Origin of the sequence: Actinomadura sp. NPDC047616 (genome assembly GCF_040642915.1) — a bacterium.
In the GTDB taxonomy this organism is placed as follows: domain Bacteria; phylum Actinomycetota; class Actinomycetes; order Streptosporangiales; family Streptosporangiaceae; genus Spirillospora; species Spirillospora miaoliensis.
On the sequence record NZ_JBEYTB010000003.1, the window covers coordinates 1 to 54,365 of the forward strand.

Annotated in this window: 55 protein-coding genes and 2 tRNA genes (1 of these 57 running past the window's edge); 17 read left to right on the forward strand and 40 right to left on the reverse strand. The window is 73.9% G+C overall.

Going from position 1 to position 54,365, the window contains the following annotated elements; genetic code table 11:
- Window positions 1-119: 119 nt before the first annotated feature.
- From ABZ801_RS07595 to ABZ801_RS07620, 6 genes are all read right to left on the reverse strand, one after another.
- A complete protein-coding gene (locus tag ABZ801_RS07595) occupies window positions 120-1,082 on the reverse strand; it encodes an iron-siderophore ABC transporter substrate-binding protein (RefSeq protein WP_360694181.1) in 963 nt (320 codons plus the stop codon).
- A gap of 63 nt (window positions 1,083-1,145) precedes the next feature.
- On the reverse strand, window positions 1,146-2,018 hold the full coding sequence (locus ABZ801_RS07600; protein ID WP_360694184.1) for an ABC transporter ATP-binding protein: 873 nt from the start codon (window positions 2,016-2,018) through the stop codon (window positions 1,146-1,148).
- Complete coding sequence (locus tag ABZ801_RS07605) at window positions 2,015-3,052, reverse strand: iron ABC transporter permease (RefSeq protein WP_360695649.1); 1,038 nt, start codon at window positions 3,050-3,052, stop codon at window positions 2,015-2,017. The genes ABZ801_RS07600 and ABZ801_RS07605 overlap by 4 nt, the downstream gene beginning before the upstream one ends.
- A 2-nt stretch (window positions 3,053-3,054) precedes the next feature.
- Entirely contained in the window at window positions 3,055-4,050 is a 996-nt protein-coding gene (locus tag ABZ801_RS07610; RefSeq protein WP_360695652.1) for an iron ABC transporter permease, read from the reverse strand.
- Window positions 4,051-4,217: 167 nt separating this feature from the next.
- Window positions 4,218-5,687: a cytosine permease gene (locus ABZ801_RS07615; protein ID WP_360694187.1), complete on the reverse strand. Its 1,470-nt coding sequence runs from the start codon at window positions 5,685-5,687 to the stop codon at window positions 4,218-4,220.
- 41 nt (window positions 5,688-5,728) lie between these two features.
- The gene (locus tag ABZ801_RS07620; protein ID WP_360694190.1) at window positions 5,729-6,688 is read right to left on the reverse strand and encodes a 2-oxoglutarate and iron-dependent oxygenase domain-containing protein; all 960 of its coding nucleotides are present in this window, start codon (window positions 6,686-6,688) and stop codon (window positions 5,729-5,731) included.
- 248 nt (window positions 6,689-6,936) lie between these two features.
- Between ABZ801_RS07620 and ABZ801_RS07625 the strand changes: the two genes are divergently transcribed.
- The 4 genes from ABZ801_RS07625 to ABZ801_RS07640 all read left to right on the forward strand — a co-directional run bounded on the left by ABZ801_RS07625 (window position 6,937) and on the right by ABZ801_RS07640 (window position 13,213).
- A complete protein-coding gene (locus tag ABZ801_RS07625) occupies window positions 6,937-8,910 on the forward strand; it encodes a hypothetical protein (RefSeq protein ID WP_360694193.1) in 1,974 nt (657 codons plus the stop codon).
- A 93-nt stretch (window positions 8,911-9,003) separates the two neighbouring features.
- On the forward strand, window positions 9,004-9,747 hold the full coding sequence (locus ABZ801_RS07630) for a 3-keto-5-aminohexanoate cleavage protein (RefSeq protein WP_360694196.1): 744 nt from the start codon (window positions 9,004-9,006) through the stop codon (window positions 9,745-9,747).
- Between the two features lie 514 nt (window positions 9,748-10,261).
- Window positions 10,262-10,984: a hypothetical protein gene (locus tag ABZ801_RS07635; RefSeq protein ID WP_360694199.1), complete on the forward strand. Its 723-nt coding sequence runs from the start codon at window positions 10,262-10,264 to the stop codon at window positions 10,982-10,984.
- 105 nt (window positions 10,985-11,089) lie between these two features.
- Entirely contained in the window at window positions 11,090-13,213 is a 2,124-nt protein-coding gene (locus ABZ801_RS07640) for an acetate--CoA ligase family protein (protein ID WP_360694202.1), read from the forward strand.
- Between the two features lie 40 nt (window positions 13,214-13,253).
- Here the strand turns inward: ABZ801_RS07640 and ABZ801_RS07645 are convergent, their stop codons facing one another.
- On the reverse strand, window positions 13,254-13,556 hold the full coding sequence (locus tag ABZ801_RS07645; RefSeq protein WP_344944520.1) for an MTH1187 family thiamine-binding protein: 303 nt from the start codon (window positions 13,554-13,556) through the stop codon (window positions 13,254-13,256).
- A gap of 42 nt (window positions 13,557-13,598) precedes the next feature.
- On the reverse strand, window positions 13,599-13,985 hold the full coding sequence (locus ABZ801_RS07650; RefSeq protein ID WP_344944523.1) for a hypothetical protein: 387 nt from the start codon (window positions 13,983-13,985) through the stop codon (window positions 13,599-13,601).
- A 121-nt stretch (window positions 13,986-14,106) separates the two neighbouring features.
- Between ABZ801_RS07650 and ABZ801_RS07655 the strand changes: the two genes are divergently transcribed.
- Window positions 14,107-14,871: an enoyl-CoA hydratase-related protein gene (locus ABZ801_RS07655; RefSeq protein ID WP_344944526.1), complete on the forward strand. Its 765-nt coding sequence runs from the start codon at window positions 14,107-14,109 to the stop codon at window positions 14,869-14,871.
- Between the two features lie 10 nt (window positions 14,872-14,881).
- Here ABZ801_RS07655 and ABZ801_RS07660 read toward each other — a convergent pair whose 3' ends face one another.
- Window positions 14,882-15,970 (reverse strand): DUF6528 family protein, encoded by a 1,089-nt coding sequence (locus tag ABZ801_RS07660; protein WP_360694206.1) that lies wholly within the window; start codon window positions 15,968-15,970, stop codon window positions 14,882-14,884.
- A 118-nt stretch (window positions 15,971-16,088) separates the two neighbouring features.
- Window positions 16,089-16,493: a hypothetical protein gene (locus ABZ801_RS07665; protein WP_344944531.1), complete on the reverse strand. Its 405-nt coding sequence runs from the start codon at window positions 16,491-16,493 to the stop codon at window positions 16,089-16,091.
- Between the two features lie 172 nt (window positions 16,494-16,665).
- On the opposite strand from ABZ801_RS07665, the gene ABZ801_RS07670 reads away from it, so the two are divergent.
- Window positions 16,666-17,472, forward strand: a complete 807-nt coding sequence (locus tag ABZ801_RS07670; protein ID WP_344944534.1) for an enoyl-CoA hydratase/isomerase family protein — start codon at window positions 16,666-16,668, stop codon at window positions 17,470-17,472.
- A 34-nt stretch (window positions 17,473-17,506) separates the two neighbouring features.
- Here ABZ801_RS07670 and ABZ801_RS07675 read toward each other — a convergent pair whose 3' ends face one another.
- Window positions 17,507-17,950: a hypothetical protein gene (locus ABZ801_RS07675; protein ID WP_344944537.1), complete on the reverse strand. Its 444-nt coding sequence runs from the start codon at window positions 17,948-17,950 to the stop codon at window positions 17,507-17,509.
- A gap of 161 nt (window positions 17,951-18,111) precedes the next feature.
- Here ABZ801_RS07675 and ABZ801_RS07680 point away from each other — a divergent pair, with 161 nt between their 5' ends.
- A complete protein-coding gene (locus ABZ801_RS07680) occupies window positions 18,112-19,083 on the forward strand; it encodes a serine hydrolase (RefSeq protein ID WP_360694211.1) in 972 nt (323 codons plus the stop codon).
- 23 nt (window positions 19,084-19,106) lie between these two features.
- On the opposite strand, the gene ABZ801_RS07685 is transcribed toward ABZ801_RS07680, so the two are convergent.
- Entirely contained in the window at window positions 19,107-19,994 is an 888-nt protein-coding gene (locus ABZ801_RS07685; protein ID WP_360694214.1) for a hypothetical protein, read from the reverse strand.
- A gap of 3 nt (window positions 19,995-19,997) precedes the next feature.
- On the reverse strand, window positions 19,998-20,696 hold the full coding sequence (locus tag ABZ801_RS07690; protein WP_360694217.1) for a hypothetical protein: 699 nt from the start codon (window positions 20,694-20,696) through the stop codon (window positions 19,998-20,000).
- A gap of 321 nt (window positions 20,697-21,017) precedes the next feature.
- Between ABZ801_RS07690 and ABZ801_RS07695 the strand changes: the two genes are divergently transcribed.
- A complete protein-coding gene (locus ABZ801_RS07695) occupies window positions 21,018-21,173 on the forward strand; it encodes a hypothetical protein (protein ID WP_360694220.1) in 156 nt (51 codons plus the stop codon).
- Window positions 21,174-21,303: 130 nt separating this feature from the next.
- On the opposite strand, the gene ABZ801_RS07700 is transcribed toward ABZ801_RS07695, so the two are convergent.
- Window positions 21,304-21,377 (reverse strand) — tRNA-Ile (locus tag ABZ801_RS07700).
- Window positions 21,378-21,545: 168 nt separating this feature from the next.
- Here ABZ801_RS07700 and ABZ801_RS07705 point away from each other — a divergent pair.
- The 3 genes from ABZ801_RS07705 to ABZ801_RS07715 all read left to right on the forward strand — a co-directional run bounded on the left by ABZ801_RS07705 (window position 21,546) and on the right by ABZ801_RS07715 (window position 24,491).
- Window positions 21,546-22,220, forward strand: a complete 675-nt coding sequence (locus tag ABZ801_RS07705; RefSeq protein ID WP_360694223.1) for an LppX_LprAFG lipoprotein — start codon at window positions 21,546-21,548, stop codon at window positions 22,218-22,220.
- Entirely contained in the window at window positions 22,217-23,758 is a 1,542-nt protein-coding gene (locus ABZ801_RS07710; protein ID WP_360694226.1) for an MFS transporter, read from the forward strand. Before ABZ801_RS07705 ends, ABZ801_RS07710 begins: the two co-directional genes overlap by 4 nt.
- Window positions 23,759-23,873: 115 nt before the next feature.
- On the forward strand, window positions 23,874-24,491 hold the full coding sequence (locus tag ABZ801_RS07715; protein ID WP_360694229.1) for a hypothetical protein: 618 nt from the start codon (window positions 23,874-23,876) through the stop codon (window positions 24,489-24,491).
- A gap of 35 nt (window positions 24,492-24,526) precedes the next feature.
- Here ABZ801_RS07715 and ABZ801_RS07720 read toward each other — a convergent pair whose 3' ends face one another.
- Genes ABZ801_RS07720 through ABZ801_RS07730 form a run of 3 tightly spaced genes read right to left on the reverse strand, consistent with a single transcriptional unit; the run spans window position 24,527 to window position 27,506 of the window.
- Window positions 24,527-25,375, reverse strand: coding sequence for an ABC transporter ATP-binding protein (locus tag ABZ801_RS07720; protein ID WP_360694231.1), 849 nt, complete (start codon window positions 25,373-25,375; stop codon window positions 24,527-24,529).
- Window positions 25,372-26,424 (reverse strand): iron chelate uptake ABC transporter family permease subunit, encoded by a 1,053-nt coding sequence (locus tag ABZ801_RS07725; protein WP_360694234.1) that lies wholly within the window; start codon window positions 26,422-26,424, stop codon window positions 25,372-25,374. The genes ABZ801_RS07720 and ABZ801_RS07725 overlap by 4 nt, the downstream gene beginning before the upstream one ends.
- Window positions 26,421-27,506 (reverse strand): iron chelate uptake ABC transporter family permease subunit, encoded by a 1,086-nt coding sequence (locus ABZ801_RS07730; RefSeq protein WP_360694237.1) that lies wholly within the window; start codon window positions 27,504-27,506, stop codon window positions 26,421-26,423. Before ABZ801_RS07730 ends, ABZ801_RS07725 begins: the two co-directional genes overlap by 4 nt.
- A 72-nt stretch (window positions 27,507-27,578) precedes the next feature.
- On the opposite strand from ABZ801_RS07730, the gene ABZ801_RS07735 reads away from it, so the two are divergent.
- Window positions 27,579-28,610 carry an ABC transporter substrate-binding protein gene (locus ABZ801_RS07735; protein ID WP_360694240.1) on the forward strand — a complete coding sequence of 344 codons (1,032 nt, stop codon included), beginning with the start codon at window positions 27,579-27,581 and terminating at the stop codon, window positions 28,608-28,610.
- Here the strand turns inward: ABZ801_RS07735 and ABZ801_RS07740 are convergent.
- The 9 genes from ABZ801_RS07740 to ABZ801_RS07780 form a co-directional block, all read right to left on the reverse strand.
- Window positions 28,603-29,352, reverse strand: coding sequence for a DUF72 domain-containing protein (locus ABZ801_RS07740; protein WP_344944569.1), 750 nt, complete (start codon window positions 29,350-29,352; stop codon window positions 28,603-28,605). The genes ABZ801_RS07735 and ABZ801_RS07740 overlap by 8 nt on opposite strands.
- Before the next feature lie 133 nt (window positions 29,353-29,485).
- Complete coding sequence (locus tag ABZ801_RS07745; protein WP_360694243.1) at window positions 29,486-30,469, reverse strand: CapA family protein; 984 nt, start codon at window positions 30,467-30,469, stop codon at window positions 29,486-29,488.
- Window positions 30,470-30,699: 230 nt separating this feature from the next.
- The gene (locus tag ABZ801_RS07750) at window positions 30,700-32,310 is read right to left on the reverse strand and encodes a cation acetate symporter (protein ID WP_344944575.1); all 1,611 of its coding nucleotides are present in this window, start codon (window positions 32,308-32,310) and stop codon (window positions 30,700-30,702) included.
- Window positions 32,307-32,690 (reverse strand): DUF485 domain-containing protein, encoded by a 384-nt coding sequence (locus tag ABZ801_RS07755; RefSeq protein ID WP_360694246.1) that lies wholly within the window; start codon window positions 32,688-32,690, stop codon window positions 32,307-32,309. The genes ABZ801_RS07750 and ABZ801_RS07755 overlap by 4 nt, the downstream gene beginning before the upstream one ends.
- Before the next feature lie 236 nt (window positions 32,691-32,926).
- On the reverse strand, window positions 32,927-34,657 hold the full coding sequence (locus ABZ801_RS07760; RefSeq protein ID WP_344944581.1) for a cation acetate symporter: 1,731 nt from the start codon (window positions 34,655-34,657) through the stop codon (window positions 32,927-32,929).
- Window positions 34,657-35,130, reverse strand: a complete 474-nt coding sequence (locus tag ABZ801_RS07765) for a hypothetical protein (RefSeq protein WP_360694250.1) — start codon at window positions 35,128-35,130, stop codon at window positions 34,657-34,659. Before ABZ801_RS07765 ends, ABZ801_RS07760 begins: the two co-directional genes overlap by 1 nt.
- A complete protein-coding gene (locus ABZ801_RS07770) occupies window positions 35,127-35,924 on the reverse strand; it encodes a LytTR family DNA-binding domain-containing protein (protein WP_360694253.1) in 798 nt (265 codons plus the stop codon). The genes ABZ801_RS07765 and ABZ801_RS07770 overlap by 4 nt, the downstream gene beginning before the upstream one ends.
- Window positions 35,925-35,977: 53 nt before the next feature.
- Complete coding sequence (locus tag ABZ801_RS07775) at window positions 35,978-37,228, reverse strand: histidine kinase (protein ID WP_360694256.1); 1,251 nt, start codon at window positions 37,226-37,228, stop codon at window positions 35,978-35,980.
- A gap of 19 nt (window positions 37,229-37,247) precedes the next feature.
- On the reverse strand, window positions 37,248-38,192 hold the full coding sequence (locus ABZ801_RS07780) for a 2OG-Fe(II) oxygenase family protein (protein WP_360694259.1): 945 nt from the start codon (window positions 38,190-38,192) through the stop codon (window positions 37,248-37,250).
- Between the two features lie 229 nt (window positions 38,193-38,421).
- Here ABZ801_RS07780 and ABZ801_RS07785 point away from each other — a divergent pair, with 229 nt between their 5' ends.
- Window positions 38,422-39,252 (forward strand): metallophosphoesterase, encoded by an 831-nt coding sequence (locus tag ABZ801_RS07785; RefSeq protein WP_344944596.1) that lies wholly within the window; start codon window positions 38,422-38,424, stop codon window positions 39,250-39,252.
- On the opposite strand, the gene ABZ801_RS07790 is transcribed toward ABZ801_RS07785, so the two are convergent.
- Window positions 39,249-39,518, reverse strand: coding sequence for a DUF1876 domain-containing protein (locus tag ABZ801_RS07790; protein WP_344944598.1), 270 nt, complete (start codon window positions 39,516-39,518; stop codon window positions 39,249-39,251). The genes ABZ801_RS07785 and ABZ801_RS07790 overlap by 4 nt on opposite strands.
- Before the next feature lie 192 nt (window positions 39,519-39,710).
- On the opposite strand from ABZ801_RS07790, the gene ABZ801_RS07795 reads away from it, so the two are divergent.
- The gene (locus ABZ801_RS07795; protein ID WP_344944645.1) at window positions 39,711-40,085 is read left to right on the forward strand and encodes a helix-turn-helix transcriptional regulator; all 375 of its coding nucleotides are present in this window, start codon (window positions 39,711-39,713) and stop codon (window positions 40,083-40,085) included.
- 9 nt (window positions 40,086-40,094) lie between these two features.
- The gene (locus ABZ801_RS07800; protein WP_360694264.1) at window positions 40,095-40,511 is read left to right on the forward strand and encodes a VOC family protein; all 417 of its coding nucleotides are present in this window, start codon (window positions 40,095-40,097) and stop codon (window positions 40,509-40,511) included.
- A 415-nt stretch (window positions 40,512-40,926) separates the two neighbouring features.
- On the opposite strand, the gene ABZ801_RS07805 is transcribed toward ABZ801_RS07800, so the two are convergent.
- Window positions 40,927-40,999: transfer RNA gene (locus tag ABZ801_RS07805), tRNA-Asn, on the reverse strand.
- Between the two features lie 148 nt (window positions 41,000-41,147).
- Between ABZ801_RS07805 and ABZ801_RS07810 the strand changes: the two genes are divergently transcribed.
- Window positions 41,148-41,447, forward strand: a complete 300-nt coding sequence (locus tag ABZ801_RS07810) for a YtxH domain-containing protein (RefSeq protein WP_344944602.1) — start codon at window positions 41,148-41,150, stop codon at window positions 41,445-41,447.
- A 14-nt stretch (window positions 41,448-41,461) separates the two neighbouring features.
- On the opposite strand, the gene ABZ801_RS07815 is transcribed toward ABZ801_RS07810, so the two are convergent.
- From ABZ801_RS07815 to ABZ801_RS07855, 9 genes are all read right to left on the reverse strand, one after another.
- Entirely contained in the window at window positions 41,462-41,977 is a 516-nt protein-coding gene (locus tag ABZ801_RS07815; protein WP_360694267.1) for a hypothetical protein, read from the reverse strand.
- Between the two features lie 25 nt (window positions 41,978-42,002).
- Window positions 42,003-43,328: a hypothetical protein gene (locus ABZ801_RS07820; protein ID WP_344944608.1), complete on the reverse strand. Its 1,326-nt coding sequence runs from the start codon at window positions 43,326-43,328 to the stop codon at window positions 42,003-42,005.
- Window positions 43,329-43,489: 161 nt separating this feature from the next.
- Window positions 43,490-44,335, reverse strand: a complete 846-nt coding sequence (locus tag ABZ801_RS07825) for an HAD family hydrolase (protein WP_360694270.1) — start codon at window positions 44,333-44,335, stop codon at window positions 43,490-43,492.
- Complete coding sequence (locus ABZ801_RS07830; RefSeq protein ID WP_360694273.1) at window positions 44,332-45,480, reverse strand: cysteine protease StiP family protein; 1,149 nt, start codon at window positions 45,478-45,480, stop codon at window positions 44,332-44,334. The genes ABZ801_RS07825 and ABZ801_RS07830 overlap by 4 nt, the downstream gene beginning before the upstream one ends.
- A complete protein-coding gene (locus ABZ801_RS07835; RefSeq protein ID WP_360694276.1) occupies window positions 45,477-46,781 on the reverse strand; it encodes a phosphoribosyltransferase family protein in 1,305 nt (434 codons plus the stop codon). The genes ABZ801_RS07830 and ABZ801_RS07835 overlap by 4 nt, the downstream gene beginning before the upstream one ends.
- 62 nt (window positions 46,782-46,843) lie before the next feature.
- The gene (locus ABZ801_RS07840; protein WP_360694279.1) at window positions 46,844-48,070 is read right to left on the reverse strand and encodes an HpcH/HpaI aldolase/citrate lyase family protein; all 1,227 of its coding nucleotides are present in this window, start codon (window positions 48,068-48,070) and stop codon (window positions 46,844-46,846) included.
- A gap of 283 nt (window positions 48,071-48,353) precedes the next feature.
- Window positions 48,354-48,932: a TerD family protein gene (locus ABZ801_RS07845; protein ID WP_344944622.1), complete on the reverse strand. Its 579-nt coding sequence runs from the start codon at window positions 48,930-48,932 to the stop codon at window positions 48,354-48,356.
- An 89-nt stretch (window positions 48,933-49,021) separates the two neighbouring features.
- Window positions 49,022-50,155: a DUF475 domain-containing protein gene (locus ABZ801_RS07850; protein WP_360694282.1), complete on the reverse strand. Its 1,134-nt coding sequence runs from the start codon at window positions 50,153-50,155 to the stop codon at window positions 49,022-49,024.
- A gap of 63 nt (window positions 50,156-50,218) precedes the next feature.
- Window positions 50,219-50,797 (reverse strand): TerD family protein, encoded by a 579-nt coding sequence (locus ABZ801_RS07855; protein WP_344944628.1) that lies wholly within the window; start codon window positions 50,795-50,797, stop codon window positions 50,219-50,221.
- Window positions 50,798-51,190: 393 nt separating this feature from the next.
- Between ABZ801_RS07855 and ABZ801_RS07860 the strand changes: the two genes are divergently transcribed.
- Window positions 51,191-52,435: a molecular chaperone DnaJ gene (locus ABZ801_RS07860; RefSeq protein WP_360694285.1), complete on the forward strand. Its 1,245-nt coding sequence runs from the start codon at window positions 51,191-51,193 to the stop codon at window positions 52,433-52,435.
- Between the two features lie 43 nt (window positions 52,436-52,478).
- On the opposite strand, the gene ABZ801_RS07865 is transcribed toward ABZ801_RS07860, so the two are convergent.
- The 3 genes from ABZ801_RS07865 to dnaG all read right to left on the reverse strand — a co-directional run.
- Entirely contained in the window at window positions 52,479-52,937 is a 459-nt protein-coding gene (locus tag ABZ801_RS07865; RefSeq protein ID WP_360694288.1) for a heavy metal-binding domain-containing protein, read from the reverse strand.
- Between the two features lie 122 nt (window positions 52,938-53,059).
- Window positions 53,060-54,205, reverse strand: coding sequence for an RNA polymerase sigma factor RpoD (rpoD, locus tag ABZ801_RS07870; RefSeq protein ID WP_360695657.1), 1,146 nt, complete (start codon window positions 54,203-54,205; stop codon window positions 53,060-53,062).
- Window positions 54,206-54,277: 72 nt separating this feature from the next.
- Window positions 54,278-54,365, reverse strand: the end of a protein-coding gene (gene dnaG / locus ABZ801_RS07875) for a DNA primase (protein WP_360694291.1). The gene runs 1,811 nt beyond the window's last position; only the last 88 of its 1,899 coding nucleotides appear in the window; its start codon lies off the right edge, out of view; the stop codon is at window positions 54,278-54,280.

A 54,365-nucleotide genomic window follows, 5' to 3' on the forward strand; every position in this document is an offset into this window, starting at 1 on the left:
CTCGGCTCCGCGCGCCCGCGGCCCCCGCCCCCCCCCACGTCTCGGCGGGGGGGGGGGGGGGCCGGGCCCGGCGCCCCCCCCCCCCGGGGGGGGGGGGGGCCGGCGCCCGGTTCGAACGCCTACTTGTTCGCCAGCGGCGTCAGGTACTTCTGCAGGTCGTCCAGCACCTTCCCGGCGGCGGTCACGCCGATGCCGGTCATCCAGGTCTCGTCGTCGACCACCTCGGCGCGCCCGGCCTTGACCGCGCCGAGCTTGCTCCACAGCGGCCCGGCGGTGACCTTGGCCTGCTCCTGCGCGGCCTTCTCCCCGTAGGCCGCGACGAAGATCATGTCGCCGTCCGCCTCGGCGACGCGCTCGGGGCTGAGCGGCGCGAACCGCTTGTCGGCCTTGTCCTTGAGCAGCTGCGGCTCGGGACGGCCGAGGCCCACGTCGCGCAGCACGATCCCGGAGAACGAGTCGGGCCCGTACTGGCGGATCTCGTCCGGCATGAACCGGATCACGCTGACCTTGAGCTTGGCCGGGTCGCCGAGCTTGCCGCCCAGCTCCTTGGCGCGCGCCTCGTACGCCTGCAGCCGCTGCCGCCCCTCGGCCTTCTTGCCGACCGCCTCGGCGTCCAGCAGGAAGTTCTGCTTCCAGGTGATGCCGACCTGCTCGGTGAACACCGTCGGGGCGATCTTGGACAGTTCGCCGTAGAACTTCTCCTGCCGGAACTTGGAGCCGAGGATCAGGTCGGGCCGCAGCGCGGCGATCGCCTCCATGTCCGGCTCCTGGGTGGTGCCGACCGTCTTGACCTTGGCGTACCCGTCGCCGAGGTACTTGGGCATGCCCGCCGCCTGGTCCGGCAGGGTGCTGCCGACCGGGGTGAGCCCCAGGCTGTAGAGGGTGTCGAGCTTGTCGGTGTCCAGGACGACGATGCGCTCGGGCTTGTCGGGCACCTTCGACTCGCCCATGGCGTGCTTGACGACGCGGGTGGCGCCGGACGACTCGGCGTCGCCGCCGCCGCAGGCCGTCAGCGCCAGACCGGCCGCCACGACACCGGCGACCACCCCGCTCAGCCTCCGGCCGAGTCCGTGGAACTTCACGTGCATACCTACTTTCTCTGCATCAGGCTTCGCGGTCGCCGGGGGCCGGCCCCGCGCCCCTGGTCAGGCGGGAGCGTCCGGCACCACCAGCGGAGCCCCCGTCACCGGGCAGGGGACGACGACGCCGCCCAGGCCGAACACCTCTCCGAGACGGTCGGCGTTCATCACCTCGCCGGGCGCTCCCTGGGCGACGACCCGGCCGTCCTTCATGACCACCAGGTGGTCGGCGTACCGGCACGCCTGGTTGAGGTCGTGCAGCACCGCCACCACCGTCCGCCCGGTGGAACCGCGGTTCAGGCGGCGCAGGAGGTCGAGCACCTCGATCTGGTGCGCCAGGTCCAGGAACGTGGTGGGCTCGTCCAGCAGGAGCGCGTCGGTGTCCTGGGCGAGCGTCATGGCGATCCACACGCGTTGCCGCTGGCCGCCCGACAGCGCGTCCACCGGACGGTCGCGCAGGTCGGTCAGCCCCGTCAGGCGCAGGGCGCGCTCGACGGCGGCGGTGTCGGCGGCGCTCCACTGCCGGAACCACCGCTGATGCGGCTGGCGGCCGCGCGCCACCAGGTCGGCCACGGTCAGCCCCTCGGGGGTGACCGGGCTCTGCGGCAGGACGCCCAGGTGGCGCGCCAGCTCGCGGGTCGGCATCGCGTGCACGTCGGCGCCGTCGATGAGGGCGGCGCCGCCGCGCGGCGACAGCAGCCGGGCCAGCGTGCGCAGCAGCGTCGACTTGCCGCAGGCGTTCGGCCCGATGATCACGGTGAACGCGCCGCCGGGCAGCTCCAGGTCCAGGTCCTCGATGACGAGCCGGTCGCCGTAGCCGACGCTGAGCCCGCGGGCCTCCAGCCGCACCGGGGGCCGGGCGTCCGCGTCGGCGGCGGCGGCGTCGGCGGCGTCGGCGGTGGCCGAGCCGGACGACGGCGGGACGTGCTCGGTGGTCATGCCTTCTTCCTCCGTACCAGCAGCCACAGCAGGTAGGGGCCGCCGAGGGCCGCGGTGAGCACCCCGACCGGCAGCTGCACGGGTGCGAACGCGGTGCGGGCGACCAGGTCGGCCACGACGGTGAGCAGCGCGCCGGTGAGGGCGGCGCAGGCCAGCGGCGGACGCTCGGCGCGCACCAGGCGGCGGGCCAGCTGCGGCGCGGCCAGCGCGACGAAGTCGACGGCGCCCGCCTGCGAGGTCGCCAGGGCGGCCAGCAGCACCGCGACGGCGCCGAGCGCGACGCGGCGTCCCACCACGCGCACGCCCAGTCCGCGGGCCACGTCGTCGTCGAGGGCGGTGGTGTCCATGGCGCGTCCCGCCCACAGCAGCACGGGAAGCAGCACCAGCAGCGGCACCAGCAGCACGCGCGCCTCGGCGTAGCCGAGCCCGGCCAGGCTGCCCGCCAGCCACACCTGCGCCCGCTGCCCCTCCATCGGGTCGCCGCTGACGATGATCACTTCGGTGAGCGCCCGGACCGCCAGCGCCACGGCGATCCCGCACAGCACGAACCGGTGCGCGGCCAGCCCGTACCGGAACGACAGCGCGAACACCACCGCCGCGGCGGCCAGCCCGCCCAGCAGCGCGCCCGCGCCCAGCCAGACCGTGCCCAGGCCCGCGGTCATCGCGAACGTGGCGGCCAGCCCGGCGCCCTGGGTGACGCCGACGACGTCGGGGCTGGCCAGCGGGTTGCGGCTGATCGACTGCAGCAGCGCGCCGGACAGGCCGAGCAGCGCCCCGACGGCGAGCCCGACCGTGATGCGCGGCAGCCGCAGGTTCTGCACGACGACGGTGAACGGGCCGTCGCCCGCCAGCGCCCGCACCACGTCCGGCGGCGCCACGAACGTGCTGCCCACGCCGAGCGAGACGACCGCGGCCACTGCGGTCAGCACCACCAGCACCGCGCCGACCACGGCCGAACGCCGCCGCACGACGAACGCGACCGTCCCGCGGCCGACGAGGAGCCGCCCCGCCACCGGATGCGCGCCCTTCACCATGTTCACGAGGTCACCGTCCGTCCGCGGCGGACCAGGAGGATGAGGAACGGGGCGCCCAGCAGCGCGGTGACCACGCCGGCGCGGACCTCGGCGGGCGGGACGACCAGCCGGCCGAGCACGTCGGCGACCAGCAGCAGCGCGGGCCCGAGCAGCAGCGACACCACCAGCACCCAGCGGTGGTCGGCGCCGACCAGGCCGCGCGCCAGGTGCGGCACCGCCAGCCCGACGAACCCGATGGGCCCGGCCGCGGCGACGGCGGCGCCGGTGAGCAGGACGGCCGCGACGGCGGCCAGCAGCCGCACCCGGCCGACTTCGCGGCCGAGGCCGCGCGCCACGTCGTCGCCGAGGGCCAGGGCGTCCAGGCCGCGCGCGGCGGCGAAGGCCAGCACCGTCCCGGCGGCGACGAACGGCAGCACCCACAGCGCCACCTCGGCGGGCCGCCCGGCCAGCGAGCCCACCGCCCAGAAGCGGTAGCTGTCGAAGGTCTGCGCGTTGACGGTGAGCACGCCGACGACCACGCCGGTGAGCGAGGCGTCCAGCGCGGTGCCCGCCAGCGCCAGCGTGACCGGGGACGCGCCGTCGCGGGTGCGGGCCGCCAGCGCGTACACGAACGTGCCGGACACGGCCGCGCCCGCGATGCCGAACCACACGTAGGCGGGCAGCGTGGTCAGCCCGAACACGCTGATCGCGACGACCACGCCCAGGGACGCGCCGGAGGTGACGCCCATCAGGCGCGGCTCGGCCAGCGGGTTGCGGGTCAGCGCCTGCATCAGCACGCCGGCCAGGGCCAGCCCGGCGCCGACGGCCAGGCCGGTCACGGTGCGCGGCAGGCGCATCGACCGCACGATCGTGCTCTCCTCGCCGCCGTCGGGCCGCAGCAGCGCGTCGACGACGTGCCCGGGGGCGATGCCCCGGCTGCCCACGGCCAGGCTGGCCAGCACCGCGGCCGCCAGCAGCACCGCGCATCCCGCCACCACGGCGAGCCGCCGGCCGCGCATCCCGGTCACCCGCCGTCCACCCCCGCCGATCAATCAGATAGGTAAGGCATACCTAAGACAAGGGGAGCGTAAGGGACCGGCGATCAAATCGACAAATCAGTGACAGACGGGACGTTCAACCCGATGTGACGGCGGTCACGAGACGTGCCGTGCGTCACCCCAACACGTCAGCCGGACGCGGGGGCCGACGCCGCCGGGCGCGGGGCGAGCGCGGGGACGCGCCGCAGCACCGCGTAGCCGGCGGCGGCGAGCACGAAGCCCACCACGAACGTGATGTCGCCGACCGACGGCACATGCTCGGGTACGAACCCCACGTACTTCTCCTGGTTGGAGAACAGCATGATCGACACCACCATCGCCACGGCCATCGCGATGGGGCCCGCCGGGTTGCGGTGACCGGGGTCGAACATCCGGGCGTCCGCCGGGGCGCCGGCGTCCGCGCCGCGGCGCAGGAACATGTCGGCGAACATCACGCCCAGCCACGGCGCGATCCAGTACGCGATGACCAGCAGGAACGCCTCGTAGCTGTGCCCCGCGTCGGCCAGCCCGAAGTACGCCACCACCAGGCCGACCACGCCGAACACCAGCGCCACGAACGCGCGCTGCAGCCTGACCGGCAGCGGCAGCCGCAGCCCGAGGGTGAGGAACGACATCGACCCCGAGTAGATGTTGATGGCGTTGGCGCTGACGGCGCCGAGCGTGATGGCCAGCAGCGTCAGGTCGCCGACCAGGGCCGGCATGTGCCCGGTGAACGTCCCCGTCGGGTCGCCGAGCGCGTCGCCGCCGATGGTGACCGCCGCGGCGCCGACGGTCTGCAGCAGCGTGCAGCCGAGGAAGACGCCCAGCCCCGCGTACAGGCCGACGGCGCGGCGGTCGATGTCGGGCGGCAGGTAGCGGGTGTAGTCGGCGGCGTAGGGGTTCCAGCCCGCCGCGTACCCGAACGAGGCGGCCGTCGCGATGAGGAAGCCGCCGAGCCCGCCGGGGCCGCTCCCGTCGGGCGCCGCCGCCCCGAAGTCGGCCTTGCTCAGGATGAACGCCGACGCGACGGCGAACACCACCGCCAGCACCGGGAAGGCGTACCGCTCGAAGGCGTGCACCAGGTTGTGCCCGAAGAACGCCACGCCGACCTGCGCGGCCACCACGACCGCCAGGCACAGCGGCTTGGGCAGGCCGGTCAGCGTGGACAGCGCGAGCGTGGCGCTGACGCTGTTGACGGCGAACCAGCCGATGCCGCCCGCGACCGTGTTGAGCGCGGCGGGCAGGGCGTTGCCGCGGTGGCCGAACGCCAGGCGGCCGAGCACCATCTGCGCCACGCCGTGCCGCGGCCCGCCCGCCGACAGCACGCCGTGCGCGAGCGCGCCCAGCCCGCTGCCGAGCGCGATCGCCGCGACGGCCTGCCAGAACGTCAGCCCGAACCCGGCGACCGCGAGCACGCCGAGGAAGATGGTGGCGAACTCCAGGTTCGGGGACGTCCACGTCCACAGCAGGCCGCGCGGGCGGCCGTGCCGCTCGCCGAGCGGGATGAAGTCGGCGCCGCCGGGTTCGATGGCGGCGACCTTCCCGCCGTACACGCCCTCGCGGACGACGACTCCGGCGGGCGGTTCCTGGGCGGGCTGGCTGTCCCGGAGGGTTGTCATACGGGGCCTTTCCTGCGGGGGCTGTGACAGGGGGAGGGGGCTCAGCCGACGGTGATCGCGTTGAGCTTGCCGAGCAGGTAGTCGTGGGCGCGCACCGGCTCGTGCTCGACGCGGCCGACCGGCGCCGGGACCGAGGAGATGACGGCGTCGGGGTTGCACTCGTAGAAGAAGATGAGCGACACCAGCTCCTCGTCGGGGGCGCTGGGGTCGGGCGGCAGGACGCGGTGCCGGTTGGACTTCCAGCGGTCGCCGGTCCAGCGGGCGAGCAGGTCGCCGACGTTGATGGTGAAGGAGTCCTCGACGTAGGGGGCGTTCACCCAGCCCGCCTCGTCCGAGTACACCTGCAGGCCGCCGACGCCGTCCTGGCGGTCCAGCACCGTCACGGTGCCGAAGTCGGTGTGCGGGCCGATGCGGAACTGGCCGGGCTCGGGCGGCCCGACCTGCGACAGCGGCGGGTACCGGTTGATGTTCAGGGTGTAGGACGGGTGGTCGGCCCGCGAGGTGAAGAAGCCGGGCGCCAGGCCGAGCGCGGCGGCGCACAGCTCCAGCAGCCCGTTCGACAGCGCCCGCATGCGCTCCAGGTACTCGGTGAGCAGCCGCTCCAGCTCGGGCACCTCGCCGGGCCACACGTTGGGCAGGAACCACTCGGCGTCGATCTCGGGGTCGCCGACCGGCTCGTGCGCGCCGACCGCGAAGGTCTCCTTCAGGTCGGGCGGGGTGGGGGTGCCCTCGGCGTACCCGTTGGCCTCCACGCCGGGCGGCAGCCAGCCGCGCTCCCCGATCGTGACCGCGTAGGCCCGCTTTGTCTCCTCGGGCAGCGCGAAGAAGCGCCTGGCCGCGGCGCGGATGTCGGCGCGCAGCGCGGCCGGGACCCCGTGACCGGTGATCACCAGGAAGCCGATCTCGCGCAGCGCGGCGTCCACCCGCGCCGCCACCTCGGCCCGGGCGGGCTCGTCGCCGTGGAACCAGGGGGCCAGGTCGATGGTCGGAACGGCGTCCATGGAACGGTCCTTTCCGCAGGGGCGCAGGTACGCGCCCACTATCCCCCCGAAGCGGACGTCCTGACGACACCCGAAACCACGAAGCAACGGCCGGACAGCCAGATTTAACAAGAATGGAACAAAACCCCCACCCGGGCGGGACTGGCATTGACCGCGCCGTCCTCCTGCGGTCTGATCCTGAGGACGCACGACGCCTGGCTCGGGGGCGGCGCTCGCGCGGATCGTGCGATGCCTCCGGGAGGCCAGCCTTGCGCGCACTGCTCGCGACCTTCGCCGCCCTCGTCCTCACGGGTGCGCTCCTGTCCGCCCCGTCCACGGCCCTGGCGGCACCCGCGGACGACGGGTGCGACCCGATCGACCCGGCGTCCTGCCTGCTGCCGTTCCCCAACGACTGGTACACGGTGCGCGACGCCCGTACCGACACCGGCCGCCGCGTCCACATGCGCACGACGCTGCGCAACTCGCTGGGCGCGCCGATCCGCCCGGACGAGTGGAACCGGTCCGACGGCTTCTCCCCCGGCTCCATGCTGCTGGCGCACGTCCCCGGCGTGGACCTGACCCGCAGCGGCGCGGCGCCCGTCACCGACATCGGCGCGTCCCTGCGCCGCGACGCCCCCATCGTCATCGTCGACACCGCGACCGGGGAACGCTGGCCGTACTGGGCCGAGCTGGACGCCAACGCCACACGCGACGACCGCCGCGCCCTCATCGTCCGTCCGGCGCGCAACTTCCGCGAAGGCCACCGCTACGTGGTGGCGCTGCGCGGCCTGCGCGACGCCGACGGGACCGTCATCAGGCCCAACGCGACGTTCGGCAGGATCCTCGGGCGGACGCTGCCGCCGGGCGACCCGCTGCGCGAACGGCAACGCTCCACCAGGCGCGTCCTGGCGGACCTGTCGCGCCACGGCGTCGACGCCCGGGACCTTTACCTGGCGTGGGACTTCACCGTCGCCAGCCGCCGCGGCCTGTCCGAGCGCATGCTGCACATCCGCGACGACGCGCTGCGGAACCTGGGCCCCACCGGCACCCCGCCGTTCCTGGTCACGCAGGTCACCGACGACGTGGACGAGCGGATCGGACGCGAGGTCAAGGGCGTGCTGTTCGCCCCCAGCTACCTCAACCTGCCCGGCGGCCCGCCCGGCTCGTCGTTCCACTACGGACGCGACGGGCTGCCCGCGCGGCTGCCCGCCAACACCCAGGTGGTGCCGTTCCAGTGCGAGATCCCGCGGTCGGCGTTCACCACGCCCGCGCGGGCCTCCCTGTACGGGCACGGACTGCTGGGCAGCGAGAGCGAGGTGGCGGCGGGCAACGTCAAGGCGATGGCGTCCGAGCACGGCTTCGCGTTCTGCGCCACCAAGTGGGCCGGGATGGCCAACGAGGACATCCCCAACGTCGTCACCGTGCTGGCCGACCTCAGCCGCTTCAACACCGTCGCCGACCGGCTCCAGCAGGGCATGCTCAACCAGATCCTGCTCGGCCGGGCGATGACGCGCGGCTTCCCCCGCGACAAGGCGTTCCGCACCGCCGAGGGCAGGCCGCTCATCTACGCCGCCGCGGGCGTGGTGTTCGACGGCAACAGCCAGGGCGGCATCATGGGCGGCGCGCTGACCGCCGTGTCGCCGGACGTGCGGCGCGCCGTGCTGGGCGTCCCCGCCATGAACTACAGCACTCTGCTCAACCGCAGCGCCGACTTCCCCACCTACGCCCGCGTGCTGGACGTCTTCTACCCCGACAAGCTCGACCAGCAGATCGCCCTGGCGCTGATCCAGATGCTGTGGGACCGCGGTGAGGCCAACGGCTACGCCGCCCACATGACCGACCGTCCGCTGCCGCGCACACCGTCGCACCGGGTGCTGATGCACGTGGCGTTCGGCGACCACCAGGTGGCGCCGCTGGCGGCCGAGGTCCAGGCCCGCACGGTCGGGGCGCGGCTGCACGCGCCCGCGCTGCGTCCCGGACGCAGCCCCGACCGGGTGCCGTTCTGGGGCATCCCCGCGATCGGCTCCACCCCGTACGCGGGATCGGCGATGGTGATGTGGGACAGCGGCTCGCCCGCGCCGCCGCTCACCAACACCCCGCCGACCGAAGGGCGCGACCCGCACTCCGACCCGCGCAACTCGCCCGACGCGCGCCGGCAGAAGGCGGTGTTCCTGAAGACCGGCGAGGTCGTCGACGTCTGCGGCGGCGGTCCCTGCGTCATCGCCCCCGGCGCGAGCGGATGACGGCGCCGCGGGCGGGCCGCACGCCCCCTCCCGACGGGCCAGGTTCCGGTGACCTCGGCACCACGCGGCGCGACGATCTGGGATGATCGCCGCATGCTGCAGGTCTGCCCCAACGGTCCCCGCACCCGCTCCGACGCCGCCCACCTGCCGCTGGACCCGCACGAGCTCGCCGCCGCCGTCCGCGGCGCCGTGATCGCGGGCGCCGAGGACGTCCACCTGCACCCCAAGGACGCCTCCGGCGCCGACTCGCTGGAGCCGGACGCGGTCGCCGAGGCGGTGACCGCCGTGCGCGCGGCCGTGCCGGGCATCCGCGTCGGCGTCACCACCGGCGCGTGGGCCGCGCCCGACCCGCGCGCCCGCGCCGAGCTGGTGCGCGCGTGGAAGGTGCTGCCCGACCACGCCTCGGTCAACTGGCACGAGGACGGCGCCGAGCTGGTCGCCGACGCGCTGCTCGACCTGGGCGTGGAGATCGAGGCGGGCGTGTTCTCCGGCACCGACGCGGCCCGCCGGTTCCTGGCCTGGCCGTCCGCGCACTGCGTGCTGCGGGTGCTGGCCGAGGTGACCGACACCGACCCCGACACCGCGCCGCGCACGGCCGCCGCCCTGCTGGAGGAGCTGGGCGCCGCACGCGGCCGTCCCGTCCTGCTGCACGGCGAGGACGGCGGCGCCTGGCCGGTGCTGCGCATGGCCGCCGCGCTCGGCCTGGACACCCGCATCGGCCTGGAGGACTGCCTGCTGCTGCCCGACGGGTCGCCCGCGCCCGACAACGCGTCCCTGGTCCGCGCCGCCCGCGAGATCCTCGACCTGGCCGCTTCCCCACGCCACCGCGCCGTGTAACCCCGCCCCGGCACGCCGGGATCACGATCCTCCTGGCTCCGATGGACACCCCCGGCATCCAGGTCCAGCGGCACGCGGCGCTGTCCGGGGAGATCGGCTTGCCCCCGACGCGCCCCGGCGGCGGCCCGTCCGAGCACGCCTTGCGGCTGACGCCGATGTTCGTGAGCGGCGGGGTCGCCAACGACATCCAGCGCGGCATCCTCGCGCGCGGCCGCGGCCTCTCCCGGGCGTGCCCCTGCGGAGCCGTCCGGCGGTTCCGCCAGGTCATCAGGGGAATCCTTGACCGCCAGATCAGCATCATCGTATGTTTCATTATCATCGATTCTGATCGTCAACGCCTTCTCCGGCACGGCGCGCGGCCGGGAGCGGAGGTCGGTTTGTCCGGGACGGCGAGCGAGCGGACGGAACTGTTCGTCGGGCACCGCTGGGTTCCGGCGCGGGACGGCGGTCCGGTGCAGGCGCGGACGCCGGTTGAGGAGCGGGCGCCGGCGATCGCCATGTCAGGATGCCTGGCATGTCGGATTCCGCAGTGGGCCGCGCGCTCGACGCCGTGGATTGGGCGGCGGTTCCCGGGCCCGCGGGCTGGTATGACCCTGAACGAGCGGTCAGCGGGTTGCGGGAGCTCGCCGCGGCGACGACGCTGTTCCAGGTCACGGACGCAGTCGGCCGGCTGCAGAGCATGGCCCTCTACAACGGTCACAGCGGTGCGGTGTTCCCCGCCGCGGTGGTCGCCGCGCCCCTGCTGCTGGACATCGTCGCGCATGCCCACCCGCGGGCCAAGGACGCCGCGATCTACCTTCTGGAATTGGGGCTGCGCTACGCCCCGCACGCCGGGTACACGCGGATCGACACCGCCGAGGTCGCCCAGGTTCCGCTCTGCTGCGCGATCGCGGAACAGATACGGGCACGCAGGGACCTGCTGATCGGCCATGGCAAGGATGGTCGGCTCCTGCTCGCCGAGGCGGACCCGCATTGGCGGTTCCGGGTTGACGAGCTGTTCGTCGAGGCGGACGACGTCGTGGCGTTCGGCACCGCCGACGGCGTCCTGCCCAGCGGCCGCTTCCCGGCCGAACTGCATGTCGCGGGCAGGATCACCGCGGTCGCCGACGCCACCGTCGAGTACCCACCCGATGAGGACACCCGCGAGGGGTTCCTGCGTCTCACCGCCGTGGAACTCGATCGGATCAGGGCCGGCGCGGCGCTGTACTCGGCCGAGTGCGGGGCGCGAGTGCACTGATCGGCACATCGGGCGTCGGCCGGGAGACGGGCCCGGAGGGGTTCCGGTCCTGTCTGGAGAGCAAGTCCATCGCCGTCGCCCCCTGAAGGAAGGCCGCACCTCCCCATGGTGACCCCCGAACGACTCCGGGCGTTCTTCGCACCGCGTTCCTTCGCGCTCATCGGCGCCAGCGACAGGTCGGCGTTCTCCCGGCTGGTCTACGGCAACCTGACCGCCGCGGGCCACGCCGACGCCACCCACCTGGTGAACCGGCGCAGCCCCGAGGTGCACGGACGGCCCGCCCACCGCACGTGCGCGGCGATCGGCAGGCCCGTCGACCTGGCGTTCGTCATGGTGCCCGCCGCCGCCGCGCCCGACGCGGTGCGGGACGCGGCGGCGGCCGGGGCGCGCGGCGTCCTGGTGCTCAGCTCCGGGTACGCCGAGACCGGCGCGGAGGGGCGGCGGCGGCAGGAGGAGCTGGCCGGCCTCGCCGAGGAGCTCGGCGTCGTCCTGATGGGCCCCAACGTCCTCGGCTTCGTCAACGTCGCGGCGGGCGTGCCGGCGATGGCGCTGGCCGATCCGCCGAGCGGCCCCGGCGACGTCGCGCTGATCTCCCAGTCCGGCGCGAGCTGCGGCGCGATGAAGGACTTCGCGGCCCTGGCCGGGGTCGGGCTCTCGCACGTCATCACGGTCGGCAACGAGGCGATGGTCACCGTGGGCCGTCTCGTCGACTACCTGGTGGACGACCCGGCCACCAAGGCGATCGCGGTGTTCATGGAGGCCGTGCGCGACCCGGAGGTCTTCGCCGCGGCGGCCCGCCGGGCGGCGCGGGCGGGCAAGGCGCTGGTGATCCTCAAGGCGGGCCGCAGCGCGCTGGCCGCGCGTGCCGCCGCCTCGCACACCGGCGCGCTGGTGGGCGACGACCGGGTGATCGACGCGGTGTTCGAGCGGCTCGGCGTCATCCGGGTCGACACGATCGAGGACATGCTGGTCACGGCGGGCGTCGCCGCGCACACCGGACCGCTGGAACGGCCGGGCGCGGGGATCGTGTCGATCTCCGGGGGCGCCTGCGACATCATCGCCGACCTGGCCGACGGCGCGGGCGCGCATCTTCCCGAGCTGGCCGAGGGCACCGTGCGGCGGCTGGCGGAGGTCCTGCCCGCCTACGGCGCGGCGCACAACCCGCTCGACATCACCGGTGCCGCGATCATGAACCCGGAGATCTGGCGGGAGGCCGTGGCGGCGGTCGGCGACGACCCGTCCGTCGGCGTCGTCGTCGCCGTCAACAGCCTGCCGTGGCGCGAGGACGACGGGCCCTTCTACGGTCAGAGGTTCGTCGACGCCATCGGCGCGGGCATGGCCGAGAGCAGGGCGCCCGCCCTCTACCTGACCCAGGTGACCCAGCCGGTGGGACCGCGGGCGCGCGCCGTCCTGGACGCCGGCGGGGTCGCCCACGCCGTCCCCGGGCTGCGGCTCGGCGTGGAGGCGATCGCGCGGCTGGCCCGCTGGTCCGCGCATCGCGCCGAGGACGAGACGGCCCTCCGGGAGCACGCCGCCCCGGCGCCCCGGGTCGCGCTCCCGGAGGGCGACGCCTTCTCCGAGGTGGACGCGCGGGCCCTGCTCGAGGCCGCCGGGATACCGGTCGTCCCGGCACGGCACGTCCGTTCGGCCGAGGAGGCCGGACGGGCCGCCGCGGAGTTCGGCGGGCCCGTGGCGATGAAGATCGTCTCGCCGGACATCGCCCACAAGTCCGACCTGGGGTGCGTGCGCCTCGGCGTGACCGCGGCCGAGGCGGCGGCGGTGCACGACGAGATCGTGGCCGCGGCCCAGAGCCCCGCCGCCAAGGGGGCGCGGCTGGACGGGGTGCTGGTCTCGCCCATGCGCGCCGAGGCGCCCGAACTGCTGGTCGGCGTGACCCGCGACCCCGACTGGGGGCTGCTGCTGGCGGTGGCGCTCGGCGGCGTCCTGGTGGAGGTGCTGGACGACGCCGCGCTGTCGCCGCTGCCGGTCACGCCCGCGCGGGCGCGGGCGATGCTGACCGGACTGCGGGGCGCGGCGATACTGCGCGGCTTCCGCGGCGCGCCCGCCGCCGACCTGGACCGCCTCGCCGAGGTGGTCGCCGCCGTCGGGAGGCTGGCCGTCGCGCTGGGACCCGACCTGGAGTCACTGGAGATCAACCCGCTACGGGTGTGCGGCTCACGAATCGAGGCGCTGGACGCCCTGGTCGTCCGCCGCACACCGCACACCTGACCCCCGCCCCCGCACACGCCGCCCCCGGAAGCCCTCGCGCTCAGGTTTGGTCTTCGGCGAGGTGGCGTTCGACGCTTTCGACCTTGGCGTCCAGGGCGCCGGTGACGCCGGGACGCAGGTCTGCCTTGATCACCAGGCTGACCCGGGGCGCGCGGGCGGCGACGGCGTCGGTGGCGGCCTTGACCACCGCCATCACCTCGTCCCACTCCCCCTCGACCGTGGTGAACATGGCGTCGGTGCGGTTGGGCAGGCCGCTGGCCCGCACCACGCGGACGGCCTCCGCCACCAGTTCACCGACGTTCTCCCCGACGCCGAGCGGGGTCACCGAGAACGCGACCAGCACGACAGCACCTCCCTGGGTCGATCTTCAGAAGCTGCCGTGATCCTAGGGCTGCACCACCTCGCGGACCACGATGTCGTCGAGGCGGCGCTCCACGATCGCGCCGACCGGCCAGTCGCGGACCAGGCAGCGCAGCTCGGCGGCCTCGTGCTCGGCGAACGTGGCGTCGTAGCCGCGCTGCTCCAGGCTGGAGCGCAGCGCCTCCACGTAGTCGGCCTCGGTGAAGCCGGCGACGTCCCGGACCATCGCGGTGGTGGTGGCGCGGTGGGAGTTGAGCCCGGCGAACGCGCGGCCGCAGCCGCAGTCGCCGTCGGGGTCGCCGCGGTCGCTGGCGCACACGACGCCGATGTGCACCAGCTCCCCCTCGACGCACCAGTGGAAGTCGTTGTCGCGGTAGCCCTGCGTGACGTTGGTGGCGGTGAGCAGCTTCAATGCGGATCCTTCCGGCCCGTCCGAACGACCCGGCCCAACCGTACGACGAGGGTCCGACATCCCATGAGGTTCGGGACCCGGCGTCTCCCGGAACGCGGGCCGGTGGCGTAGCGTCGAGGTCATGAACGATGTCCTGGTCGAGCGCGAAGGCCCGTTCACGACGATCACGATGAACCGGCCACGGCGCCGTAACGCGTTGTCCCGGGAGTTCCTGCTCGCGCTGAGCGAGACGTTCCGGCAGGTCGGCGACACCGACGCCCGTGGCGTGGTGCTGGCGGCGAACGGTCCGGTGTTCTCGGCCGGTCACGACTTCGCCGACATGGCCGGGGCGTCCCACGCCGACGTCCGCTCCCTGCTGCGGACGTGCACCGAGCTGATGCGGACGATCCAGTCGGTGCCGCAGGTCGTGGTGGCGCGGGTGCACGGCCTGGCGACGGCGGCGGGCTGCCAGCTGGTGGCCAGCTGCGACCTGGTCGTGGCGGGCGAGAGCGCGGGGTTCGCCGCGCCCGGCGGCAAGGGCGGCTGGTTCTGCCACACCCCGATGGTCGCGATCGCGCGCGACATCGGCCGCAAGCGGGCCATGGAGATGGCCCTCACCGGCGACGTGATCGACGCGCGCACGGCCTGCGAGTGGGGCCTGGTCAACCGGGTCGTCCCGGACGCCGACCTGGACAAGGCCGCCCTGGAGCTGCTGGAACGGGCCACCAAGGGCAGCCCCCGCAGCAAGGCCCTGGGCAAGCAGGCCATGTACGCCCAGCTGGACCGTCCCGAGCACGACGCCTACACCTACGCCATCGAGGTGATGGCCGCCTCCAGCCAGACCCCGGAGGCGCAGGAGGGCATGCGCGCCTTCCTGGACAAGCGGCCTCCGGAGTGGCCCGCCTAGCGTCCGGCGGTCACTGGTACCGGGGCACGAACCAGCGGGCCCGGTAGAACTGGGCGCCGCGCAGTACACGCGTGGCCTTCCTGTGCCTCGGACCGAAGAACTCCAGGGTGTCGGTGCACCATGACGTGGCGCATCCCTTCTTGGGCCGGGTCAGCAGCACCTGCCCGGTCCACGGGTTGTTGCCCACGGCCTTGACGATGCGCTTGTTGACCCGCCTGGCGAGCCGGTAGCGGGTGGTGAAGACGCCCCTGCGCTTGTCGTACTGGTAGACGCCGTAGTGGGTGGTGATCCACAGCCGGTTGCGGTTGCCGTAAACGGGCGCGAGGTCGTGGCCGCTGGCCGACGGCAGCCGCTTGCGCTTGACGACCCGCAGGGACGGGCGGTGCGCCGTGCCGCGCACCCGCAGGGCGATGAGGTGGTTCTCGCCGAGGGCCCACAGGAGCCGGCGGGACGGGTCCCACAGCACGCCGTGCGCGCCGGTGAGGTGGACCTGCGCGTGCTTGCGGGCGGCGCGTCCGCGCGAGGCGGCGTAGACGCGCACCCAGTCGCCGTTGGCCGCGGCCACCGCGACGTTGCCGTTGGGCAGCAGCTCGGCGGCGTGCAGGCCGCTGCGCCGGCCGGCGTTGACGGCCCAGAGGCGCCTGCCGGTCGGGTACTGGATGGCCCCGACGAAGCCGGCGCCCTGCGCGGTGACGACGTAGGTCCGGCCGTGCCAGCGCCGCACCCGCACGTCCGACGCGCCGCCCCACGCGCCGGCGACGTCCCGGTACCCGCGTGCGGCGGTGGGCTTCCAGCTCCATCTCACGGCGCGTTTCCCCGCCCAGGAGCGTTTGCTCGCGTCCAGCACGACGAGCCGGCGCCGGGCCTGGTCGCCGCCGATCACCAGGCCCTTCGCCCGTCCCTTGGGGTGGGCCGACGGCTTGGCCAGGGCGGGCCGCAGCTTCCTCGGCAGCGGGTCGGTCGGCGGGGCGGGGTCGGCGGCGGCGGGGGGCGCGCCGACGGCCGAGACCGCCGCGGCGACCGCGGCGGCGACCGCGGCGGCGACAATTCGGCGGACGGTTCGCGAACGGGTTCTGCGGCGGACGGTGCGGCGCGGCATCGGGCCTCCTCCGGGTGACGGACGCAGCGGATGTAACGCTGCGTACCCGAGCGATTACAAGTCAACGAGTGGCCCGCCGTGAAATCGAGGGAAGCGTGGCGTCCGCGTGAGGTACGGGTCAGGGGCCGCTCTGGCGGACAAACCCGTGGCGCGTCAAAAACTCCGACAGCCGCAGGCCGAGTCCGGTCAGGACACGGCCGGTGCCCCGGCAGGTCCGGCACGGCTGCTGCTCGGGTTCGTCGGGGCGGGTCCGCATGTGCTCGTCGATGGCCCGTTCGATGGCCAGCACGACGGTGGGCACCTCGGTCTCGGCGTCCGGGGCCTGCGCGGCGTGCGACAGGTCCGCGGCCCGGTGCGCGGCCTGCGCCACGCGGATCAGCTCGCCGGCGCGCTCGTGCCAGGCGCGCCACCGCACGCTGCGCACCAGGCCCGTCCCGCCGCACTCGCCGCAGGCGCACTCGAGCGCGGCGAGGAACCGGGCCCACTGCTCGGCGGAGGCGTCCGGGGGTTCAGGCGTCGTCATGGGGAGAGGCGAGGCCGGCACCGATTCTCCATCGCTTCGGAGTACGCGGCGCGCGCACCGGAGGGTTCACCGAGCGCCGTTCGGCCCGTCCCGGCCCCGGGCCGCACCCGGACATGTTTATATGAAGGCCCCTTGTCTCGTACATGGGGCCACCAGGGAGGAGCGCCACCGGATGGCCTGGTCCGACTACGAGCGGCTGCGGTTCGAACGGCACGAGCACGGCGTGCTGCTCATCACGCTCGACCGTCCCGACAAGTACAACGCGGCCGACGAGCGGATGCACACCGAGATGGCCCGGGTGTGGCGGGACGTGTCCGCCGACCCGCAGACCCGGGTGGCCGTGGTGACCGGCGCGGGCAGGGCGTTCTCCGCGGGCGGCGACCTGGCCATGGTCGAGCGCATGGCGGGCGACCACGACCGGGTGTCGCACATGCTCACCGAGATGGGCGACCTGGTCTACAACATGGTCGACTGCGCCAAGCCGATCGTGTCGGCGATCAACGGCGTGGCGGTCGGCGCCGGACTGGTCGTCGCGCTGCTGGCCGACATCTCCGTCTGCGCCGAGGACGCCCGCCTGGGCGACGGCCACGTGCGCCTGGGCGTGGCCGCCGGGGACCACGCGGCGATGATCTGGCCGCTCCTGGCGGGCATGGCCAAGGCCCGCTACCACCTGCTCACCGGCGAGATGGTCGACGGCGCGGAGGCCGAGCGCATCGGCCTGGTCAGCCGCGCGGTGCCGCGGGAGCAGGTGCTGGACGAGGCGATGCGCGTGGCGCGGGTGCTGGCCACCGGGCCGCAGCAGGCGATCCGGCTGACCAGGCGCGCCCTGAACAACTGGCTCAGGACGGCGGGGCCGATCTTCGACCAGTCCGCCGCGTACGAGATGCTCACCTTCATGGGCCCGGACGTGCTGGAGGGGCTTGCCGCGCTGCGCGAGAAGCGCGAGCCGCGCTTCCCGTCGGCCCACCCGGAGGGCTGAGGCGCGCGTCCGCCCGGCGGCCCGGCCTGCGGTCTCAGCCGAGGCGGCGGAACGCGGCCGCCGCGGCGATCCCGTACGCCAGGTGCGGCACCAGGTCCGACACCCAGTCCGTCGCCGACCAGCGGCGCGGGTCGCTGATGCCCAGCGCGGCCATCGGCGCGTTCGACCCGGCCATGGCCAGCGCCGTCAGCGCGACCACGCCGACCGGCCACGGCAGTCGCCGGGCGAGCGGCCCGTAGGCCACGGCGGCGCCGAGCCCGGTCGCGTACCCGAGCAGCGGCCCCAGCCCGGCCTTGCGGTTCTCGGCCTGCTCGCCCTCGCCGAGACCGACGTCGGCGGCCTCGGCCAGCCGCTGCACCACCTGCTCCGGCGTGCTGCTGGCGGGCCGGGCGCGCGCGGCCATGTCCAGGTAGGTGGCGACGTTGAGGGCCCCCGTACCGACGGCCCCCGCGATGAGTCCCTTGACGATCGTGCCCATGCCGCTGAGCTACCCGCCCTACCCCCAACCTCACGCCACACCCCCAACCTCACGCCATAGCCCCAGCACCACACCGCGGCCGTTACGCGGAGGAAACGGCGGCGTCGCCAGGATGCCGCCATGTCCGGAAGGTCCTTCCTGTCGTCGCGCGGGGCGCCGTCATGGTGAGGCGTGCCGAGCACGCGCGGCCGTTCCGCGTCGCGCGGGTCCTGCGTGCCGGCGCGGCCGTCCTCGTGGGGGCGGCCACGCTCGCGTCCTCGTCCGCGTCCCTGCCGGCGGTCCACGTCCAGGTGCCCTTGACACCGCTCATCGTGTCGGCACCGGAGACCGCCGCACCGCCGCCTCGGTCCGAGACGCCGTCCCGCGAACCGCGTCCCTCGTTCGGCAAGGCGGAGCGCAAGCGCCTGTCACGCGCGCTCGACCGCTACCTGAAAGGCAGGTCCGGGAGCGTGACGGTGGCGGTGACCGACCTCGCCGCCGACCGCGCGGCCTTCGCCTACAACCCGAAGCTGCGACCTGTGACGGCCAGCACCGTCAAGGTCGACATCGTGATCGCCCTGCTGCTCAGGGCGCAGCGCCGGCACCGCGCCCTGACCGGTACTGAGCGGGCCCTCGCCGAACGGGCGATCAGGTTCAGCGACAACGCCGCGACGACCGAACTGTGGCATCTCATCGGCGGCGGCGCCGGGCTGGCCGCCGCCAACAGGAGGCTCGGCATGCGCCACACGCGTCCCGGCCCCGGCGACTTCTGGGGCAGCACCGTCACCAGCGCCGCCGACCAGCTCCGCGTCCTGGCCGCGCTGTCCCCCGGCCGCGGCCCGCTCACCGCCCGCAACCGAAAGTACGTCCTGGACCTGATGGCGGACGTGACGCCCACGCAGGCGTGGGGGGTCAGCGCGGCGGCCGGACGCGGCGACCGCGTCGCCCTCAAGAACGGCTGGCTGCCGCGCAAGGCCGACGCGGGCCGCTGGACGATCAACAGCATCGGCCGGGTGCGCGGCGGCGGTCACGACCTTCTGATCGCCGTCCTGTCGTCCGGCAACGCGTCCATGTCCGAGGGCGTCACGACCGTCGAGCACGTCGCCGAACTCGTCACCGCCTCCGTCGAGGGCTCGTCCTCAGCGGACGCCTGACCCGCACGCGGCCGCCTGCCACCTCACGGCGCCAGATCGACCCTGATGTCGTCGCCGGAGTCCGGCAGCAGGATGACCGACGCTCCGTTGTCCCGCGTCCAGCCGGCGGGGAGCAGGAACCAGCGTCCCTGCGAGTGCGCGAGGGTGCGCAGCCCGTCGTAGCGGAAGGCGTACGCCGAGTCCTTGCCGTCGCTGAGCCGCACCATGCCGACGCCCGGCGCCCTGATCTGCAGCCGCTGACGGCTGTACACGGTCGCCTTCGGCTGGAACATCAGCGACACCTCGATCGCCCGGGCGTCGGTCTCGCCCTGGCTCTGCGCCACGCTGGCCGTCGCCCAGAAGGCCGCGATCAGCAGGAGTCCGGCGACCAGGCCCCGGCGCAGGGCGGCGTTGGAGTCGAGGACCGCCGCGACCCGGCCGGGCAGCGCCGCGCGGATCCGCGAGTTCTCCGCCGAGTAGTCGAGAAGCAGCGCCCCGGCGGCGAGGGCCACCGGAGAGACGAGCGGCCCGGCGAGCACCTCCGCACGGCGCTGCAGGCCGATCGCGCCGATGGCGAGCGTGATGAGCGCGACGGCCGCCAGCACGCCGCACGCGACCCGCCGCCACCGCAGGGCCAGCCGATCGAACAGAAGGGCGAGCAGATGGTGCAGGATGATCACGGCGACCCCGGTGACGAGCACCGCCGCCAGCGGCGCGAAAAGCGGCCCGGCGCTGCGCACCAGGTAGTCGGTCGTCGTCAACCCGACGGTGCCGAGGTCCACGCCGAAGTAGCCGTACCGCGCCCGTTCGCGGGTGTACCCGAAGTAGTACAGCACCGCGGTCAGCACGCCGGCGGGCGCCAGCACCTTCGTGGCGAACCCCAGCAACGAACCGATCCCCCGGAACCCCGGACCGGCCTCGTCCCCGGCCACCGATCAGGGACTCCCGCTCGGCCCCGGCTGCGGCGGCTGGGGCGGACCCGGCTCCGGCGTTTGCGGCGCCGTGGATTCGGTCTCACTGGGGGCGGGCGCGGGGACGGTCGTCTGCTGCTCTGGAGGCGAACTCACTGTGGCCGACGGCGACACCGAGGGTTCGCCCGTCTCAGAAGGCCCGGCGGGGCGCCCCGCCGTCCCGACGATCCTGTTGAACACCTCGGAACTGCTCGCCCCGACGCGCAGGCACACCTGGGTGGGCCCGCACAGCGACTCACCGGGCGGCCGCGGATCGGTGATCTCGAAGTACTTGACCACCTGAGCCCCCGGCGCCGTGGCGGGCGCGCCCGGGGCGACCTTGGCGACAAGGCATGGATCCCGCTTGGCCCGGCAGGGCGTCTTCCCACTGCGGCGAAACGCCTCCTTGATCTTTTCCGAGCAGTCGCTGCCCACCTGCGGAAGATCGGTCGCCGCGCGGCACGCGTCGGCGATCTGCCGCACCTGGTCCTCGCTGAGCCGCGCCTGGGCGACGTTGGAGGAATGCGCCTGCACGTCCCCGCCGACGGCCAGCCCGCTCGGCTGCAACGGCAGCGGCGTCGTCGCCAGGCGCACCTTCCGCTCTCCCCCGCACCCCACGGCCAGCGCGCAACCCAGAAGAACCACCACGGCACCGCCCAGCACACCCCGTTGCCGGAGATCCATGGCCCCCCACATTCCACCCGTCGAACACCCCGATGCCCAGGAAACATCTCCACGACACCCACTCAAAAACCTCAATGACCAGGGGAAATACCAGCCCCTACAGCCACAGAACGACCAGCCACTACATCGCGCCCCAACGCTGCACAGCCCCCAAAGTCGCGCACACCCCCTCGACGCCCCCAGCACTCCCCAGGTCAGCCGCCGCTGCTGCCCTCGATCACCTACCGACGAGCGTGGAAGGCCGCCCGCAAGGAGGCACCCACCGCAGCCGAGTACGCCTCGCCGCTCGCCCAACGCATCTACGACCTCCGGCACGCATGCGTGTCCACGTGGCTGAACGGAGGCGTCCCGCCCACGCAGGTGGCCGAGTGGGCAGGACACAGTGTCGACGTGCTGCTGAGGATCTACGCCAAGTGCATCGAGGGCCAGTACCAGGCCGCACGGCGCCGGATCGAGGACGCCCTGGACGCCTCCTGAGAAGTTCGGCACGTATTCGGCACGATCACCCGTAGTCCACCGGACACAGTCGTAGATCATCGGACCGCACGACAACGGCCCTTGACCGGGAAGTGCCTGGTCAAGGGCCGTTTCGTGGTGTTGATCTCGGTGGGGCGGGCGGGACTCGAACCCGCGACCAAAGGATTATGAGTCCCCTGCTCTGACCGGCTGAGCTACCGCCCCGGGGTGTCCTCCGTGAAGTGCCGACTACGGAGGGGCTTGCCGCGGCAATGATAGCGGCGGGGGGTTGCGGGGGGCCACCGGGAAAGGCCGGGGTCCACCTTGAGGGGGGCATGATGTCATACCTCGTACCGAGTGACGGGGGTGGTGACCGGTCGGTAGGGTCCGCCTATGTTGAAGCGCGGAGTCATCGCTCTGGGGGTCGTGCTGGTCGCGGGGACGGCCTGCTCGGGCGGGGACGGCGGAGGCGACGAGGGTGCGAAGCAGCCGCCGCCGCAGGACACGTTGCGGCAGGCTTCGCAGGCCATGCGGGATCTGCGGAGCGTGGCGTTCAGCGTGGCGACCGAGGGGAACCCGGGAGTGCCTCTCAAGGCCGGCGACATGCGGTTGCTGCGCGGCGGGGACGCCGAGGGGACGATCAACCTGGAGCAGTCCGGGCAGGCGGTCGAGATGAAGATCGTCGCGGTGGGCGAGACGTTCTACGTCAAGGGCGTGACGGGCGGGTGGCGGCGGTTCCCCAAGCAGCTGGCCGCGGCGATGTACGACCCGTCGGCCGTGCTGGACCCGGACCGGGGCATCGCCAAGCTGCTGACGTCGGTGGCGCAGCCGCAGGCGGAGAAGACCGAGAAGGTGGACGGCAAGGACGCCTACAAGGTGCGGGGCACGCTGCCCAAGGACGTCATCGCCGGGCTCATCCCCGGGCTGAACGGGGACGTCAAGGGCCATGTGTGGGTGGGCACCGCCGACCACCGGCTGCTGAAGGTCAGGGGTGACGTCAACGACGGCACGGTCACGGTCAGGTTCACCGAGTTCGACGCGCCGTACAAGATCAGCGCCCCGGCATGACCCGGCGCCGCATCGCGATCGGGGTCGGCGGCGCGGTGGTGCTGCTGGCCGCGCTGGACGCCTACGTCGTCACCACGATCCTGGTGACGGTCGTCGGGGACCTGGGGATCCCGATCAACCGGCTGGAGCGGGTGACGCCGGTCGTCACCGGGTTCCTGCTGGGGTACGTGGCGGGGATGCCGCTGCTGGGGCGGCTGTCGGACCGGTTCGGGCGGCGGCCGGTCATCCAGCTGTGCCTGGTCGCGTTCGCGGCGGGGTCGGCGGTCACGGCGTGCGCCGAGGGCACGCAGTGGGCCGACGGGATCATCACGCTGACGGCCGGGCGGCTGGTGCAGGGCCTGGCGGGCGGCGCGCTGCTGCCGGTGACGATGGCGCTGGCGGCCGACCTGTGGGAGGAGCGCAGGCGCCCGGTGGTGCTGGGCGTGGTGGGCTCGGCGCAGGAGCTGGGCAGCGCGGTGGGGCCGCTGTACGGGGCGGCGCTGGCGGCCGCGCTCGACTGGCGCGCGATCTTCTGGATCAACATCCCGCTGACCGCGGCGGCCATGGTGGCGGTGCACTTCTGCGTGCCGGCCGGGCGGCCGCGCGAGCGGCCGGGCATCGACGTCGTGGGCGGGGTGCTGCTGGCGGCGGGGCTGGCGTTGGTCGTGGTGGGCGTCTACAACCCCGAGCCGGAGGAGTCGGCGCTGCCGCCGTGGGGGCTGCCCGTGCTCGCCGCGGGGGTCGCGGTCACGGCGGCGTTCGTGCTGTGGGAGACGCGGTCGCGGACCCGGCTGCTCGATCTGGAGGGGACGCGGCGCGGCCCGCTGTTCGCCACGCTCGGGGTGAGCCTGCTGTCGGGCGCCGCGCTGATGGTGACGCTGGTGGACGTGCAGCTCGTGGCGCAGACGCTGCTGGGCGAGGACACGATGGGCGGCGCGCTGATCCTGGCGCGGTTCCTGGTGGCGCTGCTGGTCGCGGCGTTCCTGGGCGGGCTGGCGGCCTGGCGGTTCGGTGAGCGGCCGCCGCTGGTGGCGGGGATGGCGATCGCGGCCCTGGGGTACGCGCTGATCGCGACGTGGCCCGAGGGGCTGCGGGACGCGGCGTACGGGCCGCTGCCGCGCATGGACGTCGATCTGGTCGTGACCGGCGCCGGCCTGGGGCTGGTGATCGCGCCGGTGTCGTCGGCGGTGCTGCGGACGGTCCCGGCGGCCCGGTACGGCATCGCGTCGGCGGCCGTGGTGGTGGCGCGCATGATGGGCATGCTGCTGGGGATCGCGGCGCTGTCGGCCTGGGGGTTCCACCGGTTCCACTCGCTGACCGCCGACCTGCAGACGCCGCTGCCGTTCCTGATGTCGCGGCAGGAGTTCGCGCGGCGGCTCGCCGAGTACCAGGAGGCGGTGCGGGACGCGCTGCGCACCGAGTACCAGGAGATCTTCTGGATCACCGCCGTGCTGTGCCTGGTGGGCGCGGTGCTGGCGCTGGCGGTGCGGGACGGGGGCCGGGTGTCCGGCGGGGCCGGGGAGGCCGTGGCCGAGACGGTGCCCGGGACGCGTTCGTGAAAAGCCGGGAAAACACCGCCTCGGGGTCGTGCCGATCATCCTGCACCGGAATATCCTGAGAAAAGATGGCTAAAAGCCTCTTGCCGGGAGTGGTCGCCCCGGGGAGGTGACGACGATGCGCAGGTCCGGCGTGGGCGGCGCGGCGCCGCCGATGCGGCGGCTCCGCCGGCGGCTCGGCATGGAACGCAACGAGCTGCGCCGGCGCGTCGACCGTGTCGAGCGCGCGATCGCGCTGGCGCTGCTGATCCTGCTGCTCGCCGCCGCGCCCCCGGTCGCCGCGTGGTGCGGCGGCCTGACCTACGACGCGGGGCTGCGGGCCGAGCGGCATGAGCACGCGCAGCGGCAGGAGGTCTGGGCGACGGTGGTCGCCACCGGCGGCATCGGGTCGGCCGGCGACCGGTACGTCCACGAGACGGTGCAGGCCACGTGGCCGCGGCCCGCCGACGGCAGGACGCGCACCGGCACGCTGCCGAGCTGGAAGGGCGCCGCGGTCGGCGAGCGCAAGCAGATCTGGGTGGACCGCGAGGGCAGGCTGACCGTGCGGCCGCGGCCGCACAGCCGGACGGTCACCGACGCGGTGTACGCGGGCGGCGCGGCGGCGCTGGGCGTCGGCGCCCCGGTGTTGCTGGCCTACGTGGTCGTCCGCCGCCGCTGCGACCGGCACCGCGACCGGATGTGGGACGCCGCCTGGGCACGCATGGACACCGACGCGGGCCACAACCGCCCCTCCTGAGCGCCCCTGCACCGCCGCCACTGCGCCGCGCGGCCTCAGACGCGGACGCGGTGACGCGCGGCCGGGACGACCAGCGGCGTGCCGCTCTCCGGGTCGTCGATCACTCGGCAGGGCAGGCGGAACACCTCCTCGACGAGTTCGGCCGTGACCACGTCGCCGGGGGCGCCCTCGGCGACGATCCGCCCGCCGCGCATGGCGATCAGGTGGGTGGCGTAGCGGGCGGCGTGGTTGAGGTCGTGCAGGACGGCGACGACGGTGCGTCCCTCGTCGTGCAGGCGGGCGCACAGGTCCAGCACCTCGATCTGGTGGGCGATGTCAAGGTAGGTGGTGGGCTCGTCCAGCAGCAGCAGCGGGGTCTGCTGGGCCAGCACCATGGCGATCCACACGCGCTGGCGCTGCCCGCCCGACAGCTCGTCGACCGGACGGTCGGCCAGGTCGGCCACGCCGGTGGCGGCCATGGACTCGGCGATGACCCGTTCGTCCTCCTTCGACCACTGCCGCAGGAGGCTCTGGTGCGGGTAGCGGCCGCGCGCCACCAGGTCGGCGACGGTGATGCCGTCGGGGGCGACGGACGACTGCGGAAGCAGCCCGAGGGTGCGGGCCAAGCGTTTGGCGGGCCAGTCGGTGATGCTCCGCCCGTCCAGGACGACGGTGCCGGCAGCGGGCTTGAGAATGCGCGCCAGCGCCCGCAGCAGCGTCGACTTGCCGCACGCGTTCGGCCCCACGATCACGGTGAACGACCGGTCGGGCACCGCGACGCTCAGCCCCTCGGCGATCGTGCGCCGCTCGTAGGCCAGCGTCAGCTCCATCCCCCGCAACCGCGCCCCGGCGTCGTCGCGGGACGACGGGGCCCTGTCGTCTCCGGGCAGGTCAGCAGTGCTCATATACGTCCGTTTCTGCGTTCGGTCACCAGCAGCCATACGAGGTAGGCGCCGCCCAGGAGCCCGGTCACCACGCCCACGGGCAGCTGGTGGCCGGGGAAGGTGCGTTGTCCCGCGAAGTCGGCGGTCACCAGCAGCGCCGCGCCCATGCACAGCGACGGCAGCAGGTTGGGGCCGGGGGTGCGGGTCAGGCGCCGCGCCAGCTGCGGCGCGGTGAGCGCGACGAACGACACCGGCCCGGCCGCGGCGGCGGCGAACGCGGCCAGCAGCACCGCCGTGGCCAGCAGCAGCGTCCGGACGCGGGGGACCGGCACGCCCAGGCCGTGCGCGGCGTCGTCGCCGAGTTCCAGCATGCGCAGCTGGCGGCCGCAGCCGACCACCACCAGCGGCACCAGCACCGCCAGCGCGACCAGCAGCGGCGCGGCGTCGGCCCAGTCGCGGCCGTCCAGGCTGCCGGTCAGCCACAGCACGGCACGGGCGGCGTCGGTGATCTGCGCCCGGGTGAGCAGGTAGCCGTTGACGCCGGTGAGCATGGCGGCCACGCCGATGCCGACGAGCACCAGCCGCTGGCCGTGCGCGCCGTGCCGTCCGGCCAGCAGGTAGATCGCCACGCCGGTGACCACGCCGCCGGCGACCGCGCCGCCCGCCACCGCGACGCCGGACCCGCCGGTCACCGCGATCATGACGAGCACGCCGGCGGACGCGCCCTGGGTGAAGCCGAGGATGTCGGGGCTGCCCAGCGGGTTGCGCACCAGCGACTGGAAGATCGCGCCGGCCAGGCCGAGGGCAGCGCCGACGGCCAGCGCGGTCGCGGCGCGCGGCAGGCGCAGCTCGCGGACGATGAACGTCTCGGCGGGGCCGCCGCCGCCGAGCAGCGTGCGCACCACCTCGGCGGGGCCCATGGGGTAGTCGCCGCTGCCGATGGCCAGCACGCCGACCGCCAGCGCGACCAGCAGGCATGCCGCCGCGACGACGAGCGCGCGGGTCCGGAACCGCAGGGACAGCCCGCCGCCCGTGCCCGTCCGGACGACGCCGTACCGCGCCACGCTCATGAGTTCACCGCCCGGCGGCGGCGGATGAAGTGCAGGAACACCGGCCCTCCCAACACGGCGGTGACGATGCCGACCTGAACCTCGGAGGGCCGTGCCAGGACGCGTCCCAGCACGTCGGCGCCGAGCATGATGGCGGGCGACAGCACGGCGCAGTACGGCAGCAGCCAGCGCAGGTCGGGGCCGGTCAGGGCGCGCACCAGGTGCGGCACCATGAGGCCGACGAACACGATCGGCCCGCACGCCGCCGTGGCCGCCCCGCACAGCAGGGTCACGGTGACGATCCCCACGGCGCGGGTGCGGCCCGGGGACGTGCCCAGCGCGCGCGCCGCGTCGTCGCCCATGGTGAGGGCGTTCAGGGGGCGCGCCAGTGCGAGCGCCAGCACCAGCCCGAGGGCGATGAACGGCGCGACGCGCACGACGGTGTCGCCTTGTGCCGCGGCCAGTGACCCGACCGTCCAGAACCGCATGCGGTCGAGCGACACGGTGTCGAGCAGCTGCACGGCGTTGACGTAGGAGTAGAGCGCGGCGTTGAGGGCGGCCCCGGCGAGGGCGAGCCGGGCCGGGGTGGCGTGGCGTCCGCCGCCCACCGCGTACAGCACGACGGCCACCGCGCCGGCCCCCGCCAACGCGAACCACACGAAGCCCAGGAACGACACGATCCCGAGGAAGGAGATGGCCGACACCACCGCCGCGGCCGCGCCCGCGCTGATGCCCAGCAGTCCCGGGTCGGCGATCGGGTTGCGGGTGAGCGACTGCATGACGGCCCCGGCCAGGCCCAGCGCCATGCCCACCAGCAGCCCGAGCAGCGTGCGCGGCAGCCGCATCTGGTGGACGACCGGGTAGCCGGACGACGCCTCGTCGACGAGCCCGCGCCACACCTCACCGGGCGACAGCGGTTTGGCGCCGACGGCCAGGCTCAGCAGCACGAGGACGAGCAGTACGCCCGCGGCCGCCGCCAGCCCGGCGGCGCGCGTCATCCGGCGTCCGGCGGCGGGCGCCCGGGCCTCGGGGACGGGCGGGGAGGTGGTCAGGGACAACTCGGTGCTCCGGCGGGGAGGGGGACGGCGCCCGGCTCTGGACAAGATATTAGGTTAGGTTAACCTAAGCCACAATTCGGACATGGGTCCCTCCAGTAACGGAAAGAACGATGCGCGATGTCTGACACAGCCCGTCTGCCCCTGCTCACCCGCCGTACCGCGCTCGGCGCGGGCGGCGCGGCCGCCCTCGGCGCGCTGCTGGCCGCCTGCGGGGGCGGCGACTCGTCCGCGGACCGCTCCGGATCGGGCTCGGGCGCCTGGACGTTCACCGACGACCGAGGCACCAAGGTCTCGCTGAAGTCCCGGCCGCGGCGGGTGGTCGCCTACATCGGCTCCGCCGCCGCCCTGCACGACTTCGGCGTCACCGACCAGATCGTGGGCGTGTACGGGCCGACCAGGCTCAAGGACGGGCGTCCCGACCCGCAGGCGGGCCGGGTCCCGGTCGACAAGGTGACGATCATCGGCAACGCCTACGGCGAGTTCAACCTGGAGAAGTACGCCGCGCTGCGGCCCGAACTGCTGATCGACAACATGTTCGTGCCCGGCAAGCTGTTCTACGTGCCCGCCGAGAGCAAGGAGAAGATCTTCGCGCTGGCGCCCAGCATCGCCGTGTCCACCGGCTCCGCCGCGCTGCCCAAGCCGATCGAGCGCTTCGCCCAGCTGGCCGCCGCGCTCGGCGCCGACACCAGGAGCGCGCAGGTCGCCCAGGCCAAGGCCCGGTTCGACAAGGCGGCCCAGGCGGTGCGCGACGCGGTGGCCGCCAACAAGGGCATCAAGGTGCTGGCCGCCTCCGCCAGCCCCGACCTGTTCTACGCCTCCAACCCCGGCAAGAACAGCGACCTGATGTACTTCCGCGAGCTCGGCGTCGACGTCATCGTTCCCGACAAGATCGACAAGGACGGCTACTTCGAGGGCCTGAGCTGGGAGAACGCCGACAAGTACCGGGCCGACGTGATCATGCTGGACAGCCGTACGCAGGCCCTGCAGCCCAAGGACCTCGGTTCCAGGCCGTCCTGGAAGGACCTGCCCGCCGTCAAGGCGAACCAGGTCATCGGCTGGCAGCCCGAACCGGTCTTCTCCTACACCGGCTGCGCGCCGATCCTGGAGACGCTCGCGCAGACCCTCAAGGCCGCCAAAAAGATCACCTGACCGCGTCCGAAACCCGGGCCCGCCGCGCCAGCTCGGTGAAGCGCAGGGCGTTGCGGACGGCCGCCCCGCCGGGGTCGTTGTTGAAGTAGACGTAGACGTCGGCGCCGGGCTCCCAGGCGCCGCCGACGCGCCGGATCCAGGACGTGAGGGCCTGGTCGCCGTAAGCGGGCCACGGCACGGCCGCCCCCTGGTGCAGCCGCACGTATCCCCAGTCGGCCGTGCGCCACAGCGGGGTGACGGGGCGGCTGAGGACGTCCGCCCAGCACAGGGCCGCGCCGTGCCGTTCCAGCACGGCGCGGATCTCGTCGGTCCACCAGCTCGGGTGCCGCGGCTCGACGGCGACGCGCACCCCGGCCGGGAAGCGGGCCAGGCACGCGGCGAGCCGGTCGGCGTCGGCGTGCAGGGTCGGGGGGAGCTGCAGCAGGATCGGGCCGAGCTTGCCGCCGAGCCCCTGCGCCGCCTCCATGAGGCGGGCGACGGGCTCGGCGGGCTCCTGCAGCCGTTTGATGTGGGTGAGGAACCGGCTGGCCTTCACCGCCATGACGAACCCGTCGGGCGTGCGGGCGGCCCAGTTCTCGAACGTCTCCCGCTTGGGCAGCCGGTAGAACGCGGCGTTGCTCTCCACCGTCTCGAAGCATTCGGCGTACCGCTCCAGCCACAGCCGCTGCGGCACGCCCTGCGGGTACAGCACTCCGCGCCAGTGCGCGTACTGCCAGCCCGAACAGCCCACAAGCATCGCCATCGCGCTCCTCCTCACATCCGGTGGACGCGGCCCTCGACGCCCCGCTCTCCGGACGGCGGCCCCTCGCCGGCGTCGATGGCGCCGATGCGGGGCGGCTTCGCCGCCCCCGCTCCCAGCAGCGTCAGCTCCATGATCAGCCCATGCGCACCACGAGCCGGCCGCCGTCCTCGGCGACCGGGGTGCCGAACTCGCGGCACGCCTCGGTGAACCGGCCGCCGATCCACCTGCGGTCGGCGCCCGCGGCCAGCCGCGTGCGCGCGAAGTGCAGCCGCAGCGGCACCGCCTCCAGCCGCACGGGCGTCAGCCTCGCCCGCTCGCCGCGGCGTTCCAGCGTCACCAGGAACAGCAGCCCCAGGTCGTTGCGCAGCAGCCGGTCGACCACGTAGTCGTCGATGAAGTCGCCGAGGTCGAACAGCACCCGGCCCGCGACGCCCTGGAAGACGTGCGCGGACGTCCCGGCGACCAGGGTGGCGCCCGCCCCGGCCAGCGCGTCGGCCGCGCGCCGCACGTACCGCAGCGGCTCGGGCAGCATGTTCGGCCCCCAGTGCGGCATCACCAGCACAGCGTCGGCCTCCTCGCGCAGCGCGCGGACCGTGTCGACCAGCCGGCCCGGCGTCCCGGCGGCCAGGTCGGCGTACGCCACGCCGGGGCGGTGCGGCCCCGCCGCGAAGTCGGCCGGGTGGTCGGTGACGCCGATGACGGCGATCCGCGCGTCCCGGGCCTCCAGGAACACCGGGGCGCGGGCGTGCGCCTCGTCCTCGCCGGCACCGACCGCGGCGATGCCCGCCGCGGCCAGGTGCTCGCGGGTGTCGGCGAGCGCGTCGGCGCCGAAGTCCAGTGCGTGGTTGTTGGCGAGGTTGACGCAGTCGACGCCGAGATAGGTCAGCGACTCCACGGCGATCGGGGGCGCGCGGAAGTGGAACGCCTTGCCGGGCGCGGGCCACGGTCGTCCGCGCGCGGACACGCAGCACTCCAGGTTCAGCACCGCCAGGTCCGCCTCGGCGAACGCCTCGCGCACCCCGTCGGAGAACAGCGCGTGCGGACCGGTCTCGGCGAGACGCTCCGCCACACCACGGCCGAGCATCGTGTCCCCGGCCAGCGCCACCGTGACCGCCATGCAGGTCCTCTACCCACCGGCGCCGGGTCAATCGTCCCCGCGCGAACGCCGGCCCCGCGCACGCCCCGGCCCCGCACGTGCCCTGCCCCGCGCATGGCCCGGCCCCGTCCTTGGGGGCGGTAAGGACGGGGCCGGGACCTGTCTCCGGGGCGGCGGGGCGGGGCGGGGCCGGTGCTCGGGCGGGGGGGGGAGCCGGCCCCTGCGTCCCCGGAGTTCGGAGGGGCGGACGCTCAGTGGTGTACGGCGCCTTCCGCGCCCGCCCCGGTCAGTGAACGCACCTCGATCTCGGCGTACTTGGCGTTGTTGTACTCCTTGCTCAGCACCGTGCCGAGCCAGCCGCACAGGAACCCGAACGGGATGGACACGATCCCCGGGTTCTCCAGCGGGAACCAGGCGAAGTCGGCGCCGGTGAACAGCGCGGTCTCCTTGCCGGACACCACCGGCGAGAACGTCACCAGGAACACCGCCGAGCCGAGCCCGCCGTAGATCGCCGCGACCGCGCCGGAGGTGTTGAACCGCTTCCAGAACAGGCTGTAGAGGATGGCGGGCAGGTTGCCGGACGCGGCGACCGCGAACGCCAGCGCCACCAGGAACGCCACGTTCAGCCGCTGCGCGTAGATGCCGAGCACGATCGACACCGCGCCGATGACCAGGGCGGCGATGCGGGCGACCCGCACCTCCTCGCGCTCGGTGGCCTTGCCCCGCTTGAACACGTGGGCGTACAGGTCGTGGGCGAAGGACGACGAGGACGCCAGCGTCAGCCCGGCCACCACCGCCAGGATCGTCGCGAACGCCACCGCCGCGATGACCGCCAGCAGGATCGTGCCGCCCGCGTCGCCGAACACCCGGTTGCCGATCTCCTGGGCCAGCTGGGGCGCGGCGGTGTTGCCCGCCGGGTTCTCCTTGCGGATGGCGTCGCTGCCCACCAGCGCGGCGGCGCCGAAGCCCAGCACCAGCGTCAGCAGGTAGAACACGCCGATGAGGCCGATGCCCCACAGCACCGACTTGCGGGCGTCGCGGGAGGTCGGGACGGTGTAGAAGCGGATGAGGATGTGCGGCAGGCCCGCGGTGCCCAGCACCAGCGCCAGGCCCAGGCTGATGAGGTCGAGCTTGCCGGTCAGGCCGGACGCCTCGGTGGCGTAGCGCAGGCCGGGCTCCAGGAACGCCTCGCCCTTGCCGCTCTGGTCGGCGGCGTCGCGCAGCAGCGTCGACAGGTTGAACCCGAACTTGCCCAGCACCAGCAGGGTGACCAGGGTGGCGCCGCCCATCAGCAGCACGGCCTTGACGATCTGCACCCAGGTGGTGCCCTTCATGCCGCCGACCGTCACGTAGATGATCATCAGCGCGCCGACCAGCACGATCGTGGCGTTCTTGGCGAAGTCGCTGGTGAACCCGAACAGCAGCGCCACCAGCGCGCCCGCGCCCACCATCTGCGCCAGCAGGTAGAAGATCGACACCGCGATCGTGGACACGCCCGCCGCGGTGCGCACCGGCCGCGGGCTCATCCGGAACGCCAGCACGTCGGCCATGGTGAACCGGCCCGAGTTGCGCAGCAGCTCGGCCACCAGCAGCAGCGCCACCAGCCAGGCCACCAGGAACCCGATCGAGTACAGGAACCCGTCGTACCCGTACAGCGCGATCAGGCCGGCGATGCCGAGGAACGAGGCGGCCGACATGTAGTCGCCGCCGATGGCCAGGCCGTTCTGGACGCCGGAGAACGAGCGTCCGCCCGCGTAGTAGTCGGTGGCGTCCTTGGTGTTGCGGCTGGCCCAGACGGTGATCGCCAGCGTCCCGGCGACGAACGTCAGGAACAGGATGACGGCGAGGGTCTCGTGGCTCATCGGTTCTCCTTCCCCGCGTCGCCGTCGGCGGCCGTGGCGGCGGCGCCGGCGTCGCCGTCGCCCTCCACCTCGGCGCGCAGCCGGTCGGCCAGCGGGTCGAGCTTGCGCTCGGCGTGCCGGGAGTACTGCCAGGCGATCAGGAACGTCGACACGAACTGCAGCAGGCCGAAGATCAGCGCGATGTTGATGAACCCGACGACCTTGGTGCCCATGAAGTCGCGCGCCCAGCCCGACAGCACCACGTACAGCAGGTACCAGGCGAGGAACGCGGCGGTCGCCGGGAAGGCGAACGCGCGGAACCGGCGCCGCAGCTCCTGGAAGTCCGGGCCCTGCTGGACGCGTTCGTAGACCGTGGAAGTGGGATGGTGCTCTACGGCCACTGATCCTCCTCGGCTGTGACGTCGGTCACGTCACGCTAGAGGTCGTCCGGCGATCGGACGAGACGGTGCGCGCCACCGTGCGGTCAGCTGCCGCTCGTGCGCGACGACCCGTCCGTCCTCGTCGGTGAACGGTCGATTTGGCGCGACGAACGGCATCCCGGACGCGCCACCCGCCGAGCGCTTGTTCGCCCGCCTCCTCCGGTCATGTCCGTTCGGACGCCCGGGAGCGCGGGCCCTCAGACGCGCTTGGGCCGCCAGGTGCCGCGGTCGACGTTCAGCGACTCGGGGGTGTGCAGGCGCACCATCATGCGCGCCACGCCCGGCGGGACGCCCCGCGGCGTGGCCAGCGACACCCCGATCATGACGGCGAACGCGATCGGCACCGTCCAGGCGGCGGGCTGCGACAGCAGCGCGCCCGCCAGCCCCTCCGGCGCGCCCCCGGCGACCGTGACGACCACCGCCGTGCCCGCCAGCACTCCCCCGGTGACCAGCCCGGCCAGCGCGCCCGCCACCGTCAGCCGCCGCCACCAGATGCCCAGCACCAGCAGCGGGCAGAACGTGGACGCCGCGACCGCGAACGCCAGCCCCACCACGTCCGCCACCGCCAGCGAGCGCGCCGCGACCGACAGCGCCAGCGGCACGGCCAGCGCCAGCAGCGTCGCCGCCCGGAACGAGCGCACGCCGCCGCGCAGGATGTCCTGCCCGAGCACCCCGGCCACCGACACCGTCAGCCCGGACGAGGTCGACAGGAACGCCGCCACCGCCCCGCCGGTCACCAGCGCGCCCAGCAGGTCGCCCGCCGGCCCGCCGAACACCCGTCCGGGCAGCGTCAGCACCACCGCGTCGGTACGGCCGGTCATGAGCAGCTCGGGCGTGTAGAGGCGGCCCAGCGCCCCGTACACCCCGGGCAGCAGGTAGAACGCGCCGAGCAGCGACAGCACCATGACGGTGGTGCGGCGCGCCGTCCGCCCGTCGGGGTTGGTGTAGAAGCGCACCAGCACGTGCGGCAGGCCCATCGTGCCGAGGAACGTGGCCAGGATCAGCGAGTACGTCGCGTACAGCGAGTGCTCGCGGCCGTCCAGCGGCATCGCCCACTGCCGGTCGGTGCGCGCGGGGATGTCCTCCACGTGCGGCACCACGGCGCCGCGCGGGAACGTCAGCGTGGTGTCGCGGCCGACCGCGTGCGGCCCCGGCGTCAGCGTCACCGCGGCGCCGTCGTGGGACCGGCCGTCCACCCGCCCGGTGGCCGTCACCGTCACCGGCGCGGCCACCTCGACGGTGACGGCGGCGCCGACGGTCACGGTGGTGCGCTCGGGAAAACGCGGGGCGGCGTCGCGGTCCAGGCCGGGCGCGCCGTCGAACCGCCACGCCAGCAGCAGGAACACCAGCGGCACGGCCAGCGCGGTCAGCTTCAGCCAGTACTGGAACGCCTGGACGAGCGTGATGCTGCGCATGCCGCCCGCCAGCACGTTCACCGCGACGACAACGGTGATCAGCAGCGGGCCCGCCCACACCGGCGCGCCCGCCACCGTCCGCAGCACCAGCCCGGCGCTCTGGAACTGCGGCATCATGTACAGCCAGCCGATCAGCACCACCAGCACGCTGGTGACGCGGCGCACCGCCATCGACTCCAGCCGCGCCTCGGCGAAGTCGGGCAGGGTGTAGGCGCCCGAGCGGCGCAGCGGCGCCGACACCAGCACCAGCAGCACCAGGTAGCCGCCGGTCCAGCCGACCGGCAGCCACAGCATGTCGGCGCCGAACGCCAGGATCAGCCCCGCCACGCCCAGGAACGAGGCCGCCGACAGGTACTCCCCGCCGATCGCCGAGGCGTTGCGCAGCGGCGTCACCGTGCGGGACGCCACGTAGAAGTCGGAGGTGGTGCGGGAGATGCGCAGGCCGAGCGTGCCGATGAGCACGGTGGCCGCGACCACCACCGCGATCCCGGCCAGGCCGTAGGCGGGATTCATCACGGCTTCCGGTCGGCCCAGGGGTTGTCGACCAGGTCGGCGAAGTCGCGCTCGTTGCGTTCGGCCTGCCGGACGTACCACCAGCCGCACGCCACGAACCACGGGTAGACCAGACCGCCCAGCAGCACCCACGCCAGCGGCAGGCCCGCCACCCGCTGGTCGCGCAGCTCCGGGAACAGCGCGAACAGCGCGGGGAGCCCGCCGACCACGACCGCCAGCACCGTGCACAGCCGCACCGCGAGCCGCAGCTGCGCCTGCACCAGCGAGCGCATGTACGCCTCGCCGAGCCCGGTCTGCTCGTCGATCTCGCGCGTCACCGGATGCCGCAGCCGCCGCGAGGCCCGGGCGCGCGGCCCGGTCACCCGCGTCCGCCCGGGCGCGGGCGCGTCGCCCCCCGCCTCGCCCGCGGGCCGGGGAGGCGTCGTCTCGCGCTCGTCGGTCCGGGCCGCGCCGCGCCCGTCCGGCTCGGTCATGTGGGCCGCCGGGCGTTGCGGACGAGCAGGTCGCGCAGCTCGCGCACGTGCCGGCGGCTCACCGGCAGCTCGGTGCCGCCGACCAGGATCGTGCAGCGGCCCGAGTCCAGCCGCAGTTCCTCGATGCCCGCCAGCGCCACCAGGTGGCTGCGGTGCACGCGCACGAACCCCGCGTCCCGCCACCGCTCCTCCAGCGCCGCCAGCGGGATGCGCACCAGGTGGCTGCCGTTCGGGGTGTGCAGGCGCGCGTAGTCTCCCTGCGCCTCCACGTACAGCACCTCGGCGGGCGCGACGAACCTGGTCACCCCCGCCAGCTCCACCGGCATCGGCTCCGGCTCGGGACGCGGCGCGTGCCCCTCGCCGCCCGCGGGCGCCCCCGGGCCGCCGGACCCGCTCGCACCGGCCGGGCCGCCGCTCTGCGAGACGCGGCGGATCGCCTCGGCGAGCCGCTCCGGCCGCACCGGCTTGAGGATGTAGTCGGTCGCCTTGATCTCGAACGCGTCGACCGCGTGCTCCTCGAACGCGGTGACGAACACGATGTGCGGGGCGCGGGCGAACTGCGCCAGCACCCGCCCCAGCACCGTGCCGTCCAGCCCGGGCATGCGGATGTCGAGGAAGACCGCGTCGACCGGACGCCCCTCGGCCAGCGCCCTGTCGAGGCAGCGCAGCGCGCCCGCCCCGTCCCGGGCGGTGTGCACGGTGCCGATGCGCGGGTCGGCCCGAAGCAGATGAACCAGATCGTCCAGGGCGGGCGCCTCGTCGTCCACCGCCAGGACGCGCAGGCCGCCCGGCACTCAGCCTCCCCGGTGTCGCACGTCACATCTCGGCGATATCGTAGAACGCCCTGTCAACCCGCTTCGGCGGGCTTCGGCCGGGTCTGTCCCTGCCAGGGGGCCGTGACGCCCGGCGCGTACTTGGGCACCCGCACCGTGACCTTCGTCCCGGCGCCGATGCCGGTGTCGACCTCCAGGCCGTAGCCGTCCCCGTACACCTGGCGGAGCCGCGCGTCGACGTTGGCCAGCCCGATGCCCGCCGCGTCCGGCGCCTCCCCGTCCACGGCGCCCGTCCCGCGTTCCCCGGCCAGGACGCGGCGCAGCCAGGCGGGGTCCATGCCGACGCCGTCGTCCTCCACGCTGATCACGCAGTCCGACCCGGCGTCCTCGGCCACGATCGTGATCCGTCCCGGCCCGGACCGGTCCTGCAGGCCGTGCCGGACGGCGTTCTCCACCAGCGGCTGCAGGCACAGGAACGGCACCGCCACCGGCAGTACCTCCTGCGCGATCCGCAGCGTCACCCGCAGGTCGTCGCCGAACCTGGCGCGCTGCAGCAGCAGGTACCGGTCGATCGAGCGCAGCTCCTCGGCCAGCGTGGTGAAGTCGCCGTGCCGCCGGAAGGAGTAGCGGGTGAAGTCGGCGAACTCCAGCAGCAGCTCGCGGGCCCGCTCGGGGTCGCTGCGCACGAACGCGGCGATCGTGGTCAGCGAGTTGTAGATGAAGTGCGGGGAGATCTGCGCCCGCAGCGCCCGCATCTCCGCCTCCATCAGCAGCGTCCGCGACCGGTCCAGCTCGGCCAGCTCCAGCTGGGCGTCCACCCACCGCGCCACCTCCTCGGCGGCGCGGATCAGCCCGGCGGGCACCTCCTCCCCGTAGACGGCCAGCGTGCCCACCACCCGGTCGTCGGTGGTCAGCGGCACCACCGCCGCGCGCCGCACCGGGCAGTCCAGGCGGCCGCAGTCCACGCCGTCCGGGCCCAGCACCCGCACCCGCCCGCCGTCCAGGGTGCCGGACGCGTGGTCGAGCGCCTGCTCGGCGTGGTGCTCGCCCGCCCCGTCCCAGGCCAGCACCCGCTCCCCGTCGGTGATCGCCAGCGCGGCCGAGCCGAGCAGGGCGCGCAGATGCCGCGCCGCCTTCTGCGCGCCCTGCCCGGTCAGGCCCGCGCGCAGCTCGGGGGCCGCGCGCGAGGCGGTGTGCAGGGTCTCGAACGTGGCGCGCTGCGCCGGGCCGCCCAGGTCGCCGCGGCGTCCCCGGGCCCGCCACCACAGCAGCACCGGCGCCCAGGTGAGCGTGAGAGCCGCGACCACCGCGATGACGACGTCCATGGCGCAACGCTAGCCCGGGTCACGGCACCGACGCGGCGTCGCGCAGCCGTCCGAGCACCTCCAGGCGGCCGTCCTCGCGGATCCGCCGCGTCGCCTCCCGCTCGGGGTAGGAGCGCATGAACGTCTTGGTCAGGTGCGTGCCGTAGTGCAGGCGGCCACCGCCCTTGAGGGGGCGCAGCTCGGCCTCGAAGCTGGGCTCGTGGAAGTAGGTCAGCGCGTACCGGTCCCGCTCCGCCGACGCGACCCGGTGCCACGTGGACGGCAGCACGCCCCCGGTGAGGAACCCCATGACCTCGCCGGGGAACACGGCCAGCGTGTACGGCTCGGGCCGCACGAACGACCACGCCTCGGCGCGCCCGTCCATGGGCCGCCGCACGTACAGCCCGCCCGTCTCGTCCAGCGCCGCCATCACCAGCAGGCCGTGCACCGGATGGGCGGCCGGGCCGCCCTCGGCGCGGGCGGGCAGGCGCAGCGCCCGCATGTGGTGCCAGCCGTCGGCGGTCAGCCGGGTCAGCTCGTCGGCGCACGGCAGGCCGAGACCCAGCGCGGCCAGCCGCAGCAGCCGGTCGCCGATGCCGCCGAGCTCGTCCATGAACGCCCGCATGGCCAGCCGGTACTCCAGGTCGGGCCACGGCACCGGGCCGTGGCAGGGCCAGCGCTCGCGCACCCGGACGTCGCCCTCCGGCACGTCCTTGCAGACGGTGAACACCTCGGCGCCGTCGTCCCCCGAGGTGACGTAGCCGCTGTAGCTGAGCGGGCTGACGTGCCGCGCCTTGTACTCCAGCGGCATGGAGAAGAACCGCCGCGCCGCCGTGATCGCGGTGACGGTCCGCTGGGCCTGGACGGGGTCGACGGCGACCTGGACGACCCCGTCGCGCCGCCATGCGCCGATCAGGTCGTGGCCGAGCCGCACGTCGGACGGCTTGCCGCCGACCGACGCCGGTAGCAGGAACGTGGTGAGCATCTCGGGATCCTCTCTCGGGGCGGGGCCTGGGCGGGGTGCCCCCGAATCGCCCGTCCCGCATGCCATCTAGGCCGACCCGCCGCGCCGCGTCATCCGGTTCGGCGGGCGGATGCGGCCAGCGGACCCGCCCGGTCGGCCAGTGGCCGCGCGCCGTCCGCCCAGCGGCCCGATCCGTACGGCCAGCGGGCGGGACTTGATCGGCGCGCCGCGACCCCGTGAGATGGAATCCATGACCGGCAGACTGCTCGCCATCAGCGACGTGCACGTGGGGCATCCGGAGAACCGCGAACTGGTCGACGGCCTGCGTCCCGGGTCCCCCGACGACTGGCTGATCGTCGCGGGCGACGTCGCCGACCGCTTCGCCGACGTGCGCTGGGCCCTGGCCACCCTCCGCGACCGCTTCGCCAAGGTCATCTGGTGCCCCGGCAACCACGAGCTGTGGACGCCGCCGGGCGACCCCGTCGGGCTGCGCGGCGAGGAGCGCTACCACGCCCTCGTCGACATGTGCCGCGAGCTCGACGTGACCACCCCCGAGGACCCCTACCCCCTCTGGCGGGGCGAGGGCGGTCCGGTGATCGTCGCGCCGCTGTTCCTGCTGTACGACTACACCTTCCGCCCGGAGGGCACGTCCACCAAACTGCAGGCCCTCAAGGCGGCCTACGAGGCGGGGGTCGTCTGCACCGACGAGAAGCTGCTGCACCCGGACCCGTACCCCACCCTGGACGCCTGGTGCCACGCCCGCCTGGCCGCGACCGAGAGGCGGCTGACCGGCCTGGACCACCCCACCGTCCTGATCAACCACTGGCCGCTGACCCGCCACCCCACCCGCGTCCTGTGGTACCCCGAGTTCGCCCTGTGGTGCGGCACCGAGCGCACGGCCGACTGGCACGTCCGGTTCCGTGCCGCCGCCGTCGTCTACGGCCACCTGCACATCCCCCGGACGATGTGGCACGACGGCGTGCGGTTCGAGGAGGTCTCGGTCGGCTACCCCCGGGAATGGCGGCCGCGCGGCACGGGCACCCCCGGCACCCGCCAGATCCTCCCCGAACCCGCCGCCTAGGTGGTGGGATACGCGGGGCCCGCCATCCGGGCTATGTCCTCGCCGGCCACCCCGCGCAGCCGGTCCGCCAGATCGGTCAGCGCCCGGCTGGCGGCCAGCTCGTCCCCGATCTCGGGCACCGGCCGGTCGATCGGGTTGCGCCGCGCCTGCCCGTACCCCGTCACGGTGACGCTGCCCCCCGCGTTCAACACGGCCCGAGCCCGCGTCTCGGTGTCGTCGTCGCTCTCCCCGATGAAGATGTCGACGTTCCAGTGCTTGGCCTTCATCACGCCCCCCGCACACAGACCGCCCCGCCGCCGCGGAACGCCACCCTTCTCAACTCGCATACCCACCCCGACCAGCCCAAAGCCGCCCACCACCCCCAAACAAGCCCGATCCCGAGCACGGCACCCAGGCCGTGCCATGCTGGTCAGGTGACGCTCGAAGACCTGGTCCGGCTCCGCCGGGCCCGCGACCTGATGGACCGCGACTACGCCGAGCCCCTCGACGTCCCGGCGCTGGCCCGGGCGGCCCACATGTCGCCCGGCCACTTCTCGCGCAGCTTCCGCGCCGCCTTCGGCGAAACGCCGTACAGCTACCTGATGACGCGCCGGATCGAGCGGGCCAAGGCGCTGCTGCGGCGCGGCGACATGTCGGTGACGGAGGTCTGCTTCGCGGTCGGGTGCACGTCGCTGGGGTCGTTCAGCACGCGGTTCACCGAGCTGGTGGGCGAGAGCCCGAGCGCGTACCGGGCCCGCGCCCACGACCAGGGCGCGGCCATTCCGGCGTGCGTCGCGAAGATCTTCACGCGGCCGATCAGGAACGGAGAAGCGGGACGGGCCGCCCGCCCGTAGCGTGAACGCATGGACATCAAGCTGTCACAGTGCTTCATCGCCGTGGACGACCACGACAAGGCGCTCGCCTTCTACCGGGACGTGCTCGGTTTCGAGGTCCGCAACGACGTCGGTTTCGAGGGGATGCGCTGGGTGACCGTCGGCTCGCCGTCGCAGCCCGACGTGGAGATCGTGCTGGAGCCGCCCATCGCCAACCCCAACGCCTCGCCGAGCGACAAGCAGGCCATGGCCGAGCTGCTGGCCAAGGGCATGCTGCGCGGTGTGATCTTCTCGACCGACGACTGCGACGCCACGTTCGACCACATCCAGGCCTCAGGCGCCGAGGTCCTGCAGGAGCCGATCGACCAGCCGTACGGCGTCCGCGACTGCGCCTTCCGCGACCCCGCCGGCAACATGCTCCGCTTCGTACAACACCGCAACACCTGACCCCACCGCCACACCCAAACCAACGCGGCCCGTGCCTCCCCCACCGAGGCACGCCACCGCTCCCCCCGCACCCATTCCCCGGAAGATCAACGAACCCCAGCAAAGCCGCAACAAGCAAAAAACCCGGTGGAGCCGCAGGGAGAAGATCAGCCGGGCGTGGCGAGCGTTCCACGCGAGCCGCAGCCGGGGCGCTCCGGGAGCCGCTCACCCGGAAGACTGACGGGCCCGGGCGAAGTTGCGGCGAAGCCGCGACGAGTAAGGGGATCCTGCGGTGGAGCCGCAGGGGGGATCAGCCACACGCGGCGAGCGTTCTACGCGAGCCGCAGCGGGGGTTCCGGGGGTCGCCCCCCGGGAGATACGAAGGGAGCACCCCAAACGAAAGTGCAGCGAAGCCGCACTGAGTAGGGTGCCCCAGCTCCCGCGACTGGACTCGAACCAGTAACCTGCCGGTTAACAGCCGGACGCTCTGCCGATTGAGCTACGCGGGATCGTCCTGCCTTCCAGGGGGCTCCCCTGGTCGGCGCGTCTAGGTTAGCGCATTCGGGGACCTGTTCGCGCAGGCATATCCGGTGGGGAGACTGGGGCGGCCGTGGGCGGGTATGTCGTGCCACACGATCCTCTACACCGGGGGTGGGCATGAAGTACCGAGCGACCTTCATCGCGGGTGCCGCGGTCGGCTACGTCCTGGGCACCAGGGCTGGGCGCGAGCGGTACGAGCAGATCAAGCGGATGTCGCGGCGGCTGATGGAGAACCCGACCGTGCAGGAGACGGCGGGGGTGCTGCGGGCGCGCGGCGAGGAGCTGGCCGGGGCGGCCAAGGGCAAGGCCGGGGAGCTGGCCGGGGCCGCGCAGAAGCGGATTCCGGGGCAGCATCACGGCGCCGAGACGCCGGTGGAGTACCGCGATCCGCGGCAGGAGACGTCGGCGTCGCAGTGACGGCGCCGGGGGCGTCACAGGCCCGTCTGGCGGCGCAGGTCCTCCAGGATCTGCTCGGCCTGGGCGCGCAGGCCCGGGTCGGAGGGGTCGAGTCCGGCCTCGAAGACCATGGACCAGCGCACGTCGCCGCCGCCGGGCGGGCGCCGTCCGGCGATGCGGACGGATCCGCCGCCGGGCAGCCGGGCGTGTCGGCTGACCACGATGGTGGCGGTGACGCGTTCGCGGACGGTCTCGGGCACCGATCCGGGGTCGGGCAGCCGGACGCGGTACTCGGGGCCGCCGCCGGTGGTGTGGACGTGGAGGTGGCCGTCCTGCCAGGACGCCTGGTCGATGCGCTCCCACGGCAGCCGGTGGAAGCCGCCGGAGGCGGTCGGCAGGTGCAGGGCCGCGGACGTGGCGACGACGTACGAGCCGCCCCGGGTGGCCGCTGAGGCGAGGGGCCGTTCGCCGCGTTCCAGGGCGAGGGCGTCGCGGATCTCGGCGGGGAGGCGGCCCGGGCGGAGGGCGGCGGCCGTGCGGCGTAGGCGCATGATCCCACGGTAGGCGATCAGCGGCTCAGGCGGCGCGGGGTGCGCGGCGGGCGCCCAGGAGGTCCAGGACGAGGGCGGCCGACCAGCTGCAGTCGTGGCTGCCGCGGCCGGTGCCGTCGAACGGGTCGAAGTACTCGCGGAAGCCCGACTGGCGCACCAGCCGCATGGTGGCGCCGTAGAGCAGGTCGGCGACGACCGTGAGGCCGTGGCCGAGGGCGCCGTGCCACAGCAGCCAGTTGGTGTTGATCCAGGTGGGGCCGCGCCAGTAGCCGCCGCGGTCGAAGGAGGGCGCCTGGATGTCGCAGGTCGGCACGGGGTACCCGGCGGCCCCGGCGAAACGGGCCGACAGCAGCAGGTCGACCAGGTCGCGGACGACGGGGCCGGGCAGGTCGGGGTCGAGCAGGGGGCCGAACGAGGCGACGGTGACGGCGGGCAGCAGCCGGCCGCCGCGCAGGTCGCGGGCGCGGAAGCAGCCGGTGTCGCCGTCCCACAGGCGGTCGAGCAGGGCGTGGTGGACGCGCTGGGCGGTCTCGCGGTGCGGCACCGGGTCCCCGCCGATGATCTCGGCCATCTCGGCGAGGGCGTGGGTGGAGGCCAGGTAGGTGGCGTTGACGAGGGGGTCCTCGACGGCGAAGGGATGGGTGTCGCGCAGGTACTCGTCGCAGTATCCGGCGCCGCGCAGCAGGGTGACGAGCCGTACGTAGCGGTCGTAGTCCTCGCCGGTGGGCAGGGTGCGGGGGACGTGCTCGGGCGCGTACGCGACGGGCGGCAGTTGCAGGGCGCCGAGGGGCCCGTCCCAGGCGGGGCTGTTGTCCAGGCCCGATTCCCAGGGGTGGCAGATGGCGACGAGCCCTCCGGCCCCCAGGTCGCGGCAGCGGGCCAGATAGCGGTGCTGGGCGACGAGCATCGGGTAGAGGCGGGCGAGGAAGGCGCGGCTGCGGTCGGCGTCGGCGGGGCCCGCGCACTCGTGCAGGCGCAGGGCGGCCAGGGCGTGCAGCGGGGGGTGTGTGAGGCCGGACGTGGGGACGTCCCGGGGCGCGGCGTCCTGCAGGTCGCTGCGCCACAGGTCGGGCCCGGGGAAGTAGGCGTGCCGGGGCATCCGGGTGTTGAAGACGATGTGCGGCAGCAGCCCCGTAGCCCACTGGCCGCGGAACAACGACAGGAGTTCGCGTTCGGCGCGGTCGCGGCGGTGCCTGGCCAGGCCCATGCTGACGAACGCCGAGTCCCAGGCCCACTGGTGCGGGTACAGGGCGGGTGACGGGATGGTGCCCGTCCCCGTCCAGTTGGCGTCCAGCACCCGGGCCGCCGCCTTCCACAGCGTCGTCTCGTCGCCGGTCAACCGGGTGCCCATGAGCTAAGCGTGACCTCCCGATCGCGTTCTGGCCACCCGCGAAGGGGCCGCCGCGCCTCAACGCATCGAGGGATACCGCGATTGTGAACCTCCAACGCCGTCACGGCGACCCCCGGACGGATGAAGTTTGCCCCCATTCCGGCGGAGTGCACGGTGAACGATCACAAGGTGCGCCAGGGAGCGGATGGCCGGGGCGGCGGGGCGGCCGTGGCGCGGGCCAGGAGCCAGGTGGCGATCTCCTCGCCCGCGGCGATGCCCTGGGCGGCGGTCACGGTGGTGTGGGGGGCCGTCCAGCCGGTGTCGTGGAGTTCGCCGTGGGCGGGGCGGATCGCGGCGTCGGCGGCGTCCAGCAGTTCGGTGTCCAGGAGGGAGTCGCCGGCGGCCAGCATCGTCCCGGCGCCGACGCGGCGGGCGACCTCGGCGGCCGCGGCGGCCTTGGTGAGCGGCTCGGGCAGGCAGTAGATCTTGCGGCCCTGCAGGGACGTGCGCCAGCCGCGTCCGGCGCACCAGCCGGTGAGGTCGTCGAACCAGCCGGGCGGCAGGGCGGCCCGGTCCACCACCAGGTAGGCGAACAGGTCGGAGGCGACGCGCCGTTTCAGCACGAACTCGCCGGCGGTGGCGGCGAGGTGGGCGCGGATCTCCGCCAGCGGGGCGCGTCCGTCGGCGACGCGGGCCCGTACGGCGGCGGCCCAGTCGGCGTCGTCCACGCCGTCCACGAGGATGTGGCCGCCGTTGGCGCAGATCGCGTACGCGGGCGGCTTGTCCAGCAGGTGGACGCGGGCGTACTGCTCGGGCGTGCGGGTCGTCACCGGGACGAGGGCGGCCGCGTCCGCCAGCGTCTCCAGGTCGCGGGCGGCGGTCTCGGTGACGTAGGACAGCGGGGCGCCCTGGTAGAGCTCCACGCACAGCAGGCGCGGCATGTCCGCGTCGCGGCCCCGCAGGCCGAGCGCGGCCGCCGAGTAGATCAGGGTGCGGTCCAGGTCGGAGCACACCAGGACGTCGTTCACTGGGCGCGTCCCTTCGCGAAGCGGGGGTGGATGAGGCCGACGCAGGCGTACGGGAGGGCCGCCGGGTCGACCTCGGCCACGGGGACGCCGCGTTCGGCGGCCAGCAGCCGGATGTGGTCCAGCTCGGCCCCGGCGTCGGCGCGCGCCAGGACCTTCCACGGGACGCGGCGCAGCAGCACCCGCGTGGTCTCCCCCACGCCCGGCTTGACGAGGTTGAGGTCGTCGACGCCGTGCTCGGCGCCGACGCGGCGGACCGCCTCCCAGCCCGACCAGTCGGCGGCGCGGCCGGCCGCGCGGTCGGCGTCGAGCGCCTCGGGGGCGTCCTTGGCCACGCGTTCGGCGACGTCGGGGAAGCGGGCGCACACCGCGTCCAGGAACACCGCCGACACATCGTCGGCGGCGAGCTCGGCGTAGAACTTGGCGCCGTGGTAGTCGCCGGGGCCGATCAGCCGGTCGTTGAGGACGGTCCGGCTGACGAGGCCGGACACGGTGGAGTTCAGGCAGGCGGACGGGACGAGGAAGTCGTCGCGGGTGCCGTGCAGGGGCGTGCAGCGGCCGGGGTCGGCGAGCACGGCCAGGTCGGCGGGGAAGCGGACGCCGGTGGCGGCGGCGTGCCCGTCGAGCGCGGCGGTCAGCTCGCGGAGGATCGCGCCCTTGCCCGTCCAGCCGTCCACGAACATGACCCGCGCCGGGTCGTGGTGCGCGGCCAGGTGGCGCAGGGCGACGGTGTCGATGCCGCGGCCGCGGACGATGCTGATCGCGTAGTGCGGCAGGTCCAGGCCGTGCGCGAACCGCGCCCAGCGCCGCGCCAGGATCCCGACCGGGGTGCCCGCGCGGGCCAGCGACACCAGCACCGCGTCGGGGCCGCGCGCGGCCAGCACCAGCTCGGTGACCAGCCCGACGGCGTGGGCGACGCGCTCGGCCGACTCCTCCAGGGCCCGGTGGAACAGCCGCCGGTACTCGGGGCCGGGCTGGTACTCCACCGGCAGCGACTCGGCGTAGTGGGCGCGGCCCGCCTGGATCGCGGCCTCGCGTTCCTCGGTGGGGGCCTCCAGGCGGACGCCGGACAGGTCCTTCAGCAGCCAGGCCACGTCCTCGGCCGGGTAGCTGCCGAAGTCCGGGCCGTACAGCGGCGCGGGGGTCATCTGCTCTGCCTCCGATGGGCGGGGACGGTCACCAGCAGCACGTCGGCGATCTCGGCGAGGCGGCGCAGCAGCCCGGCGGCCAGGGCGGGGGTGTCGCCGGCGTCGTCGACGACCAGGACGATCGCGTCGAAGCCGCGCGCGACGTTGTAGGCGTAGCGTTCGCCGGGGCCGTCGGACGGGTCGTCGTGGGCGGGGAACACCAGCCGGGTGCGGATGGCGTATCCGGGGTCGTCGACGGCCAGCACGGGCGAGCGCGTCGTGGTCGAGTAGCGGACGCTCAGGTCGGGCCGGGCGTCGGCGAGGGCCTCGGCCAGCCGCAGCGGCGCGTACATCAGTTCCTCGAAGCCCAGCACCAGCACGCGGCGCCGCCCGGCGGGCAGGGCGCGGGACAGGCGGCCGGCCATGGCGGGCAGCTCCTTGGCGAGCCGCCGGCCGTCGTCGGGCCCGAAGCCGTGCCGCCCGCCGTCGGGCAGGTCGTCCGGCCAGCCGATGTCGACGCGCCGCACGGCGTGCGCGGCGCCTCCTGTACGGCGCGCATCGTGCGACAGCGAGGCGACGAGGCGCTGCCCCGCCGGGAGGATGCCCGCGGGCAGTTCGACGCGTCCTGCGGCCAGTGAGACGGTCTCGATGCGGGCGTCCAGGTCGGCCGCGAGCTCTCGCGTCCTCGCCCGCGCGCGGTCGTCCCGCAGGTCGACCAGCGCGGCGACGATGTAGTGCCGCCGGGGCCGTACGGCGTGCAGCGCGCGGATGGTGTTGAGCGCCGTCGTGCCGGTGGACAACTCGTCGTCGACCAGGACCACGGGTGCCTCACGGCCGAACGCGTCGGGATCCCCCGGCAGCATCAGGTGGCTGGTGGCGTGGCTGTGCTCCTCCTCGAACGCGCCGTAGGGGGTGAAGCCGGGGACGGGACGCCGCGTCGAGTGCAGGTAGTACGCGTCGCCCAGGGCGTCCGCGACCGCGTGCCCCAGGGCCGTGGCCGTTTCGGCGTATCCGAACACCACGGCCTGCACGGGCGCATGCGGCCCCTTGTGCGCGTCCCGCAACGCCGCGGCGGCCCCGTCCTGGTGGGAGAGTGCCTCCGCGAGCAGGGCGGCGCCCAACGGCTCGGGCCGCAGGCGCGCGCGCACGAGGCGGCCCAGCAGCAGCCCGGCCCCGTACACCAGTCGCGGGTCGGTGGGCACGTGCTTGCCCAGGACGGACGACACCAGCAGATGCGCGCGACGCGGATTGCGGCGTACCGCCAACCCCACCAGGTCGGCCAGCCCCACTCCGGCCGGCCGCTCCCCGTCGACGAGCCGCACGCCCAGGCGCGCAGCGACCCACTCCCCGGGCCAGACGCGCCCGGGGCCCTCGCCCCCGGGGCTCACCGGCGGCCCGCCGCTTCCAGCAGTTCCACGAACGTGACGCCCTCGGCCGCCACCCCGAACACGCGCGCCCGCAGCATGAGCCGTTCGGCCCACGCCCGGTGCGGTTTGGCCTCGTTCATCTTGTTGGCGTAGGCGCTGGCCATCGCGCCGCCCCCGGCCACCCCGAGGATGTCGGCGGCGTCGCAGTACTCCTCGTGGGTGACGACCGACAGCGCGTGCACCGCCGCGACATGGCTGGGATGGATGACGGTCTTGCCGAGCAGCCCGTTGGCCTTGTCCAGGTGCACCTCGCGGATGAGCCCGTCCAGGTCGGAGGTGATGAGCCGCTCCCGCAGCGGGGCCGCGCGCTGCCGCTCGAACGGCGACTGCCGCAGCTGCGGCTTGAACAGGCGCTCCCCCGCCGAGAAGTACTCCCACACCGGGCCGGTCACCACGTACCCGGTGCCGTCGGCGCGGCCCAGGATGTTGACGACGTCGGAGATGACGTCCGCGACCGGGCGGATGTCGTAGATGGTCAGGTCCGGGGGCCGGCGCAGCCCGTAGGCCGCCGACAGGTCGGTCGCGCCCAGCCGTACCGCCAGCACCCGGTCGCGGTGCTTGGCCAGCAGCCGCGCCACGTCCTGCAGCATGTCGGCGCGCGTCTCGCGGTGGATGGCCTCACGGCTCTCGATCACCGGCATGGCCAGCAGCCGCCGCCCGGTGCGGGCCGCGGTGTCCTCCAGCGCGTCCAGGAACGCGCCGCCGGCGGCGGCGGTGAACTTCGGCAGGACGAACCCGCTCACCAGGTCCGCTGCGGGGCCCAGCCGGTCGACCAGGTCGCCGATCTGCTCGGCCGTGCGCACCCGGACGAACAGCAGCGGGATGTCGGGGCCGCGGCGCGGCCGGCCGTTGCCGCGGCCGTGGGCGGCGTCTCCGGGCTCGTCGTCGGCCGCGCCGGGGTCGCGGTCGTACAGCTCCCGGAAGGCCCGGACGGCGTTGGCCTCCGCCGCGGCGACGTCGGCGTCGGCGATGGCGTCCTCCAGGCAGACCACCATGCTCGCCACGCCGCGCCGGGCCGCCTTGACGATGTCGCGCGCCAGGGACGGGCGCGTGGCCGGGCAGTACAGCGTGGCGCCGAGCGCGACCGCCAGCACGTCGGGGTCGTCGTGCCGGCCGAAGGGCCGGGGGTGCCGGTAGAACAGGTGCTTGCGATGCCCGATGTCGATGTGGTCGAAATGACGCACGCCGGGTCCTTCCCCATCGCCGAAAGGGCCCCGCCCTCGCCTTACCACGCCGCCGCATGGGCGCCGGCGGCCGGGCCTTGGGCCGCCGCCGTTATCGGACGCCCACGGACACTTCAGAGTATGTCCGCTAACGAGCGGAACCGCCGATACGTTCCCGTCCGTCCCGGCGCGGGCGTGAAACGCGCCCTCGGCGCGGCCGAGCGCATCGAACACAACGGCCGGGCGCGGCCGCCGTGAGACGGCGCGCGCCCGGCCCGTTGGTGCCCGTCGGTGTGCCCGTCCGTCACAGGTGGGCGGAGACCGCCGGGAGGAGGTGCTGGAAGGTGCGGCCGGTGGCGGTGGCACCGATCGCGGTCATCGCCCAGCCGCCGCCGTCCCGGGAGACCTTGGCCATGATCTGGGCGTTGTGCTGCCCGGAGCCGCTCAGCTCGTAGCGGGCGATCTCCTGGCCGGTGGTCTCGTCGACCAGGCGGCAGAAGGCGTTCTGGATCTGCGAGAAGTCCTGGCCGGTGAAGGAGTTGACGGTGAACACCAGCTGGGTGACGTTCGCCGGGACGGCGGTCAGGTCGACGTTGATGACCTCGTCGTCGCCCTCCCCCTCACCGGTCAGGTTGTCGCCCGTGTGCAGCACCGAGCCGTCCTTGCTGCGCAGCTGCCGGAACCAGACCGAGTCGGCCAGGTTCCCGGCGGCGTCGAACAGCAGGCAGGAGGCGTCCAGGTCGATGGACTGCGGCTTGGCGCGGCCGAACAGCCCCTTGCGGGGCGCCGCGTCCCAGCCCAGCCCCATCTTGACGCGGGTCAGACCGCCTCCCCCGGGTTTGGTCAGGGAGACCTTCTGCCCCTTCTGCAGCGAAATCGACATCATCGGCTCCTTCGCGTGAGCGGTGCGGGGTGCGGCTCGGACCTGTTGATCGGACCTGTTGATCGGAGCTGGGTGGACGGACCTGGTGGTCAGACCTTGGTGGAGTGCAGCTCCTTGTCCCCGCTCGGGCCGCCGGGCGCGGCGCCCGACTCCTCGCGCCGGTTGCGCAGGATCGAGGACAGGAACGCGGCGATGATCAGTCCGGCGCCCAGGCCGCCGGTGATCCACTCGGGCACGTGGTGGCCGATGCCGACCAGCATGCACACCGCCAGCGCGCCGATCGCCCAGTGCGCGCCGTGCTCCAGGTAGACGTACTCGTGCAGGGTGCCCTTGCGGACCAGGAACACCGTCAGCGACCGGATGTACATGGCGCCGATGCCCAGGCCCAGCGCGATCACGATCGGGTCGGTGCTGATGGCGAACGCCCCGATGACGCCGTCGAAGGAGAACGAGGCGTCCAGCACCTCCAGGTAGAGGAACAGGAAGAAGCCCGCCTTGCCGGTGGCCAGGGCCAGCTCGCTCGGGCCGCCGCGGCGCGCGGGCTCGGCCGCCCGCTCCCCGGCCTCGTCGTCCTCGTCGTCGTCATCGTCATCGACGCCGCCGGCCTCGGAGAACAGCTCGCCCAGCCCGTTGACCAGGATGTAGGTCAGCATGCCGAGCACTCCGGCGATCATCACGTCGCCCGGGTCGTCGGCGAAGTAGTTGGCGACCACCACCAGCGCGCCGCCCGCCACGACGACCGCGAGCTGGTTCAGCTTGCCGATGCGGGCCAGCGGGGCCTCCAGCCACGGCAGCCACTTCTCGGAGCGCTCCTCGAAGACGAACTCCAGGAAGAGCATCATGAGGAACATGCCGCCGAACGCCGCGATCGTCGGGTAGGCGTCGCGCATCAGCTCGTGGTAGCGGTGCGAGTCGTTCAGCGCCAGGTCGAACGCCTCGATCGGGCCGAGCGAGGCGGTGATCCCCACGATGACCAGCGGGAACACCAGCCGCATGCCGAACACGGCGATGGCGATGCCGACGGTCAGGAAGATCTTCTGCCAGAACGGGCTCATCCGTTCCAGCACCTTGGCGTTGACGACGGCGTTGTCGAAGGACAGCGAGATCTCGAGTACGGCCAGCACGGCCACCAGCGCCAGGCCCACGCCGCCGTCGTACAGGAAGGCGACGATCAGGCCGAGGATCGTGACGGCGAAGGACCACCCGAAGGTGCGAAGAATCATGCGCGTATTTCTGCTCGTTGGGGGGAACCGACGATCGGAGCCGGGCCGGCCGCGGCCGGCGGCTCAGCCGACATTGACACCGAAGTCCATGGCGATCCCGGCCAGGCCGGAGGCGTACCCCTGACCGACGGCGCGGAACTTCCACTCGCCGCCGCGGCGGTACAGCTCGCCGAAGACCATGGCGGTCTCGGTTGAGGCGTCCTCGCTGAGGTCGAACCGCGCCAGCTCGTTGCCGTCGGCGCGGTTGACGATGCGGATGAAGGCGTTGCGGACCTGCCCGAAGCTCTGCCCCCGCGCGTCGGCCTCGTAGATCGACACCGGGAACACGATCCGCTCGCAGCCCGCCGGGACGGCCGACAGGTCGACGTTGATGACCTCGTCGTCGCCCTCCCCCTCGCCGGTCAGGTTGTCCCCCGTGTGCTCCACCGAGCCGTCGGGGCTGCGCAGGTTGTTGAAGAAGACGAAGTGCTGGTCGGACAGCACCTTGCCGTCGGGCCCCAGCATCAGCGCGCTGGCGTCCAGGTCGAAGTCGGCGCCGGTGGTGGCCCGCACGTCCCAGCCCAGGCCCACGGCGACGGCGGTCAGGCTCGGCGCGGCCTTGGTCAGCGAGACGTTGCCGCCTTTGGCGAGTGACACACCCATGGTCGGTCCACTCCCTCGGAGACTCGTTGATCAGATTTCACGCCGAATTCCATGGCGCTGCCGGCCGCCGCGCGGGCGCCCGCCCGGCCGTGCGCGACCCGTGGTCCGCCGCGGCCCGGAGGGGCTCGCCGGACACCGTGGCCGCCGGGAGACCGCTCGAGAACGCGCTGCCGCCCCCGCTGCGACTGACGCCCACGGTGCCTCCATGATCGCTGGCTGCCGGCGCCGATGCGCGCCGCGCCGTCTCGACGCTTCGCTATACCGACGTTGGAGCGATGCTATCCGTTCCCCGTACGCCGGTCGGCCCCCAGGTTCCGGTGGGAACACAACGGGCGGAAGGTGTACGGGACGGGCGGCTGGGCGAGACTGGAGCGGAGCGAAGGGAGGGCACCGTTGCTGGGAGCGGGGGACGCCCGCCGGCGAGGCCGGGGCGCGCAGGCGGCGGACGCGGCGGCGGAGGCCAGGGACGCGGCCGCCACGGCGTTCTACGACATGGACCAGGCGCAGAAGTACGTCGAGGGCCGCGTGACGCTGTTCGCGGACCTGGACGGGGCGGCGGCCGCCCCGGTCCGGGCGGAGTTCGAAGGGCTCAGCCAGAACGCCGACACCGCCGCCGTCGCCTACATCGGCGTCGTGGACGCGCACGACCTGACCGAGGACCGCACGCCCGCCGAGTACGACGCGGCCCGCCGCGCGTTCCTGGCCGTCACCGACCGGCTCAGGGAGGTCACCGGCCGGCTCAACGGGTTCGCCGAGCGGCTCGCCCCGCGGATGCGGCGCCTGGAGGCCGCGCTCGACCAGTTGCCGCCGCGGCTGACGGCCGCCCGCGACGCGGTCGCCGCCGCCGACGCGGCCGTGGCACGGGCGCGCGAGGCGGGGTTCGACGCCGCCGAGCCGGAGGCGGAGCTGGCGCGGGCCCGCGAGGCGCTGGCGGTGGTGGGCTCGCAGGGGCTGGGCGGGCTCGGCCTGGCCGGGGCGATGGAGAAGGCCGAGGAGGTGCGGGAGATCGCCGACCGCGCCCGCGAGGCCGCCGAGGAGCTGCCCCGGCAGGCCGAGAAGGTGCGCAACGGCATCACCTCGGTGCGCACCCGGGTGGACGTGGTGGCGGGCCGGGTGGAAGCGGTGCGGCAGGCCATGCGGCAGTTGCTGCGCGGTTACTCGCAGGCCTGCTGGCAGGACCTGCGGGGCGCGCCGGAGGCCGTCGAGGCGGCCGTGGAGCGGGCCCGCGAACGGCTCGCCGAGGCGTCGGCGCACGCGGGCCGCGCCGAGTGGAGGCAGGCGCAGCAGGCGCTCACCGCCGCCCGCACCGAGCTCAACGCCGCCGACCGCCGCGCCGGGCAGGTGATGGGACGGGTGACGCAGCTGGAGGAGGCCGCCGCCGACCCCGGCAAGCCCGCCGACGCGGTGCGGTTCGCCGTCCGGGACGCCCAGCGGATGGCCGTCGCCGCACCGGGCGGCCCGGCGCCGCACCACGCCCGCGCGCTGGACGCCCTGGTCGAGCGTCTGGAGAAGGCCCCCGGCCTGCTGACCGGCGCCCACCCCGACTACTGGGGATACCTGCGGGAACTGGACTCGATCAAGACCGCGGCCGGCGACGTCGTCACCCGCATCCGCGCCGAACGCGCCGCCGGCGCCTGACCCGACGCCTGAAGCAGCGGCTGAGCCTGCGCGGCGCCGTGGGTCAGCGGGGACGGTCGTGGACGCCGATGGTGAGGTTGCGGGCGGCCATGGGCGGTCCGCCCGGCTGCGGGTCCCCGTACGGCGGCATGTGCGGCATGGCCGGGGACTGCTGCGCGGCGGCCTGGTCGCGCGGGGCGCCCGCGGCGGGCTCGGCCCACACGGCGGTGCCGTAGGCGCACACCTCGTGACCGCCTCCGGCCAGCGCGACGGAGTCCATCCGCATGCCCACCACCGCGTTGGCGCCCTTGCGGCGCGCGTCCTCGCCCAGACGCTCCATCGCCTGGCGGCGCAGCCCGGCCAGGCCCGCGCCCGGCTGCTCGCCCGTCACGCGGAAGGTGGCGCTGGCCCCGCCGGGCGCCGCGGCACGGCCCTGATCGGTCTGGACGGCGACCCCCATGACCTCGCCGAGCACACCGCGGATCTCATGCCCGGCCAGCCCGTCAGTCGTCACGATCAGCATGGCTCCCACCGTAATCCACGAGACGGAAGAGTGGGAGGTCATGACCGTTCCGTCACATCCCTTGCCCCGGCGGGCCGGTGCCCGGGGCCGGAGGCGCCGCCCCGGCCCCGGACGCCGGCCGGTCAGTCCAGGTACTCGCGGAGCATCTGGGCGCGCGAGGGATGGCGCAGCTTGGCCAGGGTCTTGGACTCGATCTGCCGGATCCGTTCCCGGGTCACGCCGAACTCGCGGCCGACCTCCTCAAGGGTGCGGGGATGGCCGTCGGTCAGCCCGAAGCGCAGCTGGATGATGCGCTGCTCGCGGTCCGACAGCGTGCCCAGGATGTCCTCCAGCTGGTCCTGCAGCAGGATGAACGCCGCGGCCTCGATCGGCACCACGGCGTCGGCGTCCTCGATGAAGTCGCCGAGGTCGGAGTCCTCCTCCCCGATGGGCGACTGCAGGGACACCGGCTCCTGGGCGATGCGCTGGATCTCCACCACGCGGGCGGGCGGCAGCCCCATCTCCCGGCCGATCTCCTCGGGGGCGGGTTCGCGGCCGAGGTCCTGGTGCAGCTGGCGCTGCACGCGGACCAGCTTGTTGATGGTCTCCACCATGTGCACCGGGATCCGGATGGTCCGGGCCTGGTCGGCGATGGCGCGGGTGATCGCCTGGCGGATCCACCAGGTGGCGTAGGTCGAGAACTTGAACCCCTTTGTGTAGTCGAATTTCTCGACCGCGCGGATCAGTCCGAGATTTCCCTCCTGGATCAGGTCGAGGAACAGCATGCCCCGGCCGACGTAGCGCTTGGCGATGGACACCACCAGGCGCAGGTTGGCCTCGATCAGGCGTTGCTTCGCCCGCGCCCCCTCGCGGGCGAGCAGTTCGAGATCGAGCCGTTCCATCGGGGAGAGGATGGCGGTGTGCCGCAGCTTCTCCTCGGCGAACAGGCCCGCCTCGATCGATTTCGCGAGTTCGACTTCATCTTCTGCCGTGAGCAGCGGTACGCGACCGATTTCCCGCAGGTAGATCCGAACCAGGTCGCTCGTCGGCGCCCGCTTGCCGAGGTCTCCCTCGTCCGCTCGCGTGACGTCCTCGGTCTCCTGCGGAGACTCGAGGACCTCTACCCCCTGCTCTGCGAGCATCCGGACGACCCGTTCCAGGGAGTCGTCCGGCAAGTCCGAGCGATCGAGAGCGGCGGCGACGTCGTCGACCGTCACACCGCCGCGCTCTCTGCCGCGCGCGACGAGGTCCGCCACCTGGTCAACCGATGGCGCCTCGCTTGGCAGCACCGAAGGGCCCACGGTGACAGTCTGCGGTACGAAGGGCCTAGATCACAGGACCCATTTTTGCGGTCCCGTGACTCACTGGGAGCCAAGGCCGCGCTCGCGCAACTCCCGTCTCTGCTGCTCAAGCGCGACAAGATCGCCGAACAGCCGGTTGTACTCCTCG

What these genes read in the sequence shown, in the direction of transcription:
- ABZ801_RS07600 (WP_360694184.1), bottom strand. Translation starts at nt 2,018, where the DNA reads ATGACCACCGAGCACGTCCCGCCGTCGTCCGGCTCGGCCACCGCCGAC.
- ABZ801_RS07605 (WP_360695649.1), bottom strand. Translation starts at nt 3,052, where the DNA reads ATGGTGAAGGGCGCGCATCCGGTGGCGGGGCGGCTCCTCGTCGGCCGC.
- ABZ801_RS07610 (WP_360695652.1), bottom strand. Translation starts at nt 4,050, where the DNA reads ATGCGCGGCCGGCGGCTCGCCGTGGTGGCGGGATGCGCGGTGCTGCTG.
- ABZ801_RS07615 (WP_360694187.1), bottom strand. Translation starts at nt 5,687, where the DNA reads ATGACAACCCTCCGGGACAGCCAGCCCGCCCAGGAACCGCCCGCCGGA.
- ABZ801_RS07620 (WP_360694190.1), bottom strand. Translation starts at nt 6,688, where the DNA reads ATGGACGCCGTTCCGACCATCGACCTGGCCCCCTGGTTCCACGGCGAC.
- ABZ801_RS07630 (WP_360694196.1), top strand. Translation starts at nt 9,004, where the DNA reads ATGCTGCAGGTCTGCCCCAACGGTCCCCGCACCCGCTCCGACGCCGCC.
- ABZ801_RS07635 (WP_360694199.1), top strand. Translation starts at nt 10,262, where the DNA reads ATGTCGGATTCCGCAGTGGGCCGCGCGCTCGACGCCGTGGATTGGGCG.
- ABZ801_RS07640 (WP_360694202.1), top strand. Translation starts at nt 11,090, where the DNA reads ATGGTGACCCCCGAACGACTCCGGGCGTTCTTCGCACCGCGTTCCTTC.
- ABZ801_RS07655 (WP_344944526.1), top strand. Translation starts at nt 14,107, where the DNA reads ATGAACGATGTCCTGGTCGAGCGCGAAGGCCCGTTCACGACGATCACG.
- ABZ801_RS07660 (WP_360694206.1), bottom strand. Translation starts at nt 15,970, where the DNA reads ATGCCGCGCCGCACCGTCCGCCGCAGAACCCGTTCGCGAACCGTCCGC.
- ABZ801_RS07665 (WP_344944531.1), bottom strand. Translation starts at nt 16,493, where the DNA reads ATGACGACGCCTGAACCCCCGGACGCCTCCGCCGAGCAGTGGGCCCGG.
- ABZ801_RS07670 (WP_344944534.1), top strand. Translation starts at nt 16,666, where the DNA reads ATGGCCTGGTCCGACTACGAGCGGCTGCGGTTCGAACGGCACGAGCAC.
- ABZ801_RS07675 (WP_344944537.1), bottom strand. Translation starts at nt 17,950, where the DNA reads ATGGGCACGATCGTCAAGGGACTCATCGCGGGGGCCGTCGGTACGGGG.
- ABZ801_RS07680 (WP_360694211.1), top strand. Translation starts at nt 18,112, where the DNA reads ATGGTGAGGCGTGCCGAGCACGCGCGGCCGTTCCGCGTCGCGCGGGTC.
- ABZ801_RS07690 (WP_360694217.1), bottom strand. Translation starts at nt 20,696, where the DNA reads ATGGATCTCCGGCAACGGGGTGTGCTGGGCGGTGCCGTGGTGGTTCTT.
- ABZ801_RS07705 (WP_360694223.1), top strand. Translation starts at nt 21,546, where the DNA reads ATGTTGAAGCGCGGAGTCATCGCTCTGGGGGTCGTGCTGGTCGCGGGG.
- ABZ801_RS07710 (WP_360694226.1), top strand. Translation starts at nt 22,217, where the DNA reads ATGACCCGGCGCCGCATCGCGATCGGGGTCGGCGGCGCGGTGGTGCTG.
- ABZ801_RS07715 (WP_360694229.1), top strand. Translation starts at nt 23,874, where the DNA reads ATGCGCAGGTCCGGCGTGGGCGGCGCGGCGCCGCCGATGCGGCGGCTC.
- ABZ801_RS07720 (WP_360694231.1), bottom strand. Translation starts at nt 25,375, where the DNA reads ATGAGCACTGCTGACCTGCCCGGAGACGACAGGGCCCCGTCGTCCCGC.
- ABZ801_RS07725 (WP_360694234.1), bottom strand. Translation starts at nt 26,424, where the DNA reads ATGAGCGTGGCGCGGTACGGCGTCGTCCGGACGGGCACGGGCGGCGGG.
- ABZ801_RS07735 (WP_360694240.1), top strand. Translation starts at nt 27,579, where the DNA reads ATGTCTGACACAGCCCGTCTGCCCCTGCTCACCCGCCGTACCGCGCTC.
- ABZ801_RS07740 (WP_344944569.1), bottom strand. Translation starts at nt 29,352, where the DNA reads ATGGCGATGCTTGTGGGCTGTTCGGGCTGGCAGTACGCGCACTGGCGC.
- ABZ801_RS07745 (WP_360694243.1), bottom strand. Translation starts at nt 30,469, where the DNA reads ATGGCGGTCACGGTGGCGCTGGCCGGGGACACGATGCTCGGCCGTGGT.
- ABZ801_RS07750 (WP_344944575.1), bottom strand. Translation starts at nt 32,310, where the DNA reads ATGAGCCACGAGACCCTCGCCGTCATCCTGTTCCTGACGTTCGTCGCC.
- ABZ801_RS07760 (WP_344944581.1), bottom strand. Translation starts at nt 34,657, where the DNA reads ATGAATCCCGCCTACGGCCTGGCCGGGATCGCGGTGGTGGTCGCGGCC.
- ABZ801_RS07765 (WP_360694250.1), bottom strand. Translation starts at nt 35,130, where the DNA reads ATGACCGAGCCGGACGGGCGCGGCGCGGCCCGGACCGACGAGCGCGAG.
- ABZ801_RS07775 (WP_360694256.1), bottom strand. Translation starts at nt 37,228, where the DNA reads ATGGACGTCGTCATCGCGGTGGTCGCGGCTCTCACGCTCACCTGGGCG.
- ABZ801_RS07780 (WP_360694259.1), bottom strand. Translation starts at nt 38,192, where the DNA reads ATGCTCACCACGTTCCTGCTACCGGCGTCGGTCGGCGGCAAGCCGTCC.
- ABZ801_RS07785 (WP_344944596.1), top strand. Translation starts at nt 38,422, where the DNA reads ATGACCGGCAGACTGCTCGCCATCAGCGACGTGCACGTGGGGCATCCG.
- ABZ801_RS07790 (WP_344944598.1), bottom strand. Translation starts at nt 39,518, where the DNA reads ATGAAGGCCAAGCACTGGAACGTCGACATCTTCATCGGGGAGAGCGAC.
- ABZ801_RS07795 (WP_344944645.1), top strand. Translation starts at nt 39,711, where the DNA reads ATGGACCGCGACTACGCCGAGCCCCTCGACGTCCCGGCGCTGGCCCGG.
- ABZ801_RS07800 (WP_360694264.1), top strand. Translation starts at nt 40,095, where the DNA reads ATGGACATCAAGCTGTCACAGTGCTTCATCGCCGTGGACGACCACGAC.
- ABZ801_RS07810 (WP_344944602.1), top strand. Translation starts at nt 41,148, where the DNA reads ATGAAGTACCGAGCGACCTTCATCGCGGGTGCCGCGGTCGGCTACGTC.
- ABZ801_RS07815 (WP_360694267.1), bottom strand. Translation starts at nt 41,977, where the DNA reads ATGCGCCTACGCCGCACGGCCGCCGCCCTCCGCCCGGGCCGCCTCCCC.
- ABZ801_RS07820 (WP_344944608.1), bottom strand. Translation starts at nt 43,328, where the DNA reads ATGGGCACCCGGTTGACCGGCGACGAGACGACGCTGTGGAAGGCGGCG.
- ABZ801_RS07830 (WP_360694273.1), bottom strand. Translation starts at nt 45,480, where the DNA reads ATGACCCCCGCGCCGCTGTACGGCCCGGACTTCGGCAGCTACCCGGCC.
- ABZ801_RS07845 (WP_344944622.1), bottom strand. Translation starts at nt 48,932, where the DNA reads ATGTCGATTTCGCTGCAGAAGGGGCAGAAGGTCTCCCTGACCAAACCC.
- ABZ801_RS07850 (WP_360694282.1), bottom strand. Translation starts at nt 50,155, where the DNA reads ATGATTCTTCGCACCTTCGGGTGGTCCTTCGCCGTCACGATCCTCGGC.
- ABZ801_RS07855 (WP_344944628.1), bottom strand. Translation starts at nt 50,797, where the DNA reads ATGGGTGTGTCACTCGCCAAAGGCGGCAACGTCTCGCTGACCAAGGCC.
- ABZ801_RS07865 (WP_360694288.1), bottom strand. Translation starts at nt 52,937, where the DNA reads ATGCTGATCGTGACGACTGACGGGCTGGCCGGGCATGAGATCCGCGGT.